This window comes from Streptomyces sp. NPDC006450 (assembly GCF_040612195.1).
Classification (GTDB): Bacteria; Actinomycetota; Actinomycetes; order Streptomycetales; family Streptomycetaceae; genus Streptomyces.
Map to the genome: position 1 here is coordinate 1 of NZ_JBEXPT010000011.1, position 55,551 is coordinate 55,551.

52 protein-coding genes, 3 tRNA genes and 1 pseudogene (1 of these 56 only partly in view) are annotated in these 55,551 nt (G+C 72.9%); 21 read left to right on the plus strand and 35 right to left on the minus strand.

Features of this window, described 5'->3' with window-relative positions; all coding sequences use genetic code 11:
- Positions 1-112: 112 nt before the first annotated feature.
- The 3 genes from ABZY57_RS06740 to ABZY57_RS06750 all read right to left on the minus strand — a co-directional run bounded on the left by ABZY57_RS06740 (position 113) and on the right by ABZY57_RS06750 (position 2,853).
- Positions 113-676: a hypothetical protein gene (locus tag ABZY57_RS06740; protein WP_356508840.1), complete on the minus strand. Its 564-nt coding sequence runs from the start codon at positions 674-676 to the stop codon at positions 113-115.
- Between the two features lie 192 nt (positions 677-868).
- Complete coding sequence (locus ABZY57_RS06745; protein WP_356508841.1) at positions 869-2,146, minus strand: HAMP domain-containing sensor histidine kinase; 1,278 nt, start codon at positions 2,144-2,146, stop codon at positions 869-871.
- On the minus strand, positions 2,143-2,853 hold the full coding sequence (locus ABZY57_RS06750) for a hypothetical protein (protein WP_356508843.1): 711 nt from the start codon (positions 2,851-2,853) through the stop codon (positions 2,143-2,145). The genes ABZY57_RS06745 and ABZY57_RS06750 overlap by 4 nt, the downstream gene beginning before the upstream one ends.
- 247 nt (positions 2,854-3,100) lie before the next feature.
- On the opposite strand from ABZY57_RS06750, the gene ABZY57_RS06755 reads away from it, so the two are divergent.
- Complete coding sequence (locus ABZY57_RS06755; RefSeq protein ID WP_356508845.1) at positions 3,101-3,565, plus strand: gamma-glutamylcyclotransferase family protein; 465 nt, start codon at positions 3,101-3,103, stop codon at positions 3,563-3,565.
- Positions 3,566-3,614: 49 nt separating this feature from the next.
- Here ABZY57_RS06755 and dnaG read toward each other — a convergent pair whose 3' ends face one another.
- From dnaG to ABZY57_RS06775, 4 genes and pseudogenes are all read right to left on the minus strand, one after another.
- Positions 3,615-5,537 (minus strand): DNA primase, encoded by a 1,923-nt coding sequence (dnaG, locus tag ABZY57_RS06760; protein WP_356508847.1) that lies wholly within the window; start codon positions 5,535-5,537, stop codon positions 3,615-3,617.
- Positions 5,538-5,571: 34 nt separating this feature from the next.
- Positions 5,572-6,846, minus strand: coding sequence for an FAD-dependent oxidoreductase (locus tag ABZY57_RS06765; RefSeq protein WP_356508849.1), 1,275 nt, complete (start codon positions 6,844-6,846; stop codon positions 5,572-5,574).
- Positions 6,847-6,939: 93 nt separating this feature from the next.
- Positions 6,940-8,283, minus strand: coding sequence for a deoxyguanosinetriphosphate triphosphohydrolase (locus ABZY57_RS06770; RefSeq protein ID WP_356508851.1), 1,344 nt, complete (start codon positions 8,281-8,283; stop codon positions 6,940-6,942).
- A 76-nt stretch (positions 8,284-8,359) separates the two neighbouring features.
- Positions 8,360-9,195: pseudogene (locus ABZY57_RS06775) on the minus strand (sirohydrochlorin chelatase).
- Between the two features lie 653 nt (positions 9,196-9,848).
- Here ABZY57_RS06775 and ABZY57_RS06780 point away from each other — a divergent pair.
- The 3 genes from ABZY57_RS06780 (at position 9,849) to ABZY57_RS06790 (ending at position 13,660) form a co-directional block, all read left to right on the plus strand.
- Entirely contained in the window at positions 9,849-10,463 is a 615-nt protein-coding gene (locus ABZY57_RS06780; protein WP_356508977.1) for an ElyC/SanA/YdcF family protein, read from the plus strand.
- Between the two features lie 107 nt (positions 10,464-10,570).
- A complete protein-coding gene (locus ABZY57_RS06785) occupies positions 10,571-11,341 on the plus strand; it encodes a glucose 1-dehydrogenase (protein ID WP_356508853.1) in 771 nt (256 codons plus the stop codon).
- Between the two features lie 165 nt (positions 11,342-11,506).
- Positions 11,507-13,660, plus strand: coding sequence for a molybdopterin oxidoreductase family protein (locus ABZY57_RS06790; protein WP_356508855.1), 2,154 nt, complete (start codon positions 11,507-11,509; stop codon positions 13,658-13,660).
- On the opposite strand, the gene ABZY57_RS06795 is transcribed toward ABZY57_RS06790, so the two are convergent.
- Both ABZY57_RS06795 and ABZY57_RS06800 read right to left on the minus strand, forming a co-directional pair.
- Positions 13,657-14,652, minus strand: coding sequence for a nucleotidyl transferase AbiEii/AbiGii toxin family protein (locus ABZY57_RS06795; protein ID WP_356508857.1), 996 nt, complete (start codon positions 14,650-14,652; stop codon positions 13,657-13,659). The genes ABZY57_RS06790 and ABZY57_RS06795 overlap by 4 nt on opposite strands.
- Positions 14,649-15,230, minus strand: coding sequence for a hypothetical protein (locus ABZY57_RS06800; protein ID WP_356508859.1), 582 nt, complete (start codon positions 15,228-15,230; stop codon positions 14,649-14,651). Before ABZY57_RS06800 ends, ABZY57_RS06795 begins: the two co-directional genes overlap by 4 nt.
- A gap of 175 nt (positions 15,231-15,405) precedes the next feature.
- On the opposite strand from ABZY57_RS06800, the gene ABZY57_RS06805 reads away from it, so the two are divergent.
- On the plus strand, positions 15,406-16,512 hold the full coding sequence (locus tag ABZY57_RS06805; protein WP_356508862.1) for an RNA polymerase sigma factor: 1,107 nt from the start codon (positions 15,406-15,408) through the stop codon (positions 16,510-16,512).
- 62 nt (positions 16,513-16,574) lie between these two features.
- On the opposite strand, the gene ABZY57_RS06810 is transcribed toward ABZY57_RS06805, so the two are convergent.
- Positions 16,575-18,500 carry an ABC transporter ATP-binding protein gene (locus ABZY57_RS06810; RefSeq protein ID WP_356508864.1) on the minus strand — a complete coding sequence of 642 codons (1,926 nt, stop codon included), beginning with the start codon at positions 18,498-18,500 and terminating at the stop codon, positions 16,575-16,577.
- Complete coding sequence (locus ABZY57_RS06815) at positions 18,497-20,230, minus strand: ABC transporter ATP-binding protein (RefSeq protein WP_356508866.1); 1,734 nt, start codon at positions 20,228-20,230, stop codon at positions 18,497-18,499. The genes ABZY57_RS06810 and ABZY57_RS06815 overlap by 4 nt, the downstream gene beginning before the upstream one ends.
- 216 nt (positions 20,231-20,446) lie before the next feature.
- Between ABZY57_RS06815 and ABZY57_RS06820 the strand changes: the two genes are divergently transcribed.
- On the plus strand, positions 20,447-20,812 hold the full coding sequence (locus ABZY57_RS06820; protein WP_356508868.1) for a hypothetical protein: 366 nt from the start codon (positions 20,447-20,449) through the stop codon (positions 20,810-20,812).
- 77 nt (positions 20,813-20,889) lie between these two features.
- Here ABZY57_RS06820 and ABZY57_RS06825 read toward each other — a convergent pair whose 3' ends face one another.
- Together ABZY57_RS06825 and ABZY57_RS06830 are read right to left on the minus strand one after the other, a co-directional pair.
- Positions 20,890-22,341 (minus strand): FGGY family carbohydrate kinase, encoded by a 1,452-nt coding sequence (locus tag ABZY57_RS06825; protein ID WP_356508870.1) that lies wholly within the window; start codon positions 22,339-22,341, stop codon positions 20,890-20,892.
- A 171-nt stretch (positions 22,342-22,512) separates the two neighbouring features.
- Entirely contained in the window at positions 22,513-22,821 is a 309-nt protein-coding gene (locus ABZY57_RS06830; protein ID WP_356508872.1) for a YtxH domain-containing protein, read from the minus strand.
- 146 nt (positions 22,822-22,967) lie between these two features.
- On the opposite strand from ABZY57_RS06830, the gene ABZY57_RS06835 reads away from it, so the two are divergent.
- The 3 genes from ABZY57_RS06835 (at position 22,968) to ABZY57_RS06845 (ending at position 23,380) form a co-directional block, all read left to right on the plus strand.
- Positions 22,968-23,040, plus strand: a tRNA-Asn gene (locus ABZY57_RS06835).
- Positions 23,041-23,045: 5 nt separating this feature from the next.
- Positions 23,046-23,118, plus strand: a tRNA-Asn gene (locus tag ABZY57_RS06840).
- Between the two features lie 188 nt (positions 23,119-23,306).
- Positions 23,307-23,380: transfer RNA gene (locus ABZY57_RS06845), tRNA-Ile, on the plus strand.
- Positions 23,381-23,461: 81 nt separating this feature from the next.
- On the opposite strand, the gene ABZY57_RS06850 is transcribed toward ABZY57_RS06845, so the two are convergent.
- Positions 23,462-24,754, minus strand: a complete 1,293-nt coding sequence (locus ABZY57_RS06850) for a glutamate--cysteine ligase (protein WP_356508874.1) — start codon at positions 24,752-24,754, stop codon at positions 23,462-23,464.
- Between the two features lie 247 nt (positions 24,755-25,001).
- Here ABZY57_RS06850 and ABZY57_RS06855 point away from each other — a divergent pair, with 247 nt between their 5' ends.
- A complete protein-coding gene (locus tag ABZY57_RS06855) occupies positions 25,002-26,273 on the plus strand; it encodes an MFS transporter (RefSeq protein ID WP_356508876.1) in 1,272 nt (423 codons plus the stop codon).
- A 13-nt stretch (positions 26,274-26,286) separates the two neighbouring features.
- Here ABZY57_RS06855 and ABZY57_RS06860 read toward each other — a convergent pair whose 3' ends face one another.
- From ABZY57_RS06860 to ABZY57_RS06880, 5 genes are all read right to left on the minus strand, one after another.
- Positions 26,287-26,652 (minus strand): hypothetical protein, encoded by a 366-nt coding sequence (locus tag ABZY57_RS06860; protein ID WP_356508878.1) that lies wholly within the window; start codon positions 26,650-26,652, stop codon positions 26,287-26,289.
- A gap of 74 nt (positions 26,653-26,726) precedes the next feature.
- The gene (locus ABZY57_RS06865) at positions 26,727-27,149 is read right to left on the minus strand and encodes a cupin domain-containing protein (RefSeq protein ID WP_356508880.1); all 423 of its coding nucleotides are present in this window, start codon (positions 27,147-27,149) and stop codon (positions 26,727-26,729) included.
- 134 nt (positions 27,150-27,283) lie between these two features.
- The gene (locus tag ABZY57_RS06870; RefSeq protein WP_356508882.1) at positions 27,284-28,639 is read right to left on the minus strand and encodes a carboxyl transferase domain-containing protein; all 1,356 of its coding nucleotides are present in this window, start codon (positions 28,637-28,639) and stop codon (positions 27,284-27,286) included.
- A gap of 205 nt (positions 28,640-28,844) precedes the next feature.
- Entirely contained in the window at positions 28,845-30,437 is a 1,593-nt protein-coding gene (locus tag ABZY57_RS06875) for a GAF domain-containing protein (protein ID WP_356508884.1), read from the minus strand.
- Positions 30,434-31,471, minus strand: coding sequence for a rod shape-determining protein (locus tag ABZY57_RS06880; protein ID WP_356508886.1), 1,038 nt, complete (start codon positions 31,469-31,471; stop codon positions 30,434-30,436). The genes ABZY57_RS06875 and ABZY57_RS06880 overlap by 4 nt, the downstream gene beginning before the upstream one ends.
- Positions 31,472-31,713: 242 nt before the next feature.
- On the opposite strand from ABZY57_RS06880, the gene ABZY57_RS06885 reads away from it, so the two are divergent.
- Positions 31,714-32,535, plus strand: a complete 822-nt coding sequence (locus tag ABZY57_RS06885; protein WP_356508888.1) for a triacylglycerol lipase — start codon at positions 31,714-31,716, stop codon at positions 32,533-32,535.
- Between the two features lie 4 nt (positions 32,536-32,539).
- On the opposite strand, the gene ABZY57_RS06890 is transcribed toward ABZY57_RS06885, so the two are convergent.
- Positions 32,540-33,142 (minus strand): hypothetical protein, encoded by a 603-nt coding sequence (locus tag ABZY57_RS06890; RefSeq protein WP_356508889.1) that lies wholly within the window; start codon positions 33,140-33,142, stop codon positions 32,540-32,542.
- Between the two features lie 79 nt (positions 33,143-33,221).
- Here ABZY57_RS06890 and ABZY57_RS06895 point away from each other — a divergent pair, with 79 nt between their 5' ends.
- The gene (locus ABZY57_RS06895) at positions 33,222-34,013 is read left to right on the plus strand and encodes a hypothetical protein (protein ID WP_356508891.1); all 792 of its coding nucleotides are present in this window, start codon (positions 33,222-33,224) and stop codon (positions 34,011-34,013) included.
- Between the two features lie 9 nt (positions 34,014-34,022).
- On the opposite strand, the gene ABZY57_RS06900 is transcribed toward ABZY57_RS06895, so the two are convergent.
- Positions 34,023-34,445 (minus strand): MarR family transcriptional regulator, encoded by a 423-nt coding sequence (locus tag ABZY57_RS06900; protein WP_254385460.1) that lies wholly within the window; start codon positions 34,443-34,445, stop codon positions 34,023-34,025.
- Between the two features lie 103 nt (positions 34,446-34,548).
- Between ABZY57_RS06900 and ABZY57_RS06905 the strand changes: the two genes are divergently transcribed.
- The 3 genes from ABZY57_RS06905 (at position 34,549) to ABZY57_RS06915 (ending at position 37,018) form a co-directional block, all read left to right on the plus strand.
- Positions 34,549-35,571 (plus strand): NADP-dependent oxidoreductase, encoded by a 1,023-nt coding sequence (locus tag ABZY57_RS06905; protein ID WP_356508894.1) that lies wholly within the window; start codon positions 34,549-34,551, stop codon positions 35,569-35,571.
- Positions 35,572-35,637: 66 nt separating this feature from the next.
- On the plus strand, positions 35,638-36,060 hold the full coding sequence (locus ABZY57_RS06910) for an organic hydroperoxide resistance protein (RefSeq protein ID WP_266909067.1): 423 nt from the start codon (positions 35,638-35,640) through the stop codon (positions 36,058-36,060).
- Positions 36,061-36,178: 118 nt separating this feature from the next.
- On the plus strand, positions 36,179-37,018 hold the full coding sequence (locus ABZY57_RS06915) for an EI24 domain-containing protein (protein WP_356508896.1): 840 nt from the start codon (positions 36,179-36,181) through the stop codon (positions 37,016-37,018).
- On the opposite strand, the gene ABZY57_RS06920 is transcribed toward ABZY57_RS06915, so the two are convergent.
- Positions 37,008-37,895, minus strand: coding sequence for an NAD(P)-binding domain-containing protein (locus tag ABZY57_RS06920; RefSeq protein ID WP_356508898.1), 888 nt, complete (start codon positions 37,893-37,895; stop codon positions 37,008-37,010). The genes ABZY57_RS06915 and ABZY57_RS06920 overlap by 11 nt on opposite strands.
- Before the next feature lie 97 nt (positions 37,896-37,992).
- Between ABZY57_RS06920 and ABZY57_RS06925 the strand changes: the two genes are divergently transcribed.
- The gene (locus tag ABZY57_RS06925) at positions 37,993-38,358 is read left to right on the plus strand and encodes a helix-turn-helix domain-containing protein (RefSeq protein ID WP_356508900.1); all 366 of its coding nucleotides are present in this window, start codon (positions 37,993-37,995) and stop codon (positions 38,356-38,358) included.
- A 138-nt stretch (positions 38,359-38,496) separates the two neighbouring features.
- On the opposite strand, the gene ABZY57_RS06930 is transcribed toward ABZY57_RS06925, so the two are convergent.
- From ABZY57_RS06930 to ABZY57_RS06940, 3 genes are read right to left on the minus strand one after another with little or no spacing between them, the layout of a single operon-like run.
- Positions 38,497-39,060: a dihydrofolate reductase family protein gene (locus ABZY57_RS06930; RefSeq protein ID WP_356508902.1), complete on the minus strand. Its 564-nt coding sequence runs from the start codon at positions 39,058-39,060 to the stop codon at positions 38,497-38,499.
- Between the two features lie 57 nt (positions 39,061-39,117).
- Entirely contained in the window at positions 39,118-39,897 is a 780-nt protein-coding gene (locus tag ABZY57_RS06935) for a carbon-nitrogen hydrolase family protein (RefSeq protein ID WP_356508904.1), read from the minus strand.
- Positions 39,898-39,920: 23 nt separating this feature from the next.
- Positions 39,921-40,496: a TetR family transcriptional regulator gene (locus tag ABZY57_RS06940; RefSeq protein WP_356508906.1), complete on the minus strand. Its 576-nt coding sequence runs from the start codon at positions 40,494-40,496 to the stop codon at positions 39,921-39,923.
- A gap of 150 nt (positions 40,497-40,646) precedes the next feature.
- Between ABZY57_RS06940 and ABZY57_RS06945 the strand changes: the two genes are divergently transcribed.
- Positions 40,647-43,100, plus strand: a complete 2,454-nt coding sequence (locus ABZY57_RS06945; protein WP_356508908.1) for a glycoside hydrolase family 3 C-terminal domain-containing protein — start codon at positions 40,647-40,649, stop codon at positions 43,098-43,100.
- Positions 43,101-43,202: 102 nt separating this feature from the next.
- Here the strand turns inward: ABZY57_RS06945 and ABZY57_RS06950 are convergent, their stop codons facing one another.
- Positions 43,203-44,114: an SGNH/GDSL hydrolase family protein gene (locus ABZY57_RS06950; protein ID WP_356508910.1), complete on the minus strand. Its 912-nt coding sequence runs from the start codon at positions 44,112-44,114 to the stop codon at positions 43,203-43,205.
- 250 nt (positions 44,115-44,364) lie between these two features.
- Between ABZY57_RS06950 and ABZY57_RS06955 the strand changes: the two genes are divergently transcribed.
- Positions 44,365-44,859 (plus strand): DUF3145 domain-containing protein, encoded by a 495-nt coding sequence (locus ABZY57_RS06955; RefSeq protein WP_243329390.1) that lies wholly within the window; start codon positions 44,365-44,367, stop codon positions 44,857-44,859.
- A gap of 72 nt (positions 44,860-44,931) precedes the next feature.
- Here the strand turns inward: ABZY57_RS06955 and fabF are convergent, their stop codons facing one another.
- From fabF to ABZY57_RS06980, 5 genes are all read right to left on the minus strand, one after another.
- Positions 44,932-46,197 (minus strand): beta-ketoacyl-ACP synthase II, encoded by a 1,266-nt coding sequence (gene fabF, locus ABZY57_RS06960; protein ID WP_356508912.1) that lies wholly within the window; start codon positions 46,195-46,197, stop codon positions 44,932-44,934.
- Positions 46,198-46,273: 76 nt separating this feature from the next.
- Positions 46,274-46,522 (minus strand): acyl carrier protein, encoded by a 249-nt coding sequence (locus ABZY57_RS06965; protein WP_243329395.1) that lies wholly within the window; start codon positions 46,520-46,522, stop codon positions 46,274-46,276.
- 62 nt (positions 46,523-46,584) lie between these two features.
- Positions 46,585-47,589 (minus strand): ketoacyl-ACP synthase III, encoded by a 1,005-nt coding sequence (locus ABZY57_RS06970; protein ID WP_243329396.1) that lies wholly within the window; start codon positions 47,587-47,589, stop codon positions 46,585-46,587.
- Positions 47,590-47,608: 19 nt separating this feature from the next.
- Complete coding sequence (locus tag ABZY57_RS06975) at positions 47,609-48,541, minus strand: ACP S-malonyltransferase (protein ID WP_356508914.1); 933 nt, start codon at positions 48,539-48,541, stop codon at positions 47,609-47,611.
- 89 nt (positions 48,542-48,630) lie between these two features.
- On the minus strand, positions 48,631-49,818 hold the full coding sequence (locus tag ABZY57_RS06980; protein WP_356508916.1) for a helix-turn-helix domain-containing protein: 1,188 nt from the start codon (positions 49,816-49,818) through the stop codon (positions 48,631-48,633).
- A gap of 111 nt (positions 49,819-49,929) precedes the next feature.
- On the opposite strand from ABZY57_RS06980, the gene ABZY57_RS06985 reads away from it, so the two are divergent.
- Complete coding sequence (locus ABZY57_RS06985) at positions 49,930-50,610, plus strand: pirin family protein (RefSeq protein WP_356508918.1); 681 nt, start codon at positions 49,930-49,932, stop codon at positions 50,608-50,610.
- Positions 50,611-50,655: 45 nt separating this feature from the next.
- Here the strand turns inward: ABZY57_RS06985 and ABZY57_RS06990 are convergent, their stop codons facing one another.
- Positions 50,656-51,483, minus strand: coding sequence for a serine hydrolase domain-containing protein (locus ABZY57_RS06990; protein WP_356508920.1), 828 nt, complete (start codon positions 51,481-51,483; stop codon positions 50,656-50,658).
- 51 nt (positions 51,484-51,534) lie between these two features.
- Between ABZY57_RS06990 and ABZY57_RS06995 the strand changes: the two genes are divergently transcribed.
- Positions 51,535-51,951 carry a MerR family transcriptional regulator gene (locus tag ABZY57_RS06995; protein ID WP_356508921.1) on the plus strand — a complete coding sequence of 139 codons (417 nt, stop codon included), beginning with the start codon at positions 51,535-51,537 and terminating at the stop codon, positions 51,949-51,951.
- Positions 51,948-52,970, plus strand: a complete 1,023-nt coding sequence (locus ABZY57_RS07000; RefSeq protein WP_356508923.1) for an aldo/keto reductase — start codon at positions 51,948-51,950, stop codon at positions 52,968-52,970. The genes ABZY57_RS06995 and ABZY57_RS07000 overlap by 4 nt, the downstream gene beginning before the upstream one ends.
- Positions 52,971-53,106: 136 nt before the next feature.
- On the opposite strand, the gene ABZY57_RS07005 is transcribed toward ABZY57_RS07000, so the two are convergent.
- From ABZY57_RS07005 to ABZY57_RS07015, 3 genes are all read right to left on the minus strand, one after another.
- A complete protein-coding gene (locus ABZY57_RS07005; protein ID WP_356508924.1) occupies positions 53,107-53,937 on the minus strand; it encodes a DUF4429 domain-containing protein in 831 nt (276 codons plus the stop codon).
- 74 nt (positions 53,938-54,011) lie between these two features.
- Positions 54,012-55,151 (minus strand): alpha/beta hydrolase, encoded by a 1,140-nt coding sequence (locus ABZY57_RS07010; RefSeq protein ID WP_356508979.1) that lies wholly within the window; start codon positions 55,149-55,151, stop codon positions 54,012-54,014.
- A gap of 258 nt (positions 55,152-55,409) precedes the next feature.
- On the minus strand, positions 55,410-55,551 hold the final stretch of the coding sequence (locus ABZY57_RS07015; RefSeq protein WP_356508926.1) for a TetR family transcriptional regulator. The gene runs 518 nt beyond the window's last position; only the last 142 of its 660 coding nucleotides appear in the window; the start codon falls outside the window, past its right edge; the stop codon is at positions 55,410-55,412.

A 55,551-nucleotide genomic window follows, 5' to 3' on the forward strand; every position in this document is an offset into this window, starting at 1 on the left:
GCGACCGTGGTGACTGGCCGCCGCCCGGCCCCGCGACCGGGGGGGACCTCGCGGGGCGGGCGACGGGGGACGGTACCGGTCGGACCGCGGCCGGAGCCGCGGTGGGCGTCCGTCAGTTCCGCGTGCCGCTCGCCCGGCGACGCAGGAACCAGGTACCGCCGACGGCGGTGGCGGCCAGCACTGCCGCTCCCGCCGCGATCTTGGCGGGGTCGGTGGTGGTGGTCGTGCCACCGCCCACCCCGGTGCGCACGTGGCCCTGGGGGGCCCGCTCGTGCTCGGTGACGATCAGGTCGCCGGTGGCGAACTTGCCGTTCGCGCAGGTGGCGCCGATCGAGTGGGTGCCGGGGTGGGTTCCGTGGGCGACCTGGAACTGCCCCACGACCACCTCCTTGTGGGTGCCCGGGACCAGCTTGAAGCGGCCGCCCCCGACGGTGGTGGCGTCGCCCTCGGCGTGGCTGCCGGGACCGCAGGCCTTCGTGTTGACCGTGACGGTGGTGCCGGGGGCGGCGGACTTGGGCCAGACCTCCAGCGGGGCGAAGTCGCCGGCGGCGAAGCCCGTCATGCCGAAGCCCGTGATGCCCAGGTCCGCGGCGGCGACCGCGCCGGCCACCGGGCCGGTGAACGCGGCGGCGGTCAGCGCGGTGGCGGTGAGCACGTGGGCGGTGCGTCGGCGCATGGGGGTCTCCCTGTGGACACGGGGTCGTGTTTCCGAGGTAACCCGGGAGCGGGGGCGGCCGCCTGCTGATGCGGTGTCAGATCGGTGGCGGCGGGTGGGGCGGCGAGGGCGTTGTCGCAGGTGGGACGCGGTGCGGGGGTATTCGTGGGGCCCCACCCCGTCCGGGTGACGGTGGCACCGGGGTGGTGCCGGTCAGGCCGGGGGGAGGGTGAGGGTGGCCGCGGCGCCGGTGGGGGCGGGGTTCGTGAGGGCGATCCGGGCGCCGATGACCTGGGCCTGCCCCAGGGCGATGGTCAGCCCCAGGCCGGTGCCCCGGCCGCGTTCGGTCGCGCCCGTCAGGAACCGCTGCGGCCCGTCCCGCAGCAGGGTCTCCGGGAAGCCCGGCCCGTGGTCCCGGACGGTGACCGTGTTCCCGGCGACCGTCACGGTGATCGGGTCACCGCCGTGCCTGCGGGCGTTGACCAGCAGGTTCGTCAGGATCCGCTCCAGCCGCCGGACGTCCGTGCGGACGCGGGCCGTGCCGTCGTCGGCGCCCAGGATCCGCGCCTCCACCCCCGCACGCCGGACGCCCGCTTCCACCAGCGGTCCCAGGAGGTGGACCTCCAATTGGGCCACCTCCCGGTCCCCGTCCAGCCGGGCCACCTCCAGGAGGTCCTCCGTCAGGCTGCACAGGGCCGCGACCCGGTCGCGCACCAGCTCCGTGGGCCGTCCCGGGGGGAGCAGTTCGGCGGCGGTGTGCAGTCCGGTCAGCGGGGTCCGCAGCTCGTGCGCCACGTCCGCGGTGAACCGCTGCTCCGCCACCAGCCGCCGCTGCAGGCTCGCCGCCATCGTGTCGACCGCCGCGGACAGTTCGGCCACCTCGTTCCGCGTCCCGGGTACGCCCGACGGGCCTATCCGCGCGTCCAGTTCGCCCGTGCTGATCCGCCGGGCGGTCTCGGCCGCGGACCGCAGGTCCTTGCTCAGCCGGCTGGCCAGCGCCGCTCCGCCGATCGCCGCGAGCGTGACGACGACGACCCCGAAGGCCATCAACTTCTGGTCCAGTTCCGACAGTTCCGCCTGCTCCTCCGCCAGCGGCTGGCGTACGGAGAGCACTTGGCCGCTGCCGACCGGCCGGGCGGCCCACACCGCCGGGTGCGGGCCGTGCAGGTCGAGGTAGGTGGTGCGCTGCCCGGCGAGGGCGGCCTGGCGCAGCGGTTCCGGCAGGGTCGGGCAGTCGAGGCGCGCGTCGGCCTCCCCGACCTTGTCGAAGTCCAGCTGGCCCGTGAGTTCGTACACCTGCCGCACCCGAATGAGTTGCGCGAGGGCGCTCTTGCGCGCCGCGTCGGCCACCTGGTTCGCGCGGGCCTCGTGGATCAGGATGCCGATGGTGAGCGCGACGAGCGAGCAGCCGACGGCGAGCAGGACGGAGATCTTCCAGCGCAGGCCGAGGGAGTGCAGGAGGCGGCGGCAGCGGAGCAGGGAGCGCTTCACGGGCCCGCCTGCTTCGCGGGGGCGGGTGCTTCGGAGCCGGTCGGCCGGGGGGCCGGGCACTCGGCGGAGCCCCGGCCGGAGATGGCGTTGCCGAACTTGTGCTCGTCGCTGAGGACGATCATCCGCCGGCCGTCCCAGTGGTAGCGGATGTCGTGCTCGGATCCGTCCTCGTCGGTGGTGCGGACCAGCAGGTCGGTGCCGATGGTCTCGGCCCTGAGCCGCCGGCCGCTGGTGAACAGGATCGGAACGATCCTCCCGCCGACCGCCGTGTAGACGCTCAGCACCGAACGCCCGGTCTGGGCGTCGGCGGCGACGATCAGCTCGGGATTCCCGTCGCCCGTCAGGTCCGCGAACCGGGCCGGCCGGATGCCGGCCTTGCCCGGACCCTCGATCGTCTTCCCGTCGGCGAAACGCTTCATCGCCTTGTCAGCACGGACCACGGCCATCACGTCGACCTTCTCGATCCCCTGCGGCCCCACGGCCGGGGCGCCGTCGAGCGGCTTCGGCGGCGGGACCCGGCCGGCCACCGCCGTACCGCCGGAGCTCGGGGACTCGGTCCACGAGGGCCACAGCGGCTTCGGCTGGGGCTGGGCGGACACGGGCGGCACGACCTCGCCGTGCCCGAGCCCTCCGGGCGCGGCGCAGCCGCCGAGGCCCATGCAGAGCAGGGCGGTCGCGGCGAGGACGCGGCGGGTCGTTCGAGTCATGGAGAGCGGAACCGTCGGGTAGGGGGAGGTGGCCGGGGAGGTCGGGGGGGCGGGGAGGCAGACTGACGGTAGGCGGCGTCGGTCACGGGGACCGGACGGTCGTGTAACAGCGGTGCGTAGGTGGGCTCCCGCGGCCGAAGTCGGGACTTTCGGCCCGGGCCCGAGGTCGGCCCGAGGTCGGTCCGAGGTCGGCCCGAGGCCGGCGGGAGTCCGGTGAGCAGCTCGGTTCGAATCGAAGGAGGCACGCATGACATCGGCCGATCGGCCGGAAGGCCACGGCAGAGGAACGGTTCCGCAGGGGGAGGAGCTCCCGTTCTTCGTCTACGGGACCCTGCGCCCCGGCGAGGTCAACCACGACCTGTTCCTGCGCGGCCGCACGGCAGCCGAGGAGCCCGCCCGCCTCCCGGACGCGGCCCTGTACGAGGGCCCCGGCTACCCGTACGCCGTGGACCGCCCCGGCTCCGCCATAGCCGGAGAGCTGATCACCCCCGTCCCCGGGGCCTACGGGGAACTCCTCGTGGCGCTCGACCTCCTGGAGGAGTACGCGGGCCCCGGGCACCCCGCCAACATCTACGACCGCACCGCACGCGAGGCCCTGCGCCCCGACGGCACCCCGGTCCGCGCCTGGGTCTACCTGGCCGCCCCGCCCCTGGCCCACCACCTGGCCCGGGCCGGCACCCGGATCCCGGGCGGCGACTGGCTGCGCCGCTAGGCTGCCTCGTCCCGGGCGGCCCCGCCTCCCCCGACCCGTAGGAGACGGGTCAGAGGCCTTCCGCGCCGCGGTTGCGCAGGCGCCGGCCGTACTGCTGCAGCACCCACAGCTCCTCCTGGACCGCCGCCAGCTGCTCCGGTGCGTCCTGGTGGCCGAGGCGGGCCAGAGTGCCCTGGATCTCGTGGACCCGGCGGTCGACCGCGCGGAGGCGGACCTGGACCAGCTGGACCCCGGCGTAGACCTCGTCCACGGTCTTCGCGTGGATGGCCTCGACGACGAGCTCGGTGACCAGCGCGCGGACGGTGTCGTTCGGCGCGGCGTCCCGGACCCGGGTCAGATAGTCCTCGGTGCCGAGCGAAGCGCCGCCCGCGTCCATGATGGCCTGGCGCACGGCCGCGTAGGGCGGGGCGGTGAACTCGTCCATCCCGTACGCGTCGAAGGCGGGGGACACCAGGGCGGGGCGCTGGAGCGCCAGCTTGAGCAGTTCGCGCTCGGTGATGTGGGCGGGGCTGCGCAGGTTCAGCGCGGGTCCCGAGGGGGTCGCGGACGGCGCCGGGATGTCCTCGTACGCGTGGCCGGAGCGGGCGGACGGGCCGGCGTGGCCCCGGCGCTGCTGCTGGGGCTGGTTGCCGCGCTCCCGGGCCCAGCGGTCGAGCTGGGCGATCCGCTTGACCACGAACTGCTCGTCGCGCATGCCGAGCATGCCCGCCAGCTGGACCGCCGACTCGTGCTGGATCGCGACGTTCTTGATCTTCTTGATGATCGGGGCGGCTTCCTCCAGCGCGGCCGCCCGCCCCGCCGGGTTCTCCAGGTTGTGCCGGGCCACGATGTGCTTCAGCGCGAACTCGAACAGCGGGGTGCGGGCCTCGACCAGCCCCGATACGGCCGCGTCGCCCTTGGCCAGACGCAGGTCGCACGGGTCCATGCCGCCCGGGGCGATGGTGATGGAGGTTTCCGCGGCGAACTTCTGGTCGTCCTCGAAGGCCCGCAGCGCGGCCTTCTGCCCGGCCGCGTCCCCGTCGAAGGTGAAGATGACCTCGGCGGTCGCGTTGTCCATGAGCAGCCGGCGCAGGATCTTGATGTGGTCTCCGCCGAAGGCGGTGCCGCAGGTGGCGATCGCGGTGGTGACCCCGGCCAGGTGGCAGGCCATGACGTCGGTGTAGCCCTCGACCACGACGGCCCGGGAGGTCTTGGCGATCTCCTTCTTGGCCAGGTCGATGCCGTACAGCACCTGGGACTTCTTGTAGATCGCCGTCTCGGGGGTGTTCAGGTACTTGGGGCCGTTGTCGTCCTCGCGCAGCTTGCGCGCGCCGAAGCCGACGACCTCGCCGCTGATGTCGCGGATGGGCCACATCAGTCGGCCGCGGAAGCGGTCGATGGGCTTTCCGCTGCGGCTGTCCTGGGCCAGGCCCGAGGTGATCAGTTCCTTGTCGCTGAAGCCCTTGCCGCGCAGGAAGCGGGTCAGGTGGTCCCAGCCGGCCGGGCTGTAGCCGACGCTGAAGTGCTGGGCGGCGGCCTGGTCGAAGCCGCGCTCGGCCAGGAACTTGCGGCCGATCTCCGCTTCGGCGCTGCCGAGCTGGTCCATGTAGAACTCGGCCGCGGCCTTGTGCGCCTCGACCAGCCGGATCCGCTCGCCGCGTCCGCTGGTGCCGGCGGTGTAGCCGCCCTCTTCGTACCGCAGGGTGATGCCGGCCAGGCCGGCGAGCCGCTCCACCGCCTCCGAGAAGGAGAGGTGGTCGATCTTCATGACGAAGTCGAGGGTGTCCCCGCCCGCCTGGCAGCCGAAGCAGTGGTAGAAGCCCTTGCTGGGGCTGACCTGGAAGGACGGGGACTTCTCGTCGTGGAAGGGGCAGAGGCCCTTGAGGTTGCCGCCGCCCGCGTTGCGCAGCTGGAGGTACTCCGAGACCACGGCGTCGATCGGGACCGCGTCCCGTACCGCCTTCACGTCGTCGTCGTTGATCCGTCCTGCCACCGCGCCAGTCTACGGCCGGGCGCGGACAATCCCGTCAGGCCCCTTCCGCCGGAACCAGCACCGAAAGCGGAATCGATGGATCCGCCAGTTTCTCCCGGTCCACGGGCGCCTTCGACCTGATCAGGGCCTGGATGTCCTCCGTGACGTCCCACACGTTCACGTTCATCCCGGCCAGGACCCGGCCGTCCGAGAGCCAGAAGGCGATGAACTCCCGCTTGCCCGCGTCCCCGCGGATCAGCACCTGGTCGTAGCCGCCCACCGGGGCGTACCCCGAGTACTCCAGACCCACGTCGTACTGGTCGGAGAAGAAGTACGGCACCCGGTCGTACGAGACCTCCTGCCCCAGCATCGCCCGCGCGGCGGCCGGACCTCCGTTGAGCGCGTTCGCCCAGTGCTCCACCCGCAGCCGGGTCCCCAGCACCGGGTGGTGCGCGGCCGCCACGTCGCCGACCGCGAACACGTCCGGGTCCGAGGTGCGCAGCGAGGCGTCCACGGCGATCCCGCCCCCGTGCTCCCGGTCGACCAGGGCCAGGCCCGAGGTCTCGGCCAGCGCGGTCCGCGGGGCCGCCCCGATCGCCGCGAGGACCGCGTGCGCCGGGTGTTCCTCCCCGTCGTCCGTACGGGCCGCCAGCACCATGCCGTCGTGCCCGACGATCTCCGTCAGATGGGACCCGAAGTGGAAGCGCACCCCGTGCTCGGTGTGCAGGTCGGCGAAGAGCCGGCCGACCTCCGGACCGAGCACCGCGTGCAGCGGGGTCGGCGCCGGCTCGATCACGGTGACCTCGGCCCCGTACCCGCGGGCCGCCGCGGCGACCTCCAGACCGATCCAGCCGGCGCCCGCGATCAGCAGGTGTCCGTTGTCCCGGCCCAGGCCCGCCAGGGCTCCCCGCAGCCGCTCCGCGTGCGAGAGCCGGCGCAGGTGGTGCACCCCGACCAGCTCGGTGCCCGGGATGTCGAGCCGGCGCGGTTCGGCGCCGGTGGCGAGCAGCAGCTTGTCGTACGGCAGCGCCGTACCGTCGCCGAGGACCACCTTCTTGGCCTCCCGGTCGAGGTGGACCGCGGGCTGGCCGAGGTGCAGCTCGATGTCGGAGGCCGCGTACCAGGACGGCTCGTGCACGAAGACGCTCTCGCGCTCCTCCTTGCCCGCCAGGTACCCCTTGGAGAGCGGGGGCCGCTCGTAGGGGTGCTCGCGCTCGTCTCCGATCAGGATCACCCGCCCCGTGAACCCTTCGGACCTCAGCGTTTCGGCCGCCTTAGCCCCGGCGAGTCCTGCGCCGACGATGACGAACGTCCGGTGTGCGTCGACCACCTGATGCCTCCTCATAACCTCTGCGTCACATGCGGCCACATGCGAGCGTCCCGCACCGAGCCTGCCGCGTGAAGGGGGAATGGCCCGATCGGCTCACCCTTCGGCGCGTCGCGCGCGCTGGGTGAGGCGGGCGTGCAGGGAGCGCGCGGAGGCGTCCGTGAGGGCCGCGATCTGGTCCACGACCGCCCGCTTCCTGGCCCGGTCGTCCGGAGCCTCGTCGAAGATCGCGCGGAACTGCGGGTCCAGACCCTCGGGTGCGCGGGCGCTGACGGCCTCCGCGAGTTCGGCCAGGACGATGCGCTGATCGGCGCGGATCCGCTCCTGCTCGTCGCGCTGCATGACGTACAGGTCGGCCACCGCCTTCAGCACCGCGCACTCGTTGCGGGCCTCGCGCGGCACCACCAGCTCCGCCGCGTACCGGGTCAGCCGGCCGGTCCCGTACGCCTGCCGGGTGGCGCCCTCGGCGGCCAGGCAGAATCGGCCGATCAGCTGGCTGGTCGCGTCCTTCAGCCGGGCCTGGGCCACGGCCGAGCCGTCGTACCCGTGCGGCCACCACTCCTGTTCCATCAAGCGGTCCAGGGCCTCGCGGAGCTCCTCCGGCTCGGTGTCGGAGGGCACGTACCGGCCGATGGCCACCCGCCAGATCTCGGCGCGCTCGGGCTCGGCGAACAGCATGTTCGGGTCGAGGTGGCCGGCGTGCAGGCCGTCCTCGAAATCGTGGACGGAGTACGCCACGTCGTCCGACCAGTCCATGACCTGCGCCTCGAAGCACTTGCGGTCCGCGGGCGCGCCGCGGCGCAGCCACGCGAAGACCGGCAGGTCGTCCTCGTAGGCGCCGAACTTCACCGAGCCCGGGTCCGTGGGGTGGTCCCCGCGCGCCCAGGGGTACTTGGTGGCGGCGTCCAGGCAGGCCCGGGTGAGGTTGAGCCCGACGCTGACCAGCGTGCCGGTCTGCGGATCGGGGACGAACCGCTTGGGCTCCAGCCGGGTCAGCAGGCGCAGCGACTGCGCGTTGCCCTCGAAGCCGCCGCAGTCCTTGGCGAACTCGTTGAGCGCTTCCTCGCCGTTGTGGCCGAAGGGAGGGTGCCCCATGTCGTGCGACAGGCAGGCGGCTTCGACCAGATCGGGATCGCAGCCGAGCGCGGCACCGAGCTCGCGGCCGACCTGGGCGCATTCGAGGGAGTGCGTCAGCCGCGTACGAGGACTCGCGTCCCAGTCGTACGAACGGGTCCCCGGGGTCACCACCTGGGTCTTCCCGGCGAGTCGGCGCAGGGCGGCGGAGTGCAGTACGCGGGCGCGGTCGCGCTGGAAGGCGGTCCGCCCGGGCCGTTTGTCGGGCTCGGTGGCCCAGCGCTCGGTATCGGCGGGATCGTACGGCTCACCGGGCAGGTCGAGGCCGGGTCGGACAGGTGCGGTGGTGCCTTCCATGCCTTCCATGGTCAAACGGTAACCGCACGGGCCGACAAGACGAGTCAAGAGGAGCAATCGGTGCGAGGGGGAACCAACCGGGCCGCTACGCGGTGGCCAGTTCGAGCGGCTGCTCCCGCGCCACGGGCGCCGCGAGCGCGGCGGCGGCGTCGTCGTAGCGCTGCAGCACCAGCCGGGCCAGCGCCGGATGGGCGCCCAGCGGGGCGGCGGCCGGACCCGGCGCGGCGGCGGCGGTCGCGGTGGCGAAACGGCCCGGGGCGGTGAAGTAGGAGGCGACCGCGACCCGGTGGAGGCCGCGCGCGGCCAGGGCTCGTACGGCGCCGGGCACTCCGGGCGCGGCGCCCGAGGCGTAGGCGGCCACCACGGGCACCCCGCCGAGCCGTTCCGAGAGCAGGTCGGCGCTGGCCCGCACGTCGGTGGCGGAGTCGGGGTCGCGGGACCCGGCGGCGGCCAGCACCACCGCCGACCCGGCGCTCCAGCCGGCCTCCACGAGCCGCTCGTACAGGGCCTCGACGAGCAGCGGATGCGGGCCGAGCGGGGCGGCGACGCGGGTCCGCAGGTGCCCGGCGCGGGCGGCGGCGGCCGGCAGGTCCCGCTTGACGTGGGTCCCGCGGCCGAGCAGCAGCGGCACCAGGACGGCGGCTCCGGAGGCCCCGTCGAGGGTGTCGTCCAGCAGCGGGTGGTTCAGCTCGATGTGACCGAGCCGGACGTCGAGGCGGGGGCGGAGCTCGCGGACCCGTTCGAGCAGGGCTTCGACGGTGTGGAGGGCGCGCGGATCGCGGCTGCCGTGGGCCACGGCGACGAGGGCGGGCTGCTGCATGGGAGGACTCCTGCGTGGTGTCGGGGGCGCAGACCGCTGAGCTGCGTACCGAGCTGGGCGGTGATCCGGGTCAGCAGCTCCGCCGTGGTCGCGGGCGGCAGGGGCGGGGGAGGCGGGGGAGGCGGGAGAGGCGGGAGAGGCGGGAGAGGCGGAAGAGGGGGCAGGGACTCGGGAGGGTGCGCCGGCTCCGTCATGAACCGATCCTGCGCGCGGCAGGTTGCCGGTGCGTTGCGCGGGCGTGACGGGTGTTTTCCACCTGCTCACAAGGGGGTGGACGCAGGGGGTGGGTCGGGCCGTGCTTCCCTGTGCCGTGAACCGGCCCCCGCACGGCGGCCGGCGGGGGAGGGGCGGGGGATACGGGGGCACCTGGGCGGGTTCACCTGCCGGCCCTGTACGGACACCCGCACCCGGTGGTGGGCGCGGTGGCGTGGGTCTCCTTCCTTCCTGCCTGCTGCCTGCTGCCGGCGCCGGGGAGGGGAGCGGCGTACGCCGTGGTGCGACGCCCGCCCTGAGCCTCGGCGGGAAACCGCGGGGACCGTACACGCGTCCGTAGACGACGGGACCGGCACCAACAGGACCACCGGACCACAGGACCACCAGCAGGACCGACAAGGGGATCGCATTGAGGCGCGCAGGGGTACGAGGCCTACGAGGCCTACGAGGTCTGCAGGGGGCGGCGTGGGGGCGGCTGAAGGCGGTACGGGTCGGGGTGCCCCGGACCGTACGGGCCCGGCGGCGGGCCGTGCAGCTGGTGATGGCGGGCTGCGTGCTGACCCTGCTGCCCTCGGCGTGGACGCACGCGTCCGCCGGGCCCCGGCTGCGGACCACCGCCGACGCGCCGGCCGCCGAGGTGGCCGTGGTCTTCGGCGCCGGGCTGTGGAACGGCCGGCCCACCCCGTACCTCGCGCGCCGCCTCGACGCCGCGGTCGAGCTCTACCGCGCGGGGAAGGTCAAGGTCGTCCTGGTCACCGGCGACAACAGCCGTACCGATTACGACGAGCCCGACGCGATGCGCGCGTACCTGACGGGCCACGGCGTGCCCGACGCCCGTGTCGTCAGCGACTACGCGGGCTTCGACTCGTGGGACTCCTGCGTGCGGGCCCGGGAGGTCTTCGGCGTGCACCGGGCCGTACTGATCAGCCAGGGCTTCCACATCCGCCGGGCCGTCGCGCTGTGCCGGGCCGCGGGCGTGGACTCCTACGGGGTCGGGGTGTCCGACGTGCACGACGCGACCTGGTACTACGGCGGGGCCCGCGAGGTCTTCGCGGCGGGCAAGGCGGCACTGGACGCGGTCTTCGAGCCGGAGCCGCGGTTCCTGGGGCCGAAGGAGGAGGGGGTGTCGCGGGCGCTGGCCTCTCTGGCAGACTGACGTCGCAATCGGCCTATGCCGATTAGTCATATAGCTCTTAGGGCTATCCGGCCCGCAGAGCGCCCGGCTGTCCGTCTGTCCTTCGTGTGCGTCAGGGGTGTGGAACCGTGGCTGTAGTGGATCTCAGCGGCAAGGTCGTCGTCATCACCGGTGGGGCCCGCGGCCTCGGCGCGGCCGCCGCCCAGGCCGTCGTCGACGGCGGCGGCAAGGTGCTGATCACCGACGTCCTGGAGGCCGAGTGCGCCGAGACGGCGGCCAAGCTCGGCGACGCGGCGCGCTTCCTGCGCCACGACGTGACCAGCGAATCCGACTGGGACGCGGCCCTCGCCTTCGCCCGCGCCGAGTTCGGTCGCATCGACGGGCTGGTCAACAACGCCGGCATCGCCTCCGGCCAGTTCCTGGAGCACGAGAGCGTCGAGCACTTCCGCAAGGTCGTCGAGATCAACCTCGTCGGCGTCTTCATCGGCATCAAGGCCGCGATACCGCTGATGCGCGAGAACGGCGGCGGCTCCATCGTCAACATCTCCTCCGCCGCCGGCCTCACCGGCCTCGCCCTGACAGCCGGCTACGGAGCCTCCAAGTGGGGCGTGCGCGGACTGTCGAAGATCGGCGCGGTCGAGCTCGCGGAATCCCGGATCCGCGTCAACTCCGTCCACCCCGGCATGACGCTCACCCCGATGACCGCGCCGGTCGGCATCCGGGCGGGCGAGGGCAACTACCCCGGCACCCCCCTCGGCCGCGTCGGCCTCCCCGAGGAGATCGCCGCCGCCGTCGCCTTCCTCCTCTCGGACGCCGCGGGCTACATGACCGGCGCCGAGCTCGCGGTCGACGGCGGCTGGACGGCCGGCCTCACGGTGAAGTACCTGACGGGCCAGTGAACCGGATCCGCGTCGCCGACGGCCGGATCGTGTACGCGGGGATCCCCGACCGGCCTCCGATGCGCAGGGCCTCACCGGAGCCGCCGGGGCGTGCTGAGGTGGAGCACGCGGACTTGTAACGGGAGGCGGCGGCCCGCGTAACACCGCCGACGCACGCTGGGCTGCATGCACACCTCGGACTCCGCCACCGCCACCCACTGCCCGTACTGCGCGCTGCAGTGCGGGATGAACCTCCGCCCCGGACCGGGCGGAGCGGGCGGAGTGGTGGTGGAGGAGCGGGCCGACTTTCCCGTGAACCGGGGCGCGCTGTGCGGCAAGGGCCGTACCGCCCCCGCCGTGCTCTCCTCCCGGGTGCGCCTCACCGAGCCGCTCGTCCGCACCCACGCCGGGCGGCTGGAGCCGGCCACCTGGGAGGAGGCCCTCGACGCCGTCGCCGAGGGACTCGCCCGCACGCGGCGGTCGTACGGGGCCGACGCGGTCGGGGTGTTCGGCGGGGGCGGGCTGACCAACGAGAAGGCGTACGCCCTCGGGAAGTTCGCCCGCATCGCCCTGCGGACCTCGCAGATCGACTACAACGGCCGGTTCTGCATGTCCTCGGCCGCCGCCGCGCACCAGCGGGCCTTCGGGCTCGACCGGGGGCTGCCCTTCCCGCTGGAGGACATCCCCCGGACCGGCTGCGTCATCCTCGTCGGTTCCAACCCCGCCGACACCATGCCGCCCGCCCTGCGCTTCTTCCGGGAACTCCGCGAGAACGGCGGCACGCTGATCGTCGTGGACCCGCGCCGTACGCGCACCGCCGAACAGGCCGACCTGCACCTGGCCCCGCGCCCCGGCACGGACCTGGCGCTGGCGCTCGGCCTGCTGCACCTGGTGGTGGCGGGCGGACACACGGACGAGGAGTTCATCGCCGCGCGCACCAGCGGCTGGGAGGAGGCCCGCGCGGCCGCCATGGCGCACTGGCCGGAGCTCGTGGAGCGCATCACCGGCGTGCCCGTCCCCAAACTCCGCGAGGCGGTCTCCCTGTTCTGCGCCCCCGAATCCGCGATGGTGCTCACCGCACGCGGCCCCGAGCAGCAGTCCAAGGGCACCGACACCGTCGGGGCCTGGATCAACCTCTGCCTCGCCACCGGCCGGGCCGGCCGCCCGCTCTCCGGCTACGGCTGCCTCACCGGGCAGGGCAACGGCCAGGGCGGCCGCGAACACGGTCAGAAGGCCGACCAGCTCCCCGGATACCGCAAGCTGGTCGACCCGGCGGCGCGGGCCCACGTCGCCGGGGTCTGGGGCGTCGACCCCGACAGCCTCCCCGGCCCCGGCCGCAGCGCGTACGAACTCCTCGACGCGCTCGGCTCGGAGGTCAAGGCCCTCCTCCTGATGGGCTCCAACCCGGTGGTCTCGGCTCCTCGCGCCGCCCACATCGAGGAACGCATCCGCTCCCTGGACTTCCTGGCCGTCGCCGACGTGGTCCTGTCCGAGACGGCGGCCCTGGCCGACGTGGTCCTCCCCGTCACCCAGTGGGCGGAGGAGACCGGCACCACCACCAACCTGGAGGGCCGCGTCCTGCTCCGCCGCCGGGCCCTGACCCCGCCGCCGGGGGTCCGCTCCGACCTGGAGGTCCTGCACGGCCTGGCCACCCGCCTCGGCATGCCGAAGGCCTTCCCGACCGACCCCGAGGAGGTCTTCGAGGAGCTCCGGCGCGCCTCGGCGGGGGGACCGGCGGACTACTCGGGCATCACGTACGCCCGCATCGAAGCGGAACAGGGCGTCTTCTGGCCCTGCCCCGCTCCCTCACGGGCGGGGGAGCCCGCATCGGGGGAGGCCCACCCGGAGGCGGCGGCGGAGCCCGGTCCGGTGCCGGAGCCCCACCCCGGCACCCCCCGGCTCTTCCTGGACCGCTTCGCCACCGAGGACGGCCGGGCCCGCTTCGTGCCCGTCACCCACCGCGAGGCCGCCGAGGTCCCCGACGCCGAGTACCCGCTCCTCCTCACCACCGGCCGGGTCGTCGCCCAGTACCAGTCGGGCGCGCAGACCCGCCGGGTGGACGAGCTCAACGCAGCCGCCCCCGGCCCCTTCGTGGAACTCCACCCCCGCCTCGCGGCCCGGATCGGCGCGGTCGACGGAGAACCCCTCGCGGTCACCTCCCGCCGCGGCCGCGCGGTCGCCCCGGCCCGCATCACGGACACCATCCGCGCGGACACCGTCTTCATGCCCTTCCACTGGCCCGGCGAGGGCCGCGCCAACACCCTGACCAACCCGGCGCTGGACCCGGTGTCCCGGATGCCGGAGTTCAAGGTCTGCGCGGTCCGGGTGGAACCGGCCTAGGCCTGCCCTTCCGGGGCCCCGGCGAAGGTGGGCTCCAGGGCCTTCAGCAGGCGGTCCGCGTAGGACTCGGCGGAGCCGGGGATCCCCGGGTACTCCTTGTGGAACGTGGCCCAGTCCGTCTGGGCGAACCCCTCGAAGACCTCTGCGACGGGCGGCTGTTGCCCGCCGCCGACCTCGAATTCGCCGGAGAGCCGGAACACCTCCGCCAGCAGCGGGTACGGCAGCGCGCAGCTCTCCGCCAGCAGGACCGCGTCGTAGAGGTCCTTGCCCTGCGGGTACATGTCCCCGGCCAGCCACACCAGCTTCCAGGCGAGGGACAGCTCCGGGGTGGCACCCAAGAGCGGCACCCCCGCCAAGACCACGGGCTCGGGCGCGACCGGCAGGGGCTCGTTGAAGACGAAGTCGAGCTGGACCTGACCGCCCTGCATCCCCGGAGCGGACCAGGGGAGGACCAGCCTGCGCCCCGGAACGCGTTCGTACGTCCAGATGTACTCGGAGACCGCGTCCGACGCCGGCATCACCAGGCCGCTGTACGGGGCCAGCCGCTCCGCCCCGGCCGTGATCGCGTCCAGCATGCGCCTGGTGCGGTCCTCCTCGATCATCCAGTCCGCGGGGACCACGACGAAGTCCAGGTCGTGCGGCTCCCGTGCGATCTCCCCGAACCACTGGGACATCAGCACACTGCCGCGCAGCACCAGCGAATCGGCGTCGCCCGAGGCCCCGACCGCGCGCAACGCCACGTCCATCGCCGCTCGTCGGGCCGACAGCCAGGCCCTTCGTGCCGCAGGCTCCGAGAACTGCGGGTCCAGGGGCCGGTACGCCTCGGAGAAGTGCTTGAGGGCGGGGTCGAAGGCCACTGCGGCCGAGTCGCCCCTGTCGCCCGTCCTCAGGGTCCGGGGCGGCTCGGCCATCCGTCGCAACCGCTCCGCCGCCGGCTCCGCGGGATCGTCCGGACCGCCCGGAATCGACGGCTTCCACTCTTGGCCGCTCATCGCGCGTCCCCCTCCCCGATCCACCCGTCGTCCACCGACAGGTCGCTGTCGTACAGAACGAACTCCCGCTCCTGGGAGCGGATTTCGTACCCGGCGTCCATCAGGGCCGCGACCAGCCCATCGCACGCCGCGGCCGCCTCCTGCGCCGTCCCCCGCGACCGCTGGGTCACGAAGCGTTCCTGCCGCCCGCCGGGCAGGACCCGGCGGGCGTTCCACGACACGTGCGCCGTGTGCGGGACCACCAGGGACTCCAGGGCGGCCCGGTCGTGGTCGGCGGGCAGCCGCAGCTTCACGTGGTGCTCGAAGTAGCCGCCGCCCGGTCCCGGAGGCTCCGTGGTCCACGGGACCGTCTCCACCTTGACCCGGACGGGATCGAAGCCGGCCGCGCGCAGCCGGGGCACGAGCACCTCGTGCCCGTCGCGGTCGGGCAGCGTCAGCATCGGCTGCGAGGCCATCCGGCCCCGGGCCAGCACGATGTGCGTCACCTTCAACTCCCGCTCCACCGACCACGATTCGAGCCGCGCCAGCTCCTCCGGATCCGGGCAGCGCACGGTGACGTGGGTCTCGTACACAGACATGACCACGATCCTCTCGGACATGCGTCCGATCCGCATCGGGATTCTGGTCCGGGGGTAACCATGGGTCACGCACCGGACCCAGAAAGTGGTCGCACGCCCCTCGTGGCAGCGATGTGTCGTACCCCACACTGAGGTGCGGTGCACCCGTCCTCGGAGCCCTGTGGAGGTCGCCCCCGTGCAGACCCAGAGCTTGACCGTCACCGTCAGCCCGCCCGCCGAAGTGCCCGCGGCCGAAGAGCCCGAGCCCGAGGCCGAGGTCGACGCCATGCACGAGGAGGAGGCCGAAGAGCCCGAGGAGTTCGAGGGCCCGGAGCTGCTGGAGAAGGTGCCCACGCCGCGCAAGCGCCCGGCGGAAGGCTCCGGCGGAGCGGGGCCGTCCGCCGACCTCTTCCGGCAGTACCTGCGCGAGATAGGCAGGATCCCGCTGCTCACCGCCGTCGAGGAGGTCGAGCTCGCGCGGCGCGTGGAAGCGGGACTGTTCGCGGAGGAGAAGCTCGGCAGCGGAGCCCCGCTCGACCTGCAGCTCACCCTCGACCTCGACAAGCTGGTCGTCATGGGCCGCATGGCCAAACGCCGCCTCATCGAGTCGAACCTGCGGCTCGTCGTCTCCGTGGCCAAGCGCTACGTCGGCCGCGGACTGACCATGCTCGACCTGGTCCAGGAGGGGAACCTCGGACTGATCCGCGCCGTCGAGAAGTTCGACTACGCCCGCGGCTACAAGTTCTCCACCTACGCCACCTGGTGGATCCGCCAGGCCATGTCGCGGGCGCTGGCCGACCAGGCCCGCACCATCCGGGTCCCCGTCCACGTCGTGGAGCTGATCAACCGCGTCGTGCGCGTCCAGCGCCGCATGCTCCAGGAGCGGGGGTACGAACCCACCGCCGAAGAGGTCGCCGTCCACCTGGAGCTGACCCCCGAGCGGGTCCTGGAGGTGCTGCGCCTCGCGCAGGAACCGGTCTCGCTGCACGCACCCGTGGGCGAGGAGGACGACGTCGCGCTCGGCGACCTCATCGAGGACGGGGACGCCGCCTCCCCGGTCGAATCGGCCGCGTTCTTCCTGCTCCGCGAGCACCTCGAAGCGGTGCTCTCGACCCTCGGGGAGCGGGAGCGCAAGGTCGTCCAGCTCCGCTACGGACTCGCCGACGGGCGGCCGCGCACCCTGGAGGAGATCGGGCGGATCTTCGGGGTGACCCGTGAACGGATCCGGCAGATCGAGTCCAAGACCCTCAACAAGCTGCGCGACCACGCCTTCGCGGACCAGCTGCGCGGCTATCTGGACTGACGCACCCGCGGACCGACGGGAAAGGGGCGCCCCGAAGGGCGCCCCTCCTGATGCCGGCCGCGCTAGTCGACCTCGGCCACCGCCTGCGCGAACTGCGCCGCGTACAGCCGCGCGTACGCGCCGCCCGACAGCAGCAGCTCCTCGTGCGTGCCCTGTTCCACGATCGAGCCGCTCTCCATCACCAGGATCAGGTCGGCGTCGCGGATCGTGGACAGCCGGTGCGCGATCACGAAGGACGTACGGCCGTGCGCGAGGCGCGCCATCGCCTTCTGGATCAGCACCTCGGTACGGGTGTCCACCGAGCTCGTCGCCTCGTCGAGGACCAGGATCACCGGGTCGGACAGGAACGCCCGCGCGATGGTGATCAGCTGCTTCTCGCCCGCGCTGACGCCGGCGCCCTCGTCGTCCAGCACCGTGTCGTAGCCCTCGGGCAGGGTGCGGATGAACCGGTCGGCGTGGGCCGCCCGCGCGGCCTCCTCGACCTCCGCGCGCGTGACCTCGCGCGCGGCTCCGTAGGCGATGTTCTCCGCGATGGTGCCGCCGAACAGCCAGGTGTCCTGGAGCACCATGCCGATGCCGCCGCGCAGTTCCTCGCGGGTCATCTTCGCGATGTCCACCCCGTCGAGGGCGATCTCCCCGCCCGTGACCTCGTAGAACCGCATCAGCAGGTTGACCAGCGTGGTCTTGCCGGCGCCGGTCGGGCCGACGATCGCGACCGTCTGCCCGGGGTCGACGCTCAGCGAGAGGTTCTCGATCAGCGGCTTGTCGGGCTCGTAGCGGAAGGCGACCTTGTCGAAGGCGACCTGCCCGCGCAGGGTCTCCGGACGCTCCGGGACCTCCGCGTCCGCCTCCTGCTCCGGCGCGTCCAGCAGCTCGTAGACCCGCTCCGCGGAGGCGACGCCGGACTGCACCAGGTTCGCCATGGAGGCGACCTGCGTGAGCGGCATCGAGAACTGGCGCGTGTACTGGATGAAGGCCTGGACGTCACCGATCGACAGGGTGCCGGAGGCGACCTTCAGACCGCCGACGACCGCGACGAGCACGTAGTTGATGTTCGAGATGAACAGCATCACCGGCTGCATGATCCCGCTGACCAGCTGCGCCTTGAAGGAGGCCCGGTACAGCGCCTCGTTCTGCTCGGCGAACAGGGCCGCGGACTCCTTCTGCCGGCCGAAGACCTTGACCAGGGTGTGGCCGGAGTACATCTCCTCGACGTGCGCGTTCAGGGAGCCCGTGGATTTCCACTGCGCCACGAACTGCGGCTGCGACTTCTTGCCGATCTTCGCGGCGACGTACCCCGAGACCGGGATCGTCACCAGCGCGACCAGCGCCAGCACCCACGAGATCCAGAACATCATCGCCAGCACGCCGACGATCGTCAGGATCGAGTTCAGCAGCTGACCCATCGTCTGCTGGATGGTCTGCCCGATGTTGTCGATGTCGTTCGTTGCCCGGCTGAGCACCTCGCCGCGCTTCTGCCGGTCGAAGTACGACAGCGGCAGCCGCGACAGCTTCGCCTGGAGCTCCTCGCGCATCCGGTAGACGGCGCCGTTCATGATGTGGTTCGACAGCCGCGTGGCGACCAGCATCAGCAGACCGGCGGCCGTGAAGACGGCCAGCGCCCACAGCGCCACCGCCCCGACCGCCCCGAAGTCGATGCTCTTGCCCGGGGTGAAGTCGGTGCCGGACAGCATGTCCGCCATCCCGCCCTGCCCCTTGGCGCGCATCTGGTCCAGCGCCTGCTGCTTGGTGAGGCCCGGATCCATGTCCCGGCCGACGATCCCCGCGAACACCAGGTCGGTGGCCTCGCCGAGGATCTTCGGACCGGTCACCGACGCGGCGACGCTGCCGACGACCGCGAGGACCATGCCCCACAGCTTGGCCCGGTCGCGCGCCAGCGCGGCCAGCAGCCGCTTGCCCGAGCCCTTGAAGTCCATGGACCGCGTCGTCGGCGGTCCCATCATCATCCGTCCTCCGGGCCCGCTCACGCCGCCTCCGCTTCCGTCAGCTGGGAGAGCACGATCTCCCGGTAGGTCTCGTTGCCGGCCATCAGCTCGTGGTGGCGCCCCTCGCCCACCACCTGCCCCTCGTCGAGGACGATGATCCGGTCCGCGTCGCGGATCGTGGAGACCCGCTGGGCGACGATGACCACGGTCGCCTCCTCGGTCTCGCGGGCCAGTGCGGAGCGCAGCGCCGCGTCCGTGGCGTAGTCCAGGGCCGAGAAGGAGTCGTCGAACAGGTAGATCTCCGGGCGCTGTACGAGCGTGCGCGCGATCGCGATCCGCTGGCGCTGGCCACCGGAGACGTTGGTTCCGCCCTGGGCGATCGGGGCGTCGAGCCCGCCCTCCAGCTCGGACACGAAGCCCTTGGCCTGCGCGACCTCCAGCGCGTGCCAGAGCTCCTCGTCGGTGGCGTCGGGGCGCCCGTAGCGCAGGTTGCTGGCGACCGTCCCGGAGAAGAGGTACGGCTTCTGCGGGACCATGCCGACCGTCCGGGCGAGCAGGTCCGGGTCGAGGCGCCGTACGTCCTCGCCGTCGACGAGCACGTCACCGCCGGTCGCGTCGAAGAGCCGGGGGATCAGCCCCAGCAGCGTGGACTTGCCGCTGCCGGTGGAGCCGATCACCGCGGTGGTCTCGCCGGGGCGGGCCACCAGGTCGACCCCGCGCAGCACGGGGGCCTCGGCGCCCGGGTAGCGGAAGTCGGCGCCGCGCAGTTCCAGGCGGCCGCGGCTTCGCAGCTCGCGGACCGGGTCGGTGGGCGGGACCACGCTGGAGTCGGTGTCCAGGACCTCCTGGACGCGCTCGGCGCAGACCTCGGCGCGCGGCACCATCATGAACATGAAGGTGGCCATCATCACGGACATGACGATCTGCATCAGGTAGGCGAGGAAGGCCGTCAGCTGGCCGATCTCCATCCCGCCCGCGTCGATGCGCATCGCGCCGAACCAGACGACGGCGACGCTGGAGATGTTCACGACCAGGATCACGGTCGGGAACATCAGCGCGAGCAGCTTCCCGGCCGCCAGCGAGACGCCGGTGAGGTCGGCGTTGGCCTCGCGGAAGCGCTCCTTCTCGTAGTCGTCGCGGATGAAGGCGCGGATCACCCGGTTGCCGGTGATCTGCTCGCGCAGGATCCGGTTGACCGTGTCCAGACGCGTCTGCATCGCACGGAACAGCGGGCGGGTCTTCAGCACGATCGCGCCGACCGACAGGCCGAGGATCGGGACCACCGCGAGCAGCACGCCCGAGAGCTTCACGTCCAGCGAGAGGGCCATGAAGATGCCGCCGACGCACATGATCGGCGCGGAGACCATCAGGGTGAAGGTCATCAGCACGAGCATCTGGATCTGCTGCACGTCGTTCGTCGTACGGGTGATCAGGGACGGGGCGCCGAAGTGGCCGAGCTCGCGCGCGGAGAAGCTCTGCACGCGGTCGAAGATGCCGGCGCGGACGTCCCGGCCGAAGGCCGCGGCGGTGCGGGCCCCGTAGTAGACGGCGCCGACGTTGCAGACGAGCTGCACCAGCGAGACGCCGAGCATCAGTGCGCCGAAACGCAGGATGTAGCCGGTGTCGCCGTTCACGACACCGTTGTCAATGATGTCGGCGTTCAGCGTGGGCAGGTAGAGGCTCGCACTGGTCTGCAGCAGTTGCAGCAGGACCAGCACGGCGATCGGTTTCCGGTACGGCCCCAGGTGGGTCCGCAGAAGTCGTATGAGCACGCGCAGGCTCCGGTCGGCATGATCGAGGGGGTTCACCCCATCTTCGGCCAACCGGTCGCCGTATCCCCACCGCTTTTCGCAAAGCCCGGTCAAAAGGAGTACTTCCTCCGGCGGGGCCTAAGCCCCGGGACCTCCGTCGGCCGTGCCGGGCAGGGGCGAGGGGAGGAGCATGGGAGGCAGGGGGGAATCTCGGGACGGATCGGCCGTGGAGGGACCATGACGGCAGCCACACGGGACCAGACCCCCGTCCGCTTCGACACCGGCGAGGCGGAACTGCGGATGAAGGAGATCGGCGGGGACTTCAGCATCGCGTTCGTACGGTTCGCCCAGGGCGTCGACATGAGCCCGGCGTTCAAGGGTCTGCCGGACGACCTGTGCACGTGCCCGCACTGGGGCTACGTGCTCAAGGGAAAGATCAAGCTGCACACGACGGACGGGTCCACGGTCTACTCGGCCGGCGAGGCCTTCTACTGGGCTCCCGGCCACGCCCCCGAGGCCGTGGAGGACACCGAGTTCATCGACTTCTCGCCGACCGCGCAGATGGAGGCGGTGGTCGGGCACGTGGAGGCCCGGATGACCTGAACCGCCGGGAAGCGGCGGCTCAGGACGGGGCTGCCCAGGACGGGGCGGCTCAGCGGACGGGGCCTCAGCCGGGTCGCTCAGGCCGGGTTCTGGAACGCCCCGGGGTGGATCTGGTCCCGCGTCGCGACGTACTGCTGGCGCGCGCCCTGCCAGGCCGGGTACTCCTCGTCCGGCTCGAACAGCTGCGCCGCGGGCGCCGGCCACAGCGGCGGGGTGTTCGGTGCCGCCGTGCCCTGCGCCACACCGAGGGCCCACGCGGCCTGCCGGGCCGCGCCCAGCGCCGCGTAGTCCGCCGGCGCCGGTACGAGGACCTGCGTACCGAACAGCCCCGGCGCGAAGGCCTGTACGGCGGGCAGCTCGGCGGCCGCGCCGAGCAGGAACACCCGGCGGATCTCCACGCCGCGGCTGCGCAGCACGTCGAGCGCGTCCACCAGCCCGCACAGCATGCCCTCGAAGGCGGCCCGCGCGAGGTGCTCCGGCTTCATGGAGTCCCGGCGCAGCCCGGACAGGGTCCCGGCGGTGTGCGGCAGGTTCGGCGTCCGCTCACCCTCCAGGTACGGCAGGAGCACGAGTCCGTGCGCGCCCGGGGTCGACTTCAGCGCGAGCTCGCTCAGCCCCTCCAGATCGGTGCCCAGCAGTTCGGCGGTTCCGCGCAGGGCCCGTACGGCGTTCAGGGTGTTCACCACCGGCAGGTGCAGCCCGGTGGCGTCGGCGAGGGAGGTGATCAGGCCGCCCGGCTCCGACAGCGCCTCGTGGTGCACCGCCATCACGGACCCGGAGGCGCCCAGCGAGACCACGGCGTCGCCCGGCCCCATGCCCAGCCCGAGCGCGGCCGCCATGGTCTCGCCGGTACCGGCGGAGATCAGCAGCCCCTCGGGCGTGGTCCCGGCGGCCTCGGCCGGGCCGAGCACCTCGGGCAGCAGCGCCCGGTGCCCCAGCGCCAGCTCGACCAGGTCGGGGCGGTAGGTACCGGAGGCCGCCGACCAGTAGCCGGTGCCGGAGGCGCCGCCGCGGTCGGTGGTGCGCCGGGCCGGGCGGCCCAGCAGCTGCCACACCAGCCAGTCGTGCGGGGACATCAGCACGGCCACCCGCCGGGCCGCCTCGGGCTCGGTACGGGCGAGCCAGGCGAGCTTCGCCACGGGCTGCGCCGAATGGGGGACGGAGCCGACGGCCTCGGCCCAGGCCTGCCGGCCGCCGAAGGACTCGATCAGCTCGGCGGCGGCGGCCTGGCCGCGCTTGTCGTTGCCGATCAGGGCGGGACGCACGAGGCCGCCCTGCGCGTCCAGCGGCAGCAGCCCGTGCTGCTGCGCGGAGACCCCGATGGCCTGCACCCCCTCGAGGAGCCCGCCGCCGGCGGCCTCGCCGAGCGAGAGCAGCCAGGCCTGTGGATCGGTCTCGTGCGGCACCGCCTCGCCGGTGGGCTGCGGATGAGGGGCGTACCCCTGGCGCAGCACGGCGCCCGTCTCGGTGTCACAGACGACGATGCGTGTGAACGCGGAAGAGCTGTCCAGCCCGGCGACTATCCCCATGCGGAGAATTCTGCCGCACGCAGGGGCGGACTCGACCGCCCCGGCGTGCGCGGAAACGGCCCCGTCCCCCATGGGGGACCGGACCGGGCCGGCCGGGACCCCGCACACGCGACCGGGCGGGACCCCGGTGCGGGGCGCTCGGGGAAGGACCCGTGCTCCGGACCGGGCCGGTCAGGTGTTGCTGGTGCCCCATTCGTCCTCGCCCGCGCCGCCGCCGCCGACCCGTGCCCGCAGGCCCCGTACGCGTCCGGCCAGGGCGGCCGGCATCGCGCCGCCCACCTTGTCGCTCACCGCGGCGTAGGCCTTGCCTGCGAACTCCCGGCCACTGTGGCCGGCGCTCTCGGCGGCGTTGCGGACCGCGGGGTTCTGCGCGAACTCGCGCGCGGACTTCTTCAACTCTTCATACCGCTCGCGTCCGGCCCGGGTCCCGAGCACGTACCCGACGGCCAGCCCGACCGCGAACGTGACCTTGTACCGCATGCCTGTCACCCTTCGTCGTGTGGTGCCCGGCCCGCTCGCGATACCGATTGGCGGAGCACCCCCCTGCTTGCGCTAATCTATGACTCGCAACGGGCGCTCGCCCCCTGGCCAAGGCCGGAGGTGGGCTGTTCGGTGCAACGCAGCAATCCCCTGTAGCTCAATTGGCAGAGCAGCCGACTGTTAATCGGCAGGTTACTGGTTCGAGTCCAGTCGGGGGAGCGCGGTCCCCTGTAGCTCAATTGGCAGAGCAGCCGACTGTTAATCGGCAGGTTACTGGTTCGAGTCCAGTCGGGGGAGCAGAAGGAACGAGGACCCCTGGGGGGTCCTTTTTTCTTTTTTCTGCCTTTCGCACGCAACCGGGCAGGGCCCGATGCGGTCTCTCTGGGCAGGCGAAGCCGATCATGCGAGGCATCCGAGGCAGGAGATCGTATGAGCGGCTATGCTGCGGCAGACGGCGCGCACACATGTACGCGCCACGCCGTGAAGGGGCGGTAGCTCAGCCGGTTAGAGCAGCGGACTCATAATCCGTCGGCCGTGGGTTCGAGTCCCACCCGCCCCACTGCGAACCGCAGGTGAAGAAACGATTTCGCCTGCGGCTTTGGCGTTTCTCGGGGGCGGGGCCGGCGGGGGTCGGCGGGAATCAGGAAGCCTCCGTTTCGTCCGCCAGGTGGCGTAGGACGTCCTTCAGGTCGCCCCGGCGGGCGAAAGCCGTGCGTTGGCGGTGGGCGCCCGAGCCGTCGCGCAGGAGGCCGGCCATGGTTCTCGCCGCGTGGTCGAGGTCGCCGGACGCGGACAGTTCGGGGGCCACCAGATCGAGCAGGGCCTCCGCCAGGTCCGCCGCCGGGAGTTCGACGCCCGTGTAGGGGTCGAGCCCGAAGCCCTCCAGGCCGTCGTGGGCCGCCCGCCAGCGCGCGAGGCGCAGTACGTCGTCCCGTACGGGTGGGTCCGGCCGTTGCTCGGCGATATCGCGCAGGGCCGTCGCGACCAGGGCGCGGGCCAGTTCGGCCTGGAGGATGGCCGAGTCGATGTCGGGGGACATGTCGGGGGCCCGCAGTTCGAGCGTCGGCCAGTTCCCCGAGGGCCGTAGGTCCCAGTAGACCATCTTGGTGTCGAGGGCCGCCCCGGAGCCGAGCAGGGTCTGCACGGAGCGCCGGAAGTGGGCCGTCGACGTGAAGTGCGGGGGCAGGCCAGCCGAGGGCCAGCCCGCCCAGGCCATCGCCCGCCAACTGGCGTGACCGGTGTCACGGCCGCCCCAGAAGGGGGAGTTGGCCGCCAGCGCGATCAGCGTGGGCAGCCAGGGCCGGACCCGGTTGGAGACGGCCACCGCCGTGTCCACGTCGAGGGTGCCGACGTGGACGTGCCGGCCGCAGCTGACGAGGGTGTCGGTGAGCGCGCCGAAGCGCCGGGCCTGCTCGCGCTGGCGCGGCTCGTCGTCGGTCAGGTGCAGGGGGCCCTCCACGGCGAGCACCGGCGAGGGCGCGGCCAGCAGCCGGCAGCCGTGGGCGCGGGCCGCCCGCGCGAGGGTGCGCCGCAGGCCGGCGAGTTCGCTGCGCAGGGTCGCGGCCGAGTCGGCGACGGGGGTGGAGATCTCCACCTGGTAGCGGGTGCCCTCGGCGTGCAGTTCGTGGGGGAGTCCCGCCGCGGTGGACAGGACGAGCGGGGCGGCCGGGACCACCCGCAGGGTGTGGGCGTCGACGAGGAGGAACTCCTCCTCGACCCCGAGGGTGAGGGGGAGGACCGGAACGTTCGCGCTCGGTGCCCCTGCGCTCGGCACTGCCTGCGGCCTCGTCCGGGCCGCCTCCTCCTCGGTCCCGCTCTTGGTCTCGCTCTTGGGCTCTGCCTTGGGTTCTGTCTTGGGCTCTGCCTTGGGGTCCGGCTTGGGCTCTGTCTTCGTGATGCCGGTGCTCGCGGTGCTGGTGCCAGGTTCGATCACTGCGCCTCCCTGGACATACGAGTCTTTTCATCATGAGCTGAACTTCAGGCGAGGAGCGCGCGTCTATTCGGTCAAATGTCCGGTGATAGTGGCGAGTTAGCGGCAAAGGCCGTACTGCGGCGGGGCCCGGGTTCCGCGTGGGGTGAGTGGTGCGGATGCGGGAAGGCGGAGTCCGCTCGACCGGGCTGCGACCGTGCTGCGACTGGGCTCCGGCCGGGCTCCGAGGTGTGGGGGCCTATCATCCGTTGTGACTCGTACGACCGCTCCACCCCCGTCCATCCGCCCACGGCGCCGCATCCTGGCCGACCTCACCCCGCTGAGAACCTCCCCGGACTTCCGGCGGCTGTGGTTCGGCGGGATCATTTCCTGGCTGGGCCAGGCGATGACGGCCCTGGCCATCTCGCTCCAGGTCTACGAGATCACCGGCTCCAGCTTCTCCGTCGGACTGGTCGGGCTCTGCTCGCTCGTCCCGCTGCTCGCCCTCGGCCTCTACGGCGGGGCCATCGCCGACACCGTCGACCGCCGCAAGCTGGGCCTCGTCAGCGCGCTCGGTCTGACCGTCCTGTCCTTCGCCCTGGCCGGCGCGGCGCTCCTGGACTACCACCGCGTCTGGCTGCTGTACGCCGTCGTCGCGCTCCAAGCCGTCTGCGGGGCGCTCAACGGGCCCGCCCGGTCCGCGATGATCCCGCGCCTGCTCCCGGCCGAACAGCTGCCCGCCGCCAACGCCCTGAACTCCGTGGTCCTGACCTTCGGGATGACGGCCGGTCCGGCGCTGGGCGGGGTCGTCGTCGGCTGGTGGGGCTACCAGGCCGCGTACCTGATCGACGCCGTCACCTTCGGCGCCGCCCTCTACGCGATGTGGCGGCTGCCGTCGATGGAGCCCGAGGGGGCGGGGGGCCGCACGGGGCGGGCCTCCGTACGCGACGGCCTGCGCTTCCTGGGGACCCGGCCGAACATCCGGATGAACTTCTTCTCCGACCTGGCCGCCATGGTGCTGGCCCAGCCGAAGGCGCTGTTCCCGGCCGTCGCCGTGCTCTGGTACGGCGGCGACGCCAAGACGGTCGGGCTGCTCATGGCCGCCCCCGCCGTCGGGGCGCTGCTCGGGGGGCTGTTCTCCGGCTGGCAGGGCCGGATCCGCCGGCACGGGGTGGCGATCCTGCTCTCCGTCGCCGCGTGGGGGCTGGCCATCGCGGTGTTCGGGCTGACCCGCGACCTCTGGCTCGGGCTGCTCTTCCTGGCCCTGGCGGGGTGCGCCGACAGCATCTCGATGGTGTTCCGCACCACCATGATCCAGGCCGCGACCCCGGACGAGATGCGGGGCCGCCTGCAGGGCGTCTTCATCGTGGTCGTCGCCGGCGGGCCCCGGCTCGGGGACTTCCTCGCCGGGGCCACCGCCGAACTCACCTCCCCGACCGTCGCGATCACGGGCGGCGGGCTCGGCTGCGTCCTCGTACTGGCGCTGCTGGCGGCGCGCTGGCGGGGGTTCGCCCGCTACGACGCGCGGTCGCCGCAGGCCTGAGGCGGGAGCAGCACTACCACCAGCCCGCTGCCTGGCCGACGGCGAAGGGAACCGGGACCAGCACGGACATGGCGAGCCATCTGCGCACGCTCCAGCCCTCCTGCCGTGGCACGAGGACGTCCACCATCAGGATCAGCCCCGCGACGAACATCCCGCCGAGCGCGGCACCGTACGTCATGACGGATGCCGATTCGGAGGCCTCCTTGTCGCAGCCGATGCCACCGCCGCAGTCCACCGACGGGTACTCCGCCACGAGCCATCGGACGCACACGCACGGAACGATCGCCACCACCCCGATCAGGAGATTCGCCAGCACCGGCGCCCACACGTGACGGCCGGGCCACCCCTGGCCGTTGGCGCCTTCCGCGGAACTGCGCACGGCCCACCCCTCCCTCGGCTCCCCGTGAGGTGGACGCCCGTGGGGGCCTCGGGGTTCCGTCGGCGAGCGGCCCCTTACGCGTCCACGGGCTCGCGGGTCCGATCGCTCACCTCGCCGCCGGTGTTGACGGTGCCGGCGAGCTCGAACATCAGGATCGCCGCCTCCCCGTCGGACTGCGGGCAGTGCTCCACCCCGCGCGGGACCACGTAGATCTCCCCGGGGTTCAGTACGACGTCCCCGGCGCGCAGCCGGATCGTGAGGGTGCCGCTGACGACGAGGAAGAGCTCGTCGGTGTCCTCGTGGGTGTGCCAGATGAACCCGCCCTGGATCTTGGCGATCTTGACGTCGTAGTCGTTGACGCGGGCGATCCGGTGCGGGGCCCACTGCTCGGTGAAGCCGGCCAGCTTCTCCGCGATGTTCACCACGGCCGCCGCCGGGCGGCCGTTCCCGTGCGCGGCCTCGTGGGCGCTCTCGTGCGTGGTCTCGGGTGTCGTCATACGGGCAGGCTGCCCCGAGGCGCGCCGACCGGTCTTGTACGTTCCTCACATCCACCTCGCCCGGCGCGAAGGGGAGCTGGCGGGTTCGCTGCCGTTGCGTTCGACGTGAGGCCGCCGGCGCGGAGCTGGGGGCGCTAGGCGGTCCCCTCCTCGGCCGGGGAGACGATGCCGCGGGCGACTCCCAGGCCGACCAGGTCCTGGGGGCGGACGCGCAGTTGGTCGGCGGTCGCCGGGGCCGACTCCGGGGGGCGCTTGAGGATGGCCGCCGCCAGCTCGGGGGCGATCACGGAGAAGTAGCTGTCCGGGGTGACCCAGGTGTTGCCCGGTGCCGCCAGGGCGAGGGCGCCGCCCGAGCCGCCCTCGCCGATGAGGAGGGTGGTGACGGGGACCCCGGCCGAGGCGAGCGCCGCGAAGGCGTCGGCGATGGCCGCGCCCGCGCCCGCGTGCTCGGCATCGGCGTCATTGGCCGCGCCCGGGGTGTCCACGAGGGTGAGCACCGGGATCCCGAGCCGGTCCGCGAGCCGGATGACACGGGCCGCCGTACGGTACCCGGCCGGGCGGGTGGCCGTGCCGCACTGGGCGGCGTAGGCCACGGCCCGGCCCTCGCGGAGTCCGAACCCGCACAGCATCCCGGGGTCGGTGCCGCCCGCCCGGTCGCCCGAGAGGGGGAGGCGGAGCTCGAAGTACGCGTCCAGGTACCGCCCCGCGCGCGGCCGGCCGGGGTGGCGGGCCTGCCGGACGGCGTCCCACCCCGTGGGCGGCAGCGCTACGTCGGCCAGCGCGGCGGGAGGTGCCACGGGCTCGGGGGAGCGGGGCGCGGCGAGCACCCGGAGCCAGGCCGCCAGGGTCGCGGGGAGCTCCCCGGCGGGCACGACCGCGTCCACCTGCCCGGCGGCGTACTGCCCCTCGGCGGTGTACGCGGCCGGATCCGCGTCCGGCGGCCGCACCCGGGACCCGGCGAACCCGACCTGCGCCCCGGGCAGCGCGAGGATCACGTCGGCCCCGGCCCCGAGGGTGGCCCAGCCGCCGCCGGTGGTGGGGTCGCGCAGCACCGCGATCTGGGGGAGGCCGGCGGCGCGGGTGAGGGCCGACTGGCGTGCCACGCGCTGCAGTTGGGTCAGCGCGAGCATGCCCTCCTGCATGCGGGAGCCGCCGGTGGCGATGAGGGAGACCAGGGGGAGGCGGTGGGTGCGGGCGTGGCTGTAGGCCGCCTCCAGGCGGTCGCCGGTGCGGTGGCCCAGGGACCCGCCGAGGAAGCCGAACTCGAAGGAGATCACGGTGGCTTCGTGGCCGCCGATGAGGGCGGTGCCGGTGACGACGGACTCGTCCTCGCCGGTCCGCCGGGCGGCGCGGGCGCGGGAGTCGTCGTAGCCGGCCCAGCCGAGGGGGCCGTCGGGGGCGGAGTCCCCCGGCGGGGCGGGGAGTTCGGTGAAGCTTCCGGGGTCGGTGGCGGAGGCGATGGCGGCGCGGGCCGAGGGGCGGGTCGTCACGCCGCCAGCGTACGGGCCGGGGCCTGGTGCGCCGCTCGCGCGGTCGGGTGGGTCCGCCCTGCGGGGCCGTCCCCTACCCGCCCTTCCACCGCGCCCCGGGCTCCGCCCGGAACCCTGGCCGGGTGCGGCGCCGTTCCCGGGGGCCGGCCCCCGGACCCCCGCTTCTCGGACGCCGGAGGGGCTGGGTACATCCAGCCCTCCGGCGTCAGAGCGGGGCTTCCCAGGTCAGGGTGGTGCCGCGGGAGCCCGATTCCGTGCGGCCGTCGTCGGAGACGGTGAGGCGGACCCGGGCGGGGACCGCATCGACCTCGACGTCGATGGAGGTGACCCCCGCGCGGCGGTGTGCCGCGGCCAGTGCGCCGCGCAGGGCGGCGAGGAGGTCGTCCGCGACCGGATCCGGGAGCAGGGCGTCCACCGTGCCCGCGAAGTGCACCGACGGCTGGAACCCCAGCAGGACCGCGGCCCCGCCCGTCTCCCGGAGGACCCGGCCGCGAAAGGTGGTCGGGGCGTCCGTCGGCGGCTGCTGGAGGGCGAAGATGGCCGTGCGGACTTCCTGGATGGTGGAGTCGAGTTCGTCCACGGCCCGGCTCAGCTCCTCGCCGACCGTGTCCCCGGTGGGTGCCTTGTCGGAGCGCCGCCGGGTGCTCTCCAGCATCATCTCCGTCGCGAACAGCCGCTGGACCACCAGGTCGTGGAGGTCGCGGGCGATGCGGTCCCGGTCCTCGTAGACGGCCAGCTGTTCGCGGTCGTGCTGCGCGTCCGCCAGGACCAGGGCCAGCGCGGCCTGGGAGGCGAACTGCGAGGCCAGCAGCCGGTCGACCGCGTCGTAGGGAGGGCCGCCGCGGGCCCGCGGCAGGGCGAGCGTCCCGATCAGCTGGCCGCAGCTCTGGAGGGGCAGCATCATGCTGGGGCCGAAGCGCTCCCGTACGTGCGTGGTCATCCGGGGGTCCGTCGCCGAGTCGTCTATGAAGACCGGCTCACCGCCCAGGAGTTGCTCCAGGACCGCCGAGCCCGGAGCGATGGCCGTGCCCACCAGGTCCCCGGGGTCCCCGTGCGTGGAGGCGGCCACGATCTCCATGCCGCCCTCCGGGGTCGGCTGGAGGACGACCCCGGCCGCCGCGTCGGCCAGCAGCCGGGCCCGTTCGGCCACGCACATCAGCGCGTCGGCCGCCGGGCGGCCCGCCAGCAGGGTGGTGGTCACGGCGGCGGCGCCCTCGATCCAGCGCTCCCGGCGGCGCGCGGTCTCGTACAGCCGGGCGTTGCCGATCGCTATCCCCGCCTGCGAGGCCAGGACGCGCAGCAGCGCGAGGTCCTCGTCCGTGAACGGGCCGCCGCCCTGTTTGTCGGTGAGGTAGAGGTTGCCGAAGACCTCGGTGTGGACCCGGATCGGGACGCCGAGGAAACCCTTCATCCGGGGGTGTCCCGGCGGGACGCCCCCCGAGCGGGGGTCCTGGGTCATGTCCTCCAGCATCAGCGGGCGCGGGTCGCTGATCAGGGCGCCGAGCAGTCCGGAGTGGCCGTCGGGCAGCCGGCCGATCGCGGTCTTCTCGGCTTCGGTCAGACCGGAGGTGAACAGCCCGGTCAGCCCGGAGCGCTCGGGGTCGACGACCCCGAGCGCTCCGTACCGTGCCGCGCACAGCTCGGTCGCCGAGTCCACGATGTGCTGGAGGGTGGTCCGCAGTTCGAGTTCGGAACCGACGTTGAGGACCGCCTCCAGGAGGACGGGCAGGCTGGCGACCTGGTGGGCGGCAAGGCCCTTCCCGTCACCGGGGGCCGGCGACGACTCAGCGTGCGTCATTCGGCCAGGGGGTTCAGAACCATGGGGGAGATCTTCCCTTCGATCATCATGCCGAGGCCCAGTACGGCGCAGACGTCCGGGCGTTCCGCGATGGCCACGGGCATCCCGGTGGCATCGCGGAGCATCTGGTCCAGGCCCGGCAGCAGGGCGCTGCCACCCACCATCATGATCCCCCGGTCCGTCAGATCGGCCACCAGGTCCGGCGGGCAGTCGCGCAGCACCTTGCCGATGCCGTCGAGCACGGCGGTCAGCGGGGTGTAGATGGCGTCGCGAACGGCCGCGGTGTCCACGTGGACGGAGCGGGCCAGTCCGGTGGACACGTCGCGACCGTGGATGAGGGTGGAGGCCGGGCCGTCGGCGGTGATGCCGTTCCCGTGCAGGGCCAGTTGGAGCGGGCGGACGGCCTGGCTGGGCAGCATCAGCTCGTGCGCGTGGCGCAGGTGCTGGACGACGGCGTGGTCGATGGCCTCGCCGCCGACCGGGATCCGCTGAGCGGTGACGATCGAGCCGAGGGAGAGGACGGCGACCTGGGTGGCGGCGGCTCCGCACACCATGATCATCGTCGCGGTCGGCTGCTCCACGGGCAGTCCGCAGCCGACGGCCGCCGCGATCAGGGTGTCGACGAGTTCGACGCGCCGGGCTCCGAGCCCGACAAGAGTCTCCACCGCCGCGCGCTGGGCGAGCGGGTCGGCGTCGTGCGGGGTGCAGGCGGCGGCCCGCAGCCGGGGCTTGCGGCGCAGGGCGCGCCGCAGCTTCTCGCCGAGGAGGTGGCGCAGCATGCGCTGGGCCATCTCGATGTCCACGACGGTCCCGCCGGAGACGGGGCGGACGACCCGGATGTAGTCGGGCGTGCGGCCGGTCATCCGCTCCGCGAAGGTGCCGACGGCGATGAGTGCACCGGTCCGGGTGTTCACGGCGGCGACGCTGGGCTCGTCCACGACCAGGCCGACGCCCTTGACGTAGACGCGGGTCCTGGCCGCTCCGAGGTCGACGGCCACGTGGCAGCGGCGCAACTGCTCAAGACTGACGGTCACGGCAGATCCTCCCGAGAGCGCTGACGCAAGACGACCGGCGAGTGCCGGTCACACTTCGTATCTTCTCGGGTGAATTACCCGTATTGCCCGATTTGATGCTCCGGGTGGGGGGTGCCGTGCGATACGGAAGGGTCACGAGAGGCGCCGGTGAGTGCTGCACGGGGGTGGAATTCTGCGACGCCAGGCGCGACCATGCCCGCACCGATCGTGCTACTCGTGCGTAACAAGGTAAAGGGGACTCGATGCTGACGGTCCGCCAGCGCATGCTCGCCCTGCTGACGCTCTGCCTGGCGCTGCTCGCGGCGCCCGCGCTCCCGGCCCAGGCCTCCGGCGCGCCGTCCGCTCCGCCCGCGGGTCCGCCGTCCGCGGCCTCCGGCGCGGCGTCCGGCCCGGCTTCCGGCCCGGCGTCCGGCCCGGCTTCCGGTCTCGCCCCGGCCCCGGCCTCCGGTCAGCCCTCCGGACCGGCCGGTGCGCGCAATCCGGTGGTCTTCGTGCACGGCTACAACGCCGACCCCGGTGTCTGGGGCTCCCTGCGCGCGGACCTGCGCGCCGACGGATACGCCGACTCCGAGCTCTTCTCCTTCGGCTACGACACCCACCAGTCGGTCAACGAGGTCCTCTCCGCACGGCTCGCCGCCTCCGTGGACGAGGTCCGCCGGCAGACCGGCGCCGCCCGGGTGGACCTCGTCGCCCACTCCTTCGGCTCGCTGGTCACCCGCTGGTACGTGAAGTTCGGCGGCGGCGGCCCGTACGTCGACCGCTGGGTCTCCCTCGCCGGCCCCAACCGCGGCACCTCCACCGCCTGGGCCTGCGCCCTGTGGGACCAGGCCTGCCGGGACATGACCCCCGGCTCCTACGTGGTGAAGAACCTGAACTCCGGTGACGAGACCCCCGGCGCGGTGCGGTACGCCACCTTCTGGTCGAACTGCGACGAGGTCGTCAACCCCGACGACAGCGTCCCGCTCACCGGGGCCGTGAACACCCCGGTCGGCTGTCTCAAGCACAACGACCTGCTCGGGGACGACGCCACCTCGGCGGGCGTACGGGCCTTCCTGCGCTCCTGATCCGTCATGCCGGCCGGGGCGGCTCCGCCACCGAGACCTCCTGGAGCAGGCCGTAGGTGAACTCCGCCACGCAGGCCCGCCCCGACGCGGTGAACGCCAGCCGCCACCGCGTCGGCGCGGTGCCCTCCATCGGGCGGACGGGGGCGAACGCCCGCGCCACCTCGTCGACCGTCGCCGACCAGGGCAGCAGGTCCTCGGGCGACTCCAGTACGGGACCGGGAGCGCCCGGGGCCCGGACCAGCCACTCGTTCCAGACGGCCCCGTCCGGCGCGGCGAGCACCTCGAAGCGCAGATCGGGCCAGAGCGGCACCGGCCACAGCAGGGCCTCGCACGTCAGATCGCCGATCGCGCGGGAGGAGACGGCCTCGGGCGGGCCGAGCACCGAGCGGTAGCGGGCCAGGGCGCCCCGCGAGCGCGGCGAGCGGACCATGGCCTGCCAGCGCTTGTTGGCCTCCCGCTGCTCGGCGAGGGAGGAGCCGAGCCGCCGGCGGGCCTCCTCCGCGAGGCCCGGCTGGAAGTCCGCCATCCTTCGCAGCAGCACCAGTTGGAAGCCGGCGGGGCCGAAGGGGCCCGGGGCGAGGGGCGGTGTTCCCGGAGTCTTCGTCATGGATCCGCACCCTTCCACACAAGATCCTCACGATCCCGGTACACGACCGTTGTGAGCGAACGCGTAGCCTGCGGGCGCCATGGACTATTGCATCGCCTGCCGCAGGTACCTCAACGGCGCGCTGGCGTGCGCCGGATGCGGGACCCCGGCCGAACACCTGATATCCGCCGCGCCCGCCGCGCCCGCCCCCGGCTCCGCCGCCGCTTTCGGAAGCGACCCGGCCGTGCTCGCCGACGTGTACGCCGACTCCCTCGTCGTGCTGTCCGGGGAGCCGGGGCAAGGTCGGGGGCGGAGTCAGGGCCGCGCCGCCGCCCGCCGCCGCACCGGGCAACGCCGACGCCGCCGGACCGCGCTCACCGTCGGGCTCGCGCTGGCGCTCGCCGCCGGAGCCACCCTGGGCCTGGCCCGGCTGGCGGCCGACGGGGAGCGCACCGACCGGGCGGCGACGGTGGTGCTGACCGACGACGCGGGTCCGGCGGAGCCGGCTCCGCTGCCGGGTCTGACGGGCGATCCGGTCGCGCCCTCGGGGACCGCTTCGGCGAAGGGCGGGGCCGCCGGCTCCGCGAAGGCCATCGGGGGCGCGAAGCAGGGCACCGGCCGGGGCGGGGCCTCCACCGCCGGGTCATCGGGCTCCGCCTCCGGGGCGGGGCCGTCGCGGAGCACCTCCCGGACTCCCACGTCCGCCGCTCCGAGCACGTCGGGCCCCAGCCGCTCCGCGACGTCCAGCAAGGGCCCGGAGTCGAAGGGGCCCAAGGGGAAGCAAAGCAAGAAGCCGTCCCAGGACCCGGACCCGGAGCCGGAGCCGGATCCCGAGCCGAGTCCGGAGCCCACCCGGGAATGCGACCAGTGGTGGAACCCGCTGTGCTGGTGAGCGGTCGGCTCAGCCCAGCATCCGCCTGAGCAGGTCCCGCAGGACCGCGCGCTCGGCCGGGGAGAGCCCGGCCAGGGGCTCCCGGGCGAAGTCCAGGGACTCGCGCAGCCGGTCGGCGGTCTGCAGGCCGTCCTCGGTGGGCGCGGCCAGCTTCACCCTGCGGTCGGCCGGGTCGGGGCGGCGTTCGACCAGCCCCCGGGTCTCCAGACGGTCCACGATGCCGGTGATGTTCGACGGCTCGCACCGCAGCTTCTGCGCGATCTTGCGCATCGGCATGGGCTCCAGGGAGAGCAGGTTCAGCACGCGGGCCTGGGCGCCGGTGAGCTGGTGGCTGGAGGCCGCGTGTTCGTACTCCTGGTGGTAACGGGTCACGACGTCGCCGATGAGCTCGACGACTTCGAGGGTCAGGGGATCTGCGCGACGGCTGGGCATGGATCCAGCGTACCCATTTACTTGACAACATGAAATATCCAGGCGCATGGTTGTTTCACGTCCTGAAGCATTTTGCACTTCTTCCCCCATCCAGGAGTGACGCATGTCCGAGATCCCCGCCGTCAGCCGTGAGTGGCACCTCGTCCGCCGCCCGCAGGGCTGGCCCGTAGCCGAAGACTTCGCCCTGCGCGAGGTACCGGTGAACGCCGAGCCCGCCGCCGGCCGGATTCTGGTGCGCAACCTCCACATGTCCGTGGACCCGTACATGCGCGGCCGGATGAACGACGTGAAGTCGTACATCCCCCCCTTCCAGCTCGACCAGCCCATGGACGGCGGCGCGGTCGGCGAGGTCGTGGCCTCGGCCGACGAGCGCTTCGCGGTCGGCGACCACGTCCTGCACGGCCTGGGCTGGCGCGAGTACGCGGACGTCGACGCCAAGCACGCCACCCCGGTCGACGCCTCGCTCGCCCCCCTCTCCGCCTACCTCGGCGTCCTCGGCATGCCGGGCCTGACCGCCTACGCCGGGCTCTTCGAGGTCGCCTCCTTCAAGGAGGGCGACTCGGTCTTCGTCTCCGGCGCCGCCGGCGCGGTCGGCAGCCTCGTCGGCCAGTTCGCGAAGATCAAGGGCGCCTCCCGGGTGATCGGCTCCGCCGGCTCCGACGAGAAGGTGACCCTCCTCACAGAGAAGTACGGCTTCGACGCCGCCTTCAACTACAAGAGCGGCCCCGTCGCCGAGCAGCTGAAGGAGGCCGCGCCCGAGGGCATCGACGTCTACTTCGACAACGTCGGCGGGGACCACCTGGAGGCCGCCATCTCCTCCCTGAAGGTCCACGGCCGGGCCACCCTGTGCGGGGCCATCGCCCAGTACAACGCCACTGAGCCGGTGCCCGGCCCGCGGAACCTCGCCCTCGTCATCGGCAAGCGGCTGCGCCTGCAGGGCGTGCTGGTCGGAGACCACGCGGGACTGCAGCCGCAGTTCGTCCAGGACGTGGCCGGCTGGCTGCGCACCGGGCAGCTCGTCGCCGACGAGACCGTCGTCCGGGGAGTGGAGAACGCCACCGACGCCTTCCTCGGAATGCTGCGCGGGGACAACACCGGAAAGATGATCGTTTCTTTCACCGGTTAGGCTCACTCCACACCGCCGTGACGCGTGGGCGCGAGTCCCGGCGATTTACCAGGAGGATTTCCTTACATGTCCATCCAGCAGTCCGACGTCGCGTACACCGCTGTTGCCACCGCCGAGAACGGCCGTGACGGTCGCGTCGCCACCAACGACGGTCGCCTCGAGGTCGTCGTGAACCCGCCGAAGGAGCTCGGTGGCAGCGGCGAGGGCACCAACCCCGAGCAGCTGTTCGCCGCCGGTTACAGCGCCTGCTTCCAGGGTGCGCTCGGCGTCGTCGCCCGCAACGAGAACGCCGACATCACCGGCTCCACCGTCACCGCCGAGGTCGGCATCGGCAAGAACGACGACGGCTTCGGCATCATCGTCAAGATCTCGGCCTCCATCCCGAACGTGGACGCCGCCACCGCCAAGGACCTCATCGAGAAGGCCCACCAGGTCTGCCCGTACTCCAAGGCGACCCGCGGCAACATCACGGTCGAGCTCGCGGTCTGATCTCCGACCCGGCCCGACCGGTTCGTCCGGTACGCCGAAGGCCGCACCCCGGCACCGGGGTGCGGCCTTGGTCATGCCCGGCGTCCCCGCGCCCGGGCGCCCGCCCTAGACTGGATCCATGCGTGATCTTGCGGGGGGATTCGGCTATCTGCTGGCCGGACAGCGATGGGTACTGCGGCACGGACGGTGGCTCGGCTTCGGGCTGCTGCCCGGACTCGTCTCCCTGGTGCTGTACGCCGGCGCACTCATCGGCCTCGGCTACGGCGCCGACGACCTGACCGCCTGGGCGACCCCCTTCGCCGACGGCTGGTCCTCCCCGTGGCTCGGGTTCTTCCGCGGCTTCCTGACCGCCCTGGTCTTCTGCCTCGGACTCTTCCTCGCGGTGATCACCTTCACCGCCGTGACCCTGCTCGTGGGCCAGCCGTTCTACGAATCCCTCTCGGAGCAGGTCGACCGCACCGAGGGCGGCGAGGTCCCGGAGTCGGGCCTCACGCTCCCGCAGGAACTGTGGATCTCCGCCCGCGACAGCCTGCGGATCCTGGGCCGGGTGCTGCTCTTCGGCATCCTGCTCTTCGCGCTCGGCTTCGTGCCGGTGATCGGGCAGACGGTCGTCCCGGTCCTCGGCTTCTGCGTCTCCGGCTTCTTCCTCGCCCAGGAGCTCACCTCCGTCGCCCTGATGCGCCGCCGGGTGCAGCTCACCGAGCAGCTCGTGCTGCTGCGCGGGCGGCGGATGCTGGCCATCGGCTTCGGGGTACCGCTCGTCGTGTCCTTCCTGGTGCCGCTCGTCGCCGTGTTCCTGATGCCGGGCGCGGTGGCCGGGGCGACGCTCATGGCCCGCGACCTGGTGGGCGAGGACGGGGAGCAGGGGCCGGCGCAGGGTCAGGGTCAGGGCCAGGCGCAGGGCCAGGGCCAGGCACGGGCGCAGGGTCAGGCGCAGGGCAAGCGGCTCAGCGCCTGAGCAGAGTGATCGCCCCGGCGGTGTCCTCGCCGGCGTGGGCCTGCGGGTCGGCCGTCAGCCGTTCCCGCATCAGGTCCAGGTACGGACGGATCAGCTCGGGACTGACCCCCTGCTCCGCGGCCGTCCGCAGATAGGTGGCGCTCGCCGTGACCTGCATGGCCAGGTTCGATTCGACGCCCGTGGTGAAGTCCCCGGAGACCAGCCGCTCTGCGGCGGCGCCCGCGAAGAAGCCCATCGCCCCCAGCCACTCGGTCAGCAGCGGAGCCAGGTCCTTGGGGGAGACGTCCTCTCCCTCGATCAGCGCGTAGGCGTGCGAGATCCCGGCGAAGAGCCCGGTCATCGCGCTCAGCAGGGCCACGTCGTGCAGCGCCGCGTGGCCGGGGTCGGAGCCGACGAACCGGGCGCCGGCCGGGACCTCCAGGGTGCTCCGGTGGGTCTCGAACAGGTCGGGGGAGCCGCTGTAGAAGGCGTACCCGCCGGCCGCGGGGACGCCGATCATCGACGGGGTGGCCATGATCCCGCCGTCGAGGAACCGGGCCCCGCGCTCCTGCGCCCACGCGGCCCGGGCGCGGGCGTCGGCGGGCGTGCCGGTGGTCAGGTCGACCAGGTCCTTGCCGGAGAGGTCCAGGCCCTCCAGGGCCTCGCCGACGCTGGCGTGGTCCAGCAGGCAGACCACGATGAGGCCGTTCGCCGCCACCGCATCGGCGGGGCTCGCGGCGACCACGGCGCCTTCGGCCGCGAGGGCCCCGGCCTTGGCGGGGGTGCGGTTCCAGACGGTCAGGGGATGCCCGGCGGTGAGCCAGGTGCGGGCGAGGGCGGTGCCCATCGCGCCGAGTCCGAGGAGGGTGAGCGGGGTCTTCGTGCTGGTGTCGGTCATGCCGTTTAGCCTGGTGGAGGGCCGCCAGGTGCTCAAGTACGCACTTGGGAGTGGGTGGTTACCCCGAGGTGAGCGAACAGGTGGGGAGGGGTGCGCGATGGCGATGACACAGCGGCCGGGTGCGGATCACTGCGGGATCGCCGCGGCGATGTCCGTGATCGACGGCAAGTGGAAGGTGTCGGTCCTGTGGGAGCTGGAGCAGTGTCCGCGCCGGTTCGGCGAACTGCGCCGCCTGGTCCCGGGGGTGTCGGAGAAGGTGCTCGCGGCCCAGCTGCGCGAGCTGGAGGCGGACGGCATCGTCCACCGCGAGGTCTACGAGGAGGTCCCGCCGCGCGTGGAGTACTCCCTGACCCCGCTCGGCCACGAACTGAACGAAGCCCTGGAGGCCCTCGGCGCGTGGGGCGCGAAGCACCTGCTCCCCGGCGCCGCGCGGACCCTGGCGAGCGGGGCCGCCTCTCCGTGAGGGCCCGGCCTCACTCCGGGCGTCGGAACAGCGCCGTCCAGAGAAGGGCTTGCCGAACGCGTCGGAGTATCGGCAGACAGGATGAAATCCCAGGTCAGGTGGGGTTTGGAGGGTGGCCGGAGGGTCTTGTGGCGGCGCTCAGCGCCTCGTCTCGTACCTGGTCAGGATCACGCCGCCGGGTAGCGTCCGCGTCTCCACCAGGTCGAGGTTCACCCAGTTGTCCAGCGCGGTGAAGAACGGCGTGCCGCCGCCCACCAGGACCGGCGCGGTGGCCAGCACGTACTCGTCGATCAGCCCGGCCCGCATGGCCGCGCCGGCGAGCGTCGCGCCGCCGATGTCCATGGGGCCGCCGTCCCCGGCCTTGAGCCGGGCGATCTCGGCGACCGCGTCGCCGGTGACCAGGCGGGTGTTCCAGTCGACGTGGCCGATCGTCGAGGAGAACACCACCTTCGACATGTCCCGCCAGCGGCGCGCGAACTCGATCTCCGCCGGGGTGGCGCCCGGCTTCCGGTCGCCGGTCGGCCAGTAGGAGCTCATCGTCTGCCACAGCTCGCGCCCGTACAGCGACAGGTCGGTCGCCTGCAACTGGTCGGACCAGAACTGGAACAGCTCGTCGCTCGGCACGCTCCAGCCGATGTCGTCGCCGGGCGCGGCGATGTAGCCGTCCAGGGTCACGTTCATGCCGTAGATCAGTTTCCGCATGGCGCCAGCCTTCCGTGAATCGGTCTCACAGGTACGGACCGGCGCGGCGCGGGAAACTCATCGGTGCGCGATCTTCCCGCCCAGGCCCCCGCCCAGGCCTCCGCTCCCGCCCTGGCTCCGCCCCTCCGCCGGCACCTGCGCCACGGCGACCGACGGCGTGTGCGCGTCGGCCTCGGCCAGCAGGGTCCCGCCCGGCGCCCATACGGCCGCGCCCCCGCAGCCCGTCCACGGCCCGGCGGGTCCGACGTGGTTGGCGAGGGCCACGTACATCCCGAAGTCCCGGGCGATCCCCGGGTGGACCGCCGCGCGCTCGGCGATGCCGTCGCCCGTGCCGTAGAGCGAGCTCGCCAGGTGGACCCGGCAGCCGGCCGCGGCGCCCGCCCCGGGCACGTCCGCGAAGTGGTTGTCGAAGCAGATCCCCAGGGAGAAGCGGATCCCGCCGAGCTCGAAGCGGCCCGGAGCCGTCCCCGCGGCGAAGACCTCCTGCTCCTGGCGGAACAGGTGCTGCTTGGCGTACGTGGCCACGTGCGCGCCGTCCGCGTCGTGGACCAGGGTCGCGATGACGGGCCGGGGGCCGCCCGTGCGCAGCGCGACGTTGACGGCGGTGGCGATCCCCGTGGAGCGGACGGGATCCAGCCGGGGATCCTCGGCGTCGGCCAGCCACAGGCCGGGGTCGGCGGCGAGCAGGGCCAGCTCGTAGCCGGTCAGCGTGAACTCGGGGAACACCACCAGCTCCGCGCCCTCCTCCCGGGCCCGCACGGCGAGTGCGGCCGCCCGTTCGGCGTTGGCGGACACGTCGGCGGGGGCGCAGTTCATCTGCGCGGCAGCGATCTTCACCGGCCCAGGATGTCAGCCCGCCGTCAGGCCGCGGCCCCCTGGATCAGCTCCAGGAAGGCGCGGAAGGTGCCGGGCATGTCCACGGATTCGGGGGCCAGCAGCCACTGGTACTGGAGGCCGTCCATCACGGCGGCCAGCAGCGGGGCCGCCTGCTCGGGGGTGAGGCCCGAGGGGAGCCGCTCGCCGTACTCGGCGCGCAGCACGTCCGCCATCGCGGAGCGCACCTGCGCGTACCGCTCGGCGAAGAACTCCCGTGCCGGGTGGCCGTCGGTGACGCTCTCGCCGAGCAGCGCCGAGAAGGTCTGCACGATGCCCGGACGCATGGCGTTGTACTCCACCAGCGAGGCCAGCAGGTCCGGGCGCCAGGCTTCGGCGGGCGTGCGGGCGCCGCCGCCGGTGTCCCACCGGTCGCGCTCCTCCAGGACCGCGACGAGCAGGGCCTCCTTGGTCGGGAAGTAGTGCAGCAGTCCCTGCTGGGTCAGGCCCACGCGTTCGGCGACCGTGCCCAGGGCCGCGCCCCGGTACCCGCGCTCGGCGATCACCTCGAGGGCCGCGCGGACGATCTCCGCGCGCCGTTCCTCACTCCTGGCCCTGACCATCGCCCCGCCACCCCTTCCGTTCCACACCTGCCAGCAGGACCGTACGGCATCAAAATGTCACGAAAACATTACGAACCCTACCGCTCTACAGGGAACGGGTCCACCATGGGGGCACGCGCCGCACCGCGCACCCGCACCCAACGAGGAGGCATGGCCGTGACCGATGCCGATCAGGTCCGCAACGACGCCGTAGAGGCGGCGCTGGGCAAGCTGGATCTCGACACCAAGACCCGGCTGCTGGCCGGTCAGGACATGTGGTCCCTGCCCGCCGTCCCCGAGATCGGACTGAAGTCCCTGGTCTTCTCCGACGGCCCCATCGGGGTGCGCGGTGTGCGCTGGACCGCCGACGACCCGTCGATCGCCCTGCCCTCCCCGACCGCGCTCGCCGCCGCGTGGGACCCCGGCCTCGCCCGCCGGGCCGGCCGCCTCCTCGCCCAGGAGGCCCGCCGCAAGGGCGTCCACGTCCTCCTCGCACCCACCGTCAACCTGCACCGCTCCCCGCTCGGCGGCCGGCACTTCGAGTGCTACTCCGAGGACCCGTACCTCACCGGCGAGGTCGGCAGCGGCTACGTGAACGGCGTCCAGGACGGCGGCGTGGGCACCACCGTCAAGCACTTCGTCGGCAACGACGCCGAGACCGAGCGGTTCACCGTCGACAGCGTCATCGCCCCACGCCCGCTGCGCGAGCTCTACCTGGCGCCCTTCGAGGCCATCGTGGCCAACGCCCATCCGTGGGGCATCATGACCGCCTACAACCGGGTCAACGGCGTGTTCATGAGCGAGAACGCCCATCTCGTCAACGAGGTCCTGCGCGCCGAATGGGGCTTCGACGGCTGCAACGTCTCCGACTGGATGGCCGCCCGCTCCACCACCGGCGACATCCTGGGCGGCCTCGACGTGGTCATGCCCGGACCCGTCGGCGTCTACGGCGCCCCGCTCGCGGACGCCGTCCGCTCGGGCGAGGTCCCCGAGTCCGCCGTCGACGACGCCGTCCGCAACGTCCTGCGCCTCGCCGCCCGCGTCGGCATCCTGGAGGGCGCCCCCGCCGTGGTCGGCGAGGTCCCGGCCCCCGTCGACGGCCAGGCGCTGGCCCGCGAGCTGGCCGCCCGCGGCTTCGTCCTCGTACGCAACGAGGCAGCCGCCGACGGGAAGCCCGTGCTCCCGCTCGCCACCGGCGCCACCGTCGCCCTCAGCGGCGCGGCCGCCCGCGACGCCCGCGTCCTCGGCGGCGGCAGCGCCACCGTCTTCCCGGAACGGATCGTGTCCCCGCTGGACGGCCTGACCGCGGCCCTCCCCGAGGGCTCCCTGACCTACTCCGTCGGCGCCGACCCCAGCGACGAACTGACCCCCGCCGACAAGGGCTTCGAGCTCCGGGCGATCTGCCGGGACGCCTCCGGGGCCGTCCTCGGCACGGGCTCGCTGCCCACCGGGCAGGTCCAGTGGATCGGCGACGACCTGCCCGAGGGCGCCACGTACGAGACGATGGCGAGCATCGAGGTCGTCGGTACGTTCGTCCCGCGCGAGAGCGGCGAGCACGCCTTCGGCACCCGCGGACTCGGCGCCTTCACCCTCGCCGTCGGCGGGGAGGTCCGCTGGGACGGCGTCCAGCGCATGGGCAACGAGGCCGACCCCTTCGAGGCCTTCTTCGGCGCCCCCAACGAGCGGGCCCGCATCACCCTCGCCGAGGGCGAGGCCGTCGAGGTCTCCCTGACCTATCAGGTACCCGACGTGACCGCCCTGCCGCTCAAGGCGATCATGTTCTCCTTCCTCCACCTCGGCCCGCGGCGCGCCCCCGAGGAGCTCATCGCCGAGGCCGTGGAGGCCGCGCGCGCCGCCGACACCGCCGTCGTGGTCGTCGCCACCACCGAGCGCGTGGAGTCCGAGGGCTTCGACCGGGGAGACCTCGCCCTCCCGGGCCGTCAGAACGACCTGGTGCGCGCCGTCGCCGCCGTCAACCCGAACACCGTGGTCATCGTCAACGCGGGCTCCCCGGTGGAACTCCCGTGGCGCGACGAGGTCGCCGCCGTCCTGCTGACCTGGTTCCCCGGGCAGGAGGGCGGGGCCGCGCTGGCCGACGTACTCCTCGGCGAGGCCGAGCCGGGCGGGCGGCTGCCCACCACCTGGCCCGCCGAGTTCGCCGACGCGCCGGTCACCGAAGTCCTCCCCACCGAGGGGCGCCTGGAGTACACCGAGGGGCTCTTCATCGGCTACCGGGCCTACGAGAAGCACGGGATCGCCCCGGCCTTCCCCTTCGGGCACGGCCTCGGCTACACCGACTGGGCCTACGAGTCCCTGGAGGCCACCCCCACGCAGGCGAAGGTCCGCGTCACCAACACCGGCACCCGGCCGGGCCGCGAGACCGTACAGGTCTACCTGGCGCCCGTCGCGGACGGCGACGGGCGGCCGGCGAGCTGGCTGGCGGGCTTCGCGAGCGTGACCGCCGGCCCCGGCGAGAGCGTGGAGGTGGAGATTCCCCTGCCGGAGCGCGCCTTCGAGATCTGGGACCAGTCCTCCCGCTCCTGGCGGCGGATCGGCGGCGGCTACGAGGTCCGCGCGAGCCGCTCGCACGGCGACACGCGGCTGATTGCGTCCCTCGACCTGTAATGGCCGGAAATCACCCCTGCTGATCGGCAGTCGTGGTGATGCACACAAGCTGGACCGGGGGCGGGCCCTGACACCCGCCCCCGGTCCGATTCCTCCACCGCGTCAACGCGGAGGCTCTGCGGACGTCACCTGTCGGTGCGCCAGTTCCGCGAGCCGCGCCTGCCCGTCCTTGCCCGGATGGAACCAGTCCCAGCGGCTCAACTGCTCCGTCGAGAAGGGGTACTGGAACACCGCCCCGCCGTCGTAGCGGCACAGCTGGTCCTTCGCGCAGACCTCGCGCAGCACCTCGTTGTACTCGACTACGCGCGCCCGCACCTGCTCCCGCCGGGCGGTCGCGACGGCGGTCGCCGAGGTCGGATCGGCGAGCATCGACTGACAGATGCCCAGCTTCCAGATCCGGCGCACCATCGGGTCGTCCTTGCCCTGCTCCCACAGCCGCTGGAGGTCCGGGACGCTGGAGACGTACACCTGCGAGGCAGGCGAGGCCGCCCGCAGACCGGTCAGCGCCTTCTCGAATCCGGAGCGGAAGGCGGCCACCGGAGTCATCGACGAAGCCGAGGGCCGGCAGGCGTCGTTCGAGCCCACCATCACCGTGACCAGGGCCGGCTTGTGCGAGGCCGCCGAGGCGAGCTGCCCCGGCAGGTCCGCCATCCGGGAGCCGGTCACCGCGTAGTTCCAGCTCCGGGCGGGCACCTCGGCCTCGCCGAGCAGCCGGGCCGCCAGCGAACGCACCTCGGGGTCGTCACCGGTGGCCCAGGAGGCCTCCGGGCAGTCGGCCAGCACCGAACAGGCGTCGAAACCGCGCGTGATGGAGTCGCCCACGGCGGCGACCGACGCCGGCGCGGTGTTCCACCGCGGGGCCGCCTGCGCCCCGCGCTCGCCACCGGTCTTCACCCCGTCCGCCGAACACCCGCTCAGCGCACCCGCCGCCAGGAGCAGCAGGGCGGCCGCCGCGCCCGAACCCGCACCCGCGGACGTCCGACGCGCGCGGCGGCGTGGGGCGGTGGTGCGCATGCGGAAGGTCCCTCCTCGTCGCCCCCGCGTCATTCGGTGGCGTCCTGCTGAGTGAATGCTCTGTGTTTGCGGGCCTCGGAGCGACCGTACGTCACACCATGACCCCCGGCGCACGGTAGCTTTTTCCCGTGGCGTTTCGGCCGCAAGTCCCGCAACGCAATGTCAAATAATTTCCGTTACATTACATCACGTCACATACTGTCCGTTTTCTGGAGTTTATTCCCGACCTCGTCCCACACTGGAGGTCCCGGTGACGACACGTGGAGTCCTGTACGTGCACTCCGCACCGCGCGCGCTCTGCCCGCACGTGGAATGGGCTGTTGCGGGGGTGCTCGGGGTGCGGGTGAACCTCGACTGGATCCGTCAGCCCGCCTCCCCGGGCACCTGGAGAGCCGAGTTCTCCTGGCAGGCCGAGGCGGGCACCGCCTCGAAACTCGCCTCCGCGCTGCGCGGCTGGCACCTGCTCCGCTTCGAAGTGACCGCGGAACCCTGCCCGACCGCCGAGGGCGAGCGCTACAGCTCCACCCCGCACCTGGGCATCTTCCACGCCGTCACCGGCATGCACGGCGACATCCTGATCCCCGAGGACCGGCTGCGCGCCGCCCTCGCCCGATCCGCGCACGGCGAGACGGACCTGGAAGCGGAGATCGCCAAACTGCTCGGCAAACCCTGGGACGACGAGCTCGAACCCTTCCGCTACGCGGGCGAGGGCGCCCCGGTCCGCTGGCTCCACCAGGTGGTCTGAGCCGCACGCCGACACGCACGAAGGCCCGCCCGGGAATCCCGGGCGGGCCTTCGTGCGTGTTCAGCCTGCGGCTCAGACGGTCCTGAAGGCCAGGGTCACGTTGTGGCCGCCGAAGCCGAAGGAGTTGTTGATCGCGGAGATCGGGCCCTCCGTCGGGAGCTTGCGGGGCTCGCCGCGCACGATGTCCGCGTCGATGTCGTCGTCGATGTCGTCGAGGTTGATCGTCGGCGGGGCGAGGCGGTGGTACAGCGCCAGCACCGTGGCCACGGTCTCGATGCCACCGGCGCCGCCGAGGAGGTGACCGGTCATCGACTTGGTCGCCGAGATCGCGATGTGGTCGAGGTCGTCGCCCAGCACCTTGCGCAGGGCCTTCAGCTCGGCCGTGTCACCCTGCGGGGTGGACGTGGCGTGCGCGTTCAGGTGGACCAGCTCGGCCGGGTCGAGACCCGTGTTGTCGAGCAGGTTCTGCACGGCCGCCGCGACACCGCGGCCGGTGGGCTCCGGCTGCGCGATGTGGTGGCTGTCCGCGGACAGGCCCTGGCCCAGCACCTCGCAGTAGACCCGGGCGCCGCGCGCGGCGGCGTGCTCGGCCGACTCCAGGACCACGACGCCCGCACCCTCGCCGAGGACGAAGCCGTCACGGCCCTTGTCGTACGGACGGGAAGCCGTGGTCGGGTTCTCGTTGTTCTTGGACATCGCCATCATGTTGGCGAACGCCGCGATCGGCAGCGGGTGGATCGCCGCCTCGGTACCGCCCGCGACGACCACGTCGGCACGGCCGGTGCGGATCATCTCGACGGCGTAGCCGATGGCCTCGGCGCCGGAGGCGCAGGCGCTGACCGGAGTGTGCACACCCGCGCGGGCGTTGACCTCCAGGCCGACGTTGGCCGACGGGCCGTTGGGCATGAGCATGGGGACGGTGTGCGGGGAGACCCGGCGCACACCCTTTTCCTTCAGCACGTCGTACTGGTCGAGCAGGGTGGTCACGCCGCCGATGCCGGAGGCGATGACGGTGCCCAGGCGCTCGGGCGAGACGGACCCGTCCTCGCCCGCCGGGGCGGTGTAACCGGCGTCCGCCCACGCCTCACGGGCCGCGATGACCGCGAACTGGGCCGAGCGGTCCAGCTTGCGGGCCAGTGGCCGGGGGAGGACCTCACTGGGGTCCACGGCGGCGGTCGCGGCGATACGGACCGGGAGTTCGGCGTAACGCTCACCCTCGAGGGGCTTTACGCCGGAACGGCCGGCAAGCAGACCTTCCCAGGTCGAAGCGCTGTCGCCACCCAGCGGAGTGGTTGCGCCGATACCGGTGACGACCACGGTGCGATTGGTCGGGCTCACAGGAATTCTTTCTCCACGTTTCAGGGGGTGAATTGTCACGGCGCCACCGCCAGGTGGCGACAAACGCTCGTCAGGCTCAGGCCTGGTGCTTGAGGATGTAGCTCGCGGCGTCGCCGACGGTCTTGAGACCCTTGACGTCCTCGTCCGGGATCTTCACCTCGAAGCGCTCTTCGGCGGCGACGACGACCTCGACCATGGACAGCGAGTCGACGTCCAGGTCGTCGGTGAAGGACTTCTCGAGCTGGACGTCCTCGGTCGGGATGCCGGCGATCTCGTTGACGATCTCCGCGAGACCTTCGACGATTTCTTCCTGGGTGAAGGCCATGTTGGCGCTCCTTCTATAGCTAGCTGGGGGTCAAACGGAGCCCGGGATGTGGATCCCGGGCCCTAGGGGAGGGTAACGACCGTGGCGGCGTAGACGAGCCCCGCCCCGAAGCCGATGACGAGCGCGGTGTCGCCGCTCTTCGCCGCTCCGGTCGCCAGGAGCCGCTCCATTGCGAGCGGGATCGAGGCGGCCGAGGTGTTGCCGGTGGTTTCGATGTCACGGGCGACCGTGACGTGCTCCGGCAGCTTCAGAGTCTTCACCATCGAGTCGATGATCCGCATGTTCGCCTGGTGCGGAATGAAGACGTCCAGGTCATCGGCGGTGATCCCGGCTGCGTCGAGCGCCTGCTGGGCCACCTTGGCCATCTCGAAGACGGCCCAGCGGAAGACCGCCTGGCCCTCCTGCGTGATGGCGGGAAACTTCTCGCCGCCGTCCTTGCCGAGGTACTCGTCCCACGGCACGGTCTGCTTGATGGTCTCCGACTTGTCGCCCTCCGAACCCCACACCGTGGGGCCGATGGCAGGCTCGTCCGAGGGGCCGACGACCACGGCGCCCGCGCCGTCACCGAAGAGGAAGGCCGTCGCACGGTCCTCCAGGTCGGTCAGGTCCGAGAGCCGCTCCACGCCGATGACGAGGACGTACTCGGCGGAACCCTCGACGACGAGCCCCTTGGCCAGGGTCAGGCCGTAGCCGAACCCGGCGCAGCCCGCGGAGATGTCGAAGGCGGCGGGCTTGCCCGCGCCGATGCGGTGCGCGATCTCGGTCGCCACGGCCGGGGTCTGCTTGAAGTGCGACACCGTCGAGACGATCACGGCGCCGATCTTCTCCGGAGCGATCCCGGCGTCGGCCAGGGCCTTGCCCGAGGCCTCCACCGACATCGCGGCGACGGTCTCCTGCGGGGAGGCCCAGTGCCGCGTCGCGATGCCGGAACGGGAGCGGATCCACTCGTCGGAGGAGTCGATGGTTTCGAGGATGACCTCGTTCGGCACCACGCGGGTCGGACGGTAGCCGCCGACACCGAGGATGCGGGCGTACGGGGAGCCCTTGGCAGGCTTGATCTTCGACATGCTGAGTGGGCTCCTTCTCTCAGACCGCGTGCTCGGAGACGAGCGCCGCGGCCTTGTCGAGATCGTCCGGGGTCTTCAGCGCCACGCTCGGTACGCCCTTCAGCGCGCGCTTGGCCAGACCCGTCAGGGTGCCACCGGGGGACAGCTCGACGATCCCGGTGACGCCCTGTGCGGCGAACGTCTCCATGCACAGGTCCCAGCGGACCGGGTTGGCCACCTGGCCCACCAGCCGGGCGACGACATCGGCGCCCGTGGTCACGACCTGACCATCCTTGTTCGATACGTACGTCAGCTTCGGGTCGGCCGGGGAGAGGGCCGTCGCGGCCTTCTCCAGACCGGCGACCGCCGGAGCCATGTGGTGCGTGTGGAAGGCGCCCGCGACCTTGAGGGCGACGACCTTCATGGAACCCTCGGGCTTCTCGGCCACCAGGGCCGCGATCTGCTCCATGGTCCCCGCGGCCACGATCTGGCCCGCGCCGTTGACGTTCGCCGGGGTCAGCCCCAGCTTCTCCAGGTGCGCGACGACGACGTCCGGGTCCCCGCCGAGGACGGCGGCCATACCCGTCTCGGTGATCGCCGCGGCCTCGGCCATGGCGAGCCCGCGGGTGCGTACGAAGGACAGCGCGTCCAGGTCGGACAGGACCCCGGCGTACGCGGCGGCGGTGATCTCGCCGACGCTGTGGCCCGCCACGGCGCCGAAGGCACCGGACCCGACCGCGGGGAGGGCGGTGAGCTCGGCCGCGGCGAGCAGGCCGGCGGCCACCAGCAGGGGTTGTGCGACGGCCGTGTCGCGGATCTCGTCCGCGTCGGCCTTCGTGCCGTAGTGGGCAAGGTCGAGCCCGATGGCATCCGACCAGCCGGCGACGCGGTCAGCGGCGCCGGGCAGTTCGAGCCAGGGAGTCAGGAAGCCGGGCGTCTGTGCGCCTTGGCCGGGAGCGACGAGTACGAGCACCCTCACACTCTCTCTTGTGTTCGGTCCACGCCGCCCGTGGGGACAGGGACGAAGAACCATCGGGGTAATTGTTGATGTCCGACAAAAGCTTAGGACTGAGGATCGCCGTCGGCCAGACGTCCGAGGATCAGGGCGATCCTCAGCGTGAACGCGGAACGGACATCTGAGGGCGACCAGCCGGTGACGTCTGTCACACGTCGGAGCCGGTAGCGCACGGTGTTGGGGTGCACGAACAGCATCCGCGCCGCACCTTCGAGGCTGCTCGCCTGTTCCAGATAGACACTCAGCGTTTCGAGCAGGGCCGAACCGGCCTCTTCGAGCGGTCTGTAGATCTCCTCCACCAACTGCTCGCGGGCCGAAGGGTCGGAGGCGATGGCACGCTCGGGCAGGAGATCGTCCGCGAGCACCGGCCTCGGAGCGTCCTGCCACGCCGTGCAGGCCTTGAGCCCGGCCGCGGCCGCCTGCGCCGACTTCGTGGCGTTCAACAGGTCCGGGACCACCGGTCCGGCGACCACCGCACCCGCCGCGAACGGTCCGATCAGCGACTTCGCCACCTGCATCGGATTGTCGCTGCCCCCCGCGATGACCACGAGCCGGTCGCCCAGCACGCCCGTGAGCACCTGCAGCTTGTGGTGGCGCGCGGCCCGCCGGATCGCCTCGACCGTCAGCTCGCTGTCGCCCTCCGGAGCCGTGCCCAGCACCACACACACGTGCTCGGGGGAGTTCCAGCCGAGGGCCGCGGCCCTCGACAGCGCGCCCTCGTCGGCCTCCCCGGACAGCACCGCGTTGACCACGAGGGACTCCAGCCGGGCGTCCCACGCACCGCGTGCCTCGGCGGCCTGGGCGTAGACCTGGGCGGTCGCGAAGGCGATCTCCCGGGCGTACACCAGCAGGGCCTCGCGCAGGATCGACTCGTCGCCGGGCGCCGCGACCTCGTCGATCGCGGTCTCCATGACCTCGATCGTGGTGCGCACCATCTCGACGGTCTGGCGCAGGGTGATCGCCCGGGTCAGCTCGCGCGGAGCCGTCCCGAAGACATCGGTGGAGATCGCCTGCGGGGTCTCCGGATGCCGGAACCACTCGGTGAACGCGGCGATGCCGGCCTGGGCGACCAGACCGATCCAGGACCGGTTCTCCGGCGGCATCGCCCGGTACCACGACAGCGTCTCGTCCATGCGCGCGATCGCGTTGGCGGCGAGCCGGCCGGAAGACTTCTCCAGCCGTCGCAGCGTCGCGGAGTGCGGATGGGGCGGAGCCGGATGCGCGGAGTGGACCACGGGTGAATGCTCACGTTCGGGTTGGGGCACGTGACAAGACTGCCTTATCGGGACGGCTGCGCGGAGTCCGGTCTCATCCCGCGCCGCGCCCGGGGGGCTACGGTGGCCCCCATGATTGATGTACGCCGAGGCTCCGACCGGTACGAAGGCGGGGACCCCGCGGCCGGGATCACCACCCGGCACGCCTTCTCCTTCGGCCCGCACTACGACCCCGGCAACCTGCGGTTCGGACCGGTCCTGGCGTGCAACGAGGAGAACCTCGCCCCCGGCGCCGGCTTCGACGAGCACCCCCACAGCCACACCGAGATCGTGACCTGGGTGGCCGAGGGCGAGCTCACCCACCGGGACGCCACGGGGGCCACCACGCTGGTGCGGCCCGGTGACGTACAGCACCTCGGCGCGGCGTCCGGGACCCGGCACGTGGAACGCAACGACGGCCCCGGGCCGCTGCGCTTCGTCCAGATGTGGCTGGCGCCGGCCGTTCCGTCCGGGGAGCCCTCGTACACGCTGGTCAGGGGGCTCGCCGACAGCACGCCCTACGCCGTGCCCGCGGCCGGGGCCGTGCTGCACGTACGACGTCCGGGCGCGGGCGAGCGGGTCTCCGTACCGGCTGCCGCGCAGGTGTACCTGCACGTCGTACGGGGAGACCTGTGGCTCGACGGCGGGTCGGCCGGGTCCGTCGAGGGTGCCGATGAGCTCAGTCCCGGGGACTCGGCGCGGATCACCGGCGAAGGGGAGCTGGAGCTGGTCGCCGGCTCCCCGGCCGAGGTGCTGATCTGGGAGTTCCCGTAGGCAGCGCGCCCGCGGGCGGTCCCCCGGGCGGTGTCCGCCGGGGCCTCAGCGGGTCCTGAGCTCCGCGAGCACCGCGTCGGTGAACGGCGGCCAGGCCTCCACGGCCCACGGCCCGAAGGCGCGGTCCGTCAGCGCCACGCAGGCGGCGCGGGCGTCCGGGTCCACCCACAGGAAGGTCCCGGACTGCCCGAAGTGGCCGAAGGTGCGCGGTGAGGAGCCGGCGCCCGTCCAGTGCGGGGCCTTCCCGTCGCGGATCTCCATGCCGAGCCCCCAGTCGTTGGGGGACTGGTGGCCGTACCCGGGCAGCACGCCCTTGAGCCCGGGGTGGACCACGGAGGTGGCCTCGGCGACGGTGCGGACGTCCAGCAGCCGGGGCTGCTGGAGCTCGGCGGCGAAGCGCAGGAGGTCGGAGACGGTGGAGACGCCGTCCTTGGCGGGCGAGCCCTCCAGGCTGCTCGACGCCATGCCCAGCGGCTCGAAGACGGCCTCGGCCAGGTACGCGGCGAAGGGGATGCCGGTGGCCTTCGCGATGTGGTCGCCGAGCTCCTCGAAACCGGCGTTCGAGTACAGCCGGCGCTGCCCGGGAGGAGCCGTCACCCGGTGCTCGTCGAAGGCCAGGCCGCTGGTGTGGGCGAGCAGGTGGCGCACGGTGGAACCCTCGGGCCCGGCCGGCTCGTCCAGCTCGATCGCGCCCTCCTCGTAGGCGACGAGGGCGGCGTAGGCGGCGAGCGGCTTGGTGACGGAGGCCAGAGGGAAGCGGTGGTCCACCGGGCCGTGGGCGCCGAGCACGGTCCCGTCGGCGTGGACGACGGCCGCGGCGGCGGTCGGGACCGGCCAGTTCTCGATGTTGCGCAGACTCTGCAAGCTCTCCATGCGGCCGAGGGTACTTGCTTGGAGTGCACTCCAAGGATTTAGCGTGGGGCCATGAGCCCGACGCAGACCCCCCTGCAGACGCAGACGCGGTACACGATCAGCGAGGTCGAGGCCCGGACCGGTCTGACCCAGCACACCTTGCGCTGGTACGAGCGGATCGGTCTCATGCCGCACGTGGACCGCTCCCACTCGGGTCAGCGGCGGTTCACCGACAAGGACCTCGACTGGCTGGGCTTCGTCGGCAAGTTGCGCGCCACCGGCATGTCGGTGGCGGACATGGTCCGGTACGCCGAACTCGTCCGCGAGGGCCCGCACACCGCCGCCGACCGGCGCGAGCTCCTGGAGCGCACGCGCGACGACGTGCGCACGCGGATCGCTGAACTGACCGACGCGCTCGCGGTCCTGGACTACAAGATCGACACCTATGCGATGTGCACCACCGTCGCGGGAGAGGGAGAGAGGACATGACCGGCAACACCGTCGGGATCGAGCAGGTCGAACTGGGCAAGGACGGCCCGCTCGTGGGCGTCCAGGGGCTCGGCTGCATGGGCATGAGCGAGTTCTACGGGGACACGGACGAGGCGGCCGCCCGGCAGACCCTGGACGCGGCGCTGGCCGCCGGGGTCACCCTCTTCGACACCGCCGACATCTACGGGCGGGGCGCCAACGAGGAGTTCCTCGCGCCGTTCGTGGCCGCGCACCGCGACCGGATCACGCTCGCCACCAAGTTCGCCATCGAGCGGACGGACGACCCGGCGTACCGGGGGGTCCGCAACGACCGCGCGTACATCCGCGGCGCGGTGGAGGACAGCCTGCGCAGGCTGGGTACCGAGGTGATCGACCTCTACTACATGCACCGGCGGGATCCGGCCGTCCCCTTCGCCGAGTCGGTCGGCGCGATGGCGGAGCTGGTGCAGGAGGGCAAGGTGCGCCACCTCGGACTCAGCGAGGTGACCGGGGGCGAGCTGCGCGAGGCGTACGCGGTGCACCCGATCGCGGCGCTCCAGTCGGAGTGGTCGCTGTTCAGCCGGGACGTGGAGCGCAGCGCCGTGGGCGCGGCGGCGGAGCTGGGCGTGGCCCTGGTGCCGTACTCCCCGCTCGGGCGCGGCTTCCTGACCGGGGCGTTCGCGGACGCGTCGGCGGAGCTGACGGCCGGTGACTTCCGGCGGTACCAGCCCCGGTTCACGGGTGACAACGCGCGGACGAACGGGGCGCTGCTGGCGCCCGTACGGGAGATCGCGGCGGCCCGCGGGGCCACGCCGGCCCAGATCGCCCTGGCGTGGGTGCAGCAGCGCTCGGCGGTGCACGGCCTGACGGTCGTCCCGATCCCGGGCACCCGCAAGCCCTCCCGCCTCGCGGAGAACACGGCGGCGACGCGCCTCACCCTGACGGCCGCGGAACTGGCCCTGCTGGAGCCGATCGCCGCGGGGGTCGCGGGCGACCGCTACCCGGACATGAGCTCGACGTCGGCGGCGCGCGAGGTGTGATCCACGTGCGGCGCCGTTGCCGGGGACCGGCTTTGCCCGCAGGGCAATTCCAGCCTCGCCGGCGTTCGCGGCGCGGGGTCCGGGGCGGTGCCCCGGAGAACGGCGCAAGGGCGGGTAGGAGACGGCCCCGAGGGGGTCAGGCCCCGGCCGTGAAGCGGTCGCGCAGGGCCCGGTACTCGGCGTCCGTGAGCAGGCCCGCGCTGTGCAGCTCGGCGAGGTGCTGAAGTCGGCCCCCCGACCGCTGACCGGGAACAGCGTGGACCGGCGCACGGTCACTCAGCGCCGCGAGGATCCCCGCCGCGAACGGCAGCGACTCGTGCACGGCTCCGTACCCCACGCCGAAGACCGCGGAAGCGAGATCGTGGTCCGGCCGGGGATCACCGGCGCCCTCGCGGGTCAGCAGCCGCAGGTGCCCGCCGGACCGTTGCGGGGAGTGCCAGACCAGCCCGGCCAGGGCCGCCAGCGGATACCGCTGGTCGCCCGCCTTCCACTTGGCGGTGGTGGCCCCGGTGCGCGACCAGTGGAAGGTGACGGCGCCGCCGTCGAAGGCGAGCCGGGCGTCGTACGCCTTCAGCGCGGCCGGCTCCGGGACGGGGACCAGGAACCGCTCGGCCGGCCCGGCCGGGCCCAGCCGTTCGCGCAGGGCCTCGGTGAAGGCCGCAGCCCGCCCGGTCCCGCCGCCTCCCGGCAGCACCAGCCGGTACGGATCGCAGGCTTCCCGCAACTGCCCGGCCGCGGCCTCCATCAGCGGATCCGCGCCGACGCGCACGCGGGCGTGCAGCACCGCGGTGTCCCGCCGTCCCACGGTCAGGCCCACCCCGGACAACGCTTCGAGGGGAATCCGGCGCTCCCCCAGGGCGTGCCAGAGCCTGGGCGTTCGTATCCCCCGTGCGAAGCGGATGATGAGCGAGTTCGTGGTGCGGTCGAACTCCCAGACGGCATGATTTCCGGCCAGTACGTCACCCATGCGGCACATCGTAAAGGGGAGCGCCCCTGTGCGTCCCCCCGCTGTGAGGTCCGATTTCGGGTCGGCCCGGCGGGTCAGGAGCCTTCCGGCCCGGCCGTTCCGCGTCGGCACGTGTCGTCCCCGGTGGCGCACACCGTGGAACCGAACGCCCCGGTTCCGATTTCGGCGAAGTTGTCCAGGGATTCGGTCCCTGGCTCGAAGTAGCCGGTGTGGCTCTTGGCTCCGGCCGCCGACAGGACCCGTGCGCCGAACTCCTCGGAGACCGGATCCGCACCGTGGCCCAGACCCCCGAACTCCAGGTGGGGTACGTCGGCGATCCAGTCACCGGCGTCCCGCATCGCCCACACCCGCGCCGAGGTGCCCAGTTCGGCGACGTTCGCGGCGCGCATTCCGGGGCTGCCCGCCACCACGATGTCCGTGACCCGGGGCGGCAGTTCGTGCGCGGCCACCCCGCACACCACCGAGCCGTAGCTGTGGCAGAACAGCGCCACGCTGGCCCGTCCGGGCAGCGCGGCGGTCAGCGAACGCAGCCTGGCCGCGCCGTCCACGGCGAGGCGCCCGGTCGCCGCGTCCATCCCGACGCCGGTCGGGGCGGTGTAGCCGGCCCAGGCGACGACCGCGCTCCGGCTGCCCGGGGCGGCCGCGCGCTCGGCCGCGTAGAGGGACTCGGCCATGCCGACGGGGGAGGTCAGCCTGCGCACCGTGCGCTCGAAGGTGAGTGCGTCGGTGTCGACCCCGGGGACGATCACCGAGACCCGGCGGGCCTCGGCGAGGTCGCCGAGGACCTCGGCGGCGAGGCCGCCGCCGGTGGGGTCGAAGACGAGGATCTGCCGGCCGGGCTCGGCGAGGGACTCGAAGCGGTGGGCGCGCCGGGCCGCGGTGGCGCGGTCCGCGGGGGCCAGCGTGATGTCGTGTGCGCGGCCGTTCTCGACCCGCGCGGCCTGCTGCAGGGCCATCCGGTTGGCCCGGTAGCGGACGCCGGGCGGTACGCCGTCGAGATTGCCGACCACCAGCGGATGGCCCTCGGTGAGCCGGGCGCGCTGGGCGCCGTCGAGGCGCGCGAAGAACCGTGCCACCACGGGTGCCGGGGCATCGGCGGCGGGCAGGGCCCGGCCCTCGAAGTGCGACGTGGCCCAGGAGGCGAGCGCGGCCTCGCGCGGGGACGCCTCGCTCGCGGACCGGTAGACGGCGGTCCAGCCCGTGGTCGTGAGCATCAGGAAGACCACCGCCAGCGCGAGCAGGGCGCGCAGGGCGGCCGGGCGTGCGGGGGCATCGGCGGAGTGGGCGTGGGCGGGGCCGGGCAGGTTCACTGAGCCCAGACTAGGAGACCCTCGCGGCTGGGGGTGCGCCAGGTGACCGGAGTCACCGCCGACCGTGGGACGTTCCGCCGGCGGGTGCGCCCGTACGGATGTGCGTGCGCGGGCGCCCGCGCCCGTACGGGATCTTCGCCCGGCCGGAAGGCGACCGCGCGGTCAGGCGGGCCGGCGCCAGTCCGCGGCCAGTGCCGGGCCGATCTGGTCGAGGTAGGCCTCGGTCATCCGCCGGATGGCGGCCACGCTCGTGTCCTCGCCCTGCCCCCAGAGCCGGCCGGTGACGCGCATCACGCCCGTGAAC

Bases quoted from the DNA above. Each gene is read 5' to 3' on its own strand.
- ABZY57_RS06965 (WP_243329395.1), bottom strand. From the start codon at position 46,522: ATGGCCTTCACCCAGGAAGAAATCGTCGAAGGTCTCGCGGAGATCGTC.
- ABZY57_RS06945 (WP_356508908.1), top strand. From the start codon at position 40,647: ATGGCCGTGACCGATGCCGATCAGGTCCGCAACGACGCCGTAGAGGCG.
- ABZY57_RS06750 (WP_356508843.1), bottom strand. From the start codon at position 2,853: ATGACTCGAACGACCCGCCGCGTCCTCGCCGCGACCGCCCTGCTCTGC.
- ABZY57_RS06970 (WP_243329396.1), bottom strand. From the start codon at position 47,589: ATGTCGAAGATCAAGCCTGCCAAGGGCTCCCCGTACGCCCGCATCCTC.
- ABZY57_RS06875 (WP_356508884.1), bottom strand. From the start codon at position 30,437: ATGACGCACGCTGAGTCGTCGCCGGCCCCCGGTGACGGGAAGGGCCTT.
- ABZY57_RS06825 (WP_356508870.1), bottom strand. From the start codon at position 22,341: ATGGGGATAGTCGCCGGGCTGGACAGCTCTTCCGCGTTCACACGCATC.
- ABZY57_RS06995 (WP_356508921.1), top strand. From the start codon at position 51,535: ATGAGCCCGACGCAGACCCCCCTGCAGACGCAGACGCGGTACACGATC.
- ABZY57_RS07000 (WP_356508923.1), top strand. From the start codon at position 51,948: ATGACCGGCAACACCGTCGGGATCGAGCAGGTCGAACTGGGCAAGGAC.
- ABZY57_RS06940 (WP_356508906.1), bottom strand. From the start codon at position 40,496: ATGGTCAGGGCCAGGAGTGAGGAACGGCGCGCGGAGATCGTCCGCGCG.
- ABZY57_RS06910 (WP_266909067.1), top strand. From the start codon at position 35,638: ATGTCCATCCAGCAGTCCGACGTCGCGTACACCGCTGTTGCCACCGCC.
- ABZY57_RS06755 (WP_356508845.1), top strand. From the start codon at position 3,101: ATGACATCGGCCGATCGGCCGGAAGGCCACGGCAGAGGAACGGTTCCG.
- ABZY57_RS06885 (WP_356508888.1), top strand. From the start codon at position 31,714: ATGCTGACGGTCCGCCAGCGCATGCTCGCCCTGCTGACGCTCTGCCTG.
- ABZY57_RS06890 (WP_356508889.1), bottom strand. From the start codon at position 33,142: ATGACGAAGACTCCGGGAACACCGCCCCTCGCCCCGGGCCCCTTCGGC.
- ABZY57_RS06915 (WP_356508896.1), top strand. From the start codon at position 36,179: ATGCGTGATCTTGCGGGGGGATTCGGCTATCTGCTGGCCGGACAGCGA.
- ABZY57_RS06920 (WP_356508898.1), bottom strand. From the start codon at position 37,895: ATGACCGACACCAGCACGAAGACCCCGCTCACCCTCCTCGGACTCGGC.
- ABZY57_RS06780 (WP_356508977.1), top strand. From the start codon at position 9,849: ATGGCGGGCTGCGTGCTGACCCTGCTGCCCTCGGCGTGGACGCACGCG.
- ABZY57_RS06895 (WP_356508891.1), top strand. From the start codon at position 33,222: ATGGACTATTGCATCGCCTGCCGCAGGTACCTCAACGGCGCGCTGGCG.
- ABZY57_RS06950 (WP_356508910.1), bottom strand. From the start codon at position 44,114: ATGCGCACCACCGCCCCACGCCGCCGCGCGCGTCGGACGTCCGCGGGT.
- ABZY57_RS06770 (WP_356508851.1), bottom strand. From the start codon at position 8,283: ATGGAAGGCATGGAAGGCACCACCGCACCTGTCCGACCCGGCCTCGAC.
- ABZY57_RS06990 (WP_356508920.1), bottom strand. From the start codon at position 51,483: ATGGAGAGCTTGCAGAGTCTGCGCAACATCGAGAACTGGCCGGTCCCG.
- ABZY57_RS06790 (WP_356508855.1), top strand. From the start codon at position 11,507: ATGCACACCTCGGACTCCGCCACCGCCACCCACTGCCCGTACTGCGCG.
- ABZY57_RS06740 (WP_356508840.1), bottom strand. From the start codon at position 676: ATGCGCCGACGCACCGCCCACGTGCTCACCGCCACCGCGCTGACCGCC.
- ABZY57_RS06925 (WP_356508900.1), top strand. From the start codon at position 37,993: ATGGCGATGACACAGCGGCCGGGTGCGGATCACTGCGGGATCGCCGCG.
- ABZY57_RS06865 (WP_356508880.1), bottom strand. From the start codon at position 27,149: ATGACGACACCCGAGACCACGCACGAGAGCGCCCACGAGGCCGCGCAC.
- ABZY57_RS07010 (WP_356508979.1), bottom strand. From the start codon at position 55,151: ATGCTCACGACCACGGGCTGGACCGCCGTCTACCGGTCCGCGAGCGAG.
- ABZY57_RS07005 (WP_356508924.1), bottom strand. From the start codon at position 53,937: ATGGGTGACGTACTGGCCGGAAATCATGCCGTCTGGGAGTTCGACCGC.
- ABZY57_RS06905 (WP_356508894.1), top strand. From the start codon at position 34,549: ATGTCCGAGATCCCCGCCGTCAGCCGTGAGTGGCACCTCGTCCGCCGC.
- ABZY57_RS06820 (WP_356508868.1), top strand. From the start codon at position 20,447: ATGACGGCAGCCACACGGGACCAGACCCCCGTCCGCTTCGACACCGGC.
- ABZY57_RS06795 (WP_356508857.1), bottom strand. From the start codon at position 14,652: ATGAGCGGCCAAGAGTGGAAGCCGTCGATTCCGGGCGGTCCGGACGAT.
- ABZY57_RS06930 (WP_356508902.1), bottom strand. From the start codon at position 39,060: ATGCGGAAACTGATCTACGGCATGAACGTGACCCTGGACGGCTACATC.
- ABZY57_RS06985 (WP_356508918.1), top strand. From the start codon at position 49,930: ATGATTGATGTACGCCGAGGCTCCGACCGGTACGAAGGCGGGGACCCC.
- ABZY57_RS06800 (WP_356508859.1), bottom strand. From the start codon at position 15,230: ATGTCTGTGTACGAGACCCACGTCACCGTGCGCTGCCCGGATCCGGAG.
- ABZY57_RS06830 (WP_356508872.1), bottom strand. From the start codon at position 22,821: ATGCGGTACAAGGTCACGTTCGCGGTCGGGCTGGCCGTCGGGTACGTG.
- ABZY57_RS06900 (WP_254385460.1), bottom strand. From the start codon at position 34,445: ATGCCCAGCCGTCGCGCAGATCCCCTGACCCTCGAAGTCGTCGAGCTC.